The organism is Parolsenella sp. LCP21S3_E11, assembly GCF_052118165.1.
Classification (GTDB): Bacteria; Actinomycetota; Coriobacteriia; order Coriobacteriales; family Atopobiaceae; genus Parolsenella.
Map to the genome: position 1 here is coordinate 1 of NZ_JBQKHS010000003.1, position 57,671 is coordinate 57,671.

The window sequence follows — 57,671 nt, forward strand, 5'->3', positions numbered from 1 at the left end:
CTCGTCGATCTCATCGATCGCAGTATCCGGTTCTCAAGGTTCGCCCGCGCCGCCTCCGCCCGTCCCGTGGGACCCGCCGGCCGCGGCGCAGGGATGAAATATACGCGCCCCCGGGGCCGCCCGCAAGGGGGCGGGGGCGTCTCCACGGGACGCACACATTTGCTAGCACTTAACGCCTTGTAGATTTCTTTACCCATCGCACGCAAAGCCAATACAGCTTGCACCTAATCTCATCGTCACACCATGGTTTATCAGCATGTTTTAGGTCAATTAGAACGGAGGCCCCATGTGCAAGACATTCGTTATCGGATACAGTCCCTCGACCAAATAGATGGCTACCCTTATCGCACACTCTGCAAATGAAATTACCAGCAAAGGTTTTGAGGCTGCCTCCTTCTCCATCTCTAACAGCGGGAAGGCAATCATCCTCGCCAAAGTGGCAGACGACACGAATGCGAGATAGCTCCCGCGAATGACGTCAATTAGGCCCTAAAGGTCACCGGGCTCGTTGTAATTGCTTTTACTCTCATCGGATATGTGGGCGTATTCGTTGGCGGCGACTATGTCGCTTTCACAGGTGGAGCCATGCCCGGCATCTTGGCAGGCGCCTCGCTTCTAATCCTGCTCGTGATTCCAAAGCACTCAAGCTCTCGGTGGCGTTCACTCGCCCCGCAGTGCAGACGCTCTCGATAGTGCCAACTCACCCCGCAGCGCAGAGTGGCTTGAGTCTCAACGCGACATTACGGAGAGCGTCAACTGATACTCCTCTAGCCAAAACACACTTGCCGCAGTTTGAACTGCAGCATTGACGCCATAACCTCAGATAACAAAAGAGGCCGGAAGCACTTGCTTCCGGCCTCATCATTTATGGTGGGCGTTACAAGATTTGAACTTGTGACCTCTTCCGTGTCAGGGAAGCGCTCTCCCCCTGAGCTAAACGCCCGAAGCTTTGGGGTGCGCCTCGCGGCGCGGGGATTAATATATCTGAGCCCCCAACCCAATGCAACCCACAATTTCAAATTTTTTTAGAAATTGGCGGAATTTATCTCGTCCGCATTGGGTTCTCAAACCTAGAAACATGCTTTTACCTGCATGTTCGTAGTCTCTTGAAGCTCAGATAAGATCCCAAAAGTTTTTCAAAAATCTGGGATCGCCAGGTGAATCCTCCCCTAGTCCCTGCGCGACAGCAGAGACAGGACGCGGATGAAGACGTTGATGATGTCGAGGAAAAGCTCGGAGGCGTTATAGACCGCGTTTACGACGGTAGGCTCGTCGAACATCGCTTTGTGGAAGTCATAGCCGATGAAGCCACAGAACACCACGATGACAAGAAAGTCGATAAGCGTCTGGTCGACGGCCAGGAAGGCCATGACGATCTGCACCACGATGAGCGCAAGCAGGCATCCGCCGAGAACGCCAGAGATCTTCTCGAAGACATGCGGCACGGCGATGCCCAGGCATGCAAACACCGTGACGATACCCGCCGTCGCCAAGAAGGCCGTAGAGATGGTCTGGGCAGAGTACATAAGGAAGATCGTCGAAGTAGTAAAGCCAAACGAGAGCACGAAGAGGATGTAGCCCGTCAGCGACAGCCCCACGGATTCCGTGCTCTTCCCTCGGCCCATCATGATGATGCCGGCAATCGAGGCGATGAAGCTCACGACCGAGATCGCAAAGTAGTTGTCCAATACCGCGAGCAGAAACGAAACGTTGGAGAACAGGCTCGCGCAGGCACCCATCACAAGGAAGCCAGCGAGAACGAGCGCCGTGAGAAGGAGACCGTACGCCCTCACGGAGAGCCTGCCGCCATTGCCGGCGCGCTGTCCCTCGACGCTAAACGGGGAATAGGGCTCGATACCACCCTGGTTTCCGGTCTGCCACTGGTCGTTGTTCATGAAAGGTCCTATCGTCGTGTCCGCAGGGCGAACGAATCCATATGCCCATCGATACTGGCGCGCTCGGGGCGCAGTACGTTTCTTCTACCCATTTCCTAGGTGTTATGCGCAACGCGCAGGAATGGGCATGGGTATTGCTACTTGTTTGGCTCGAGGTCCTCGCCTACCACGAGATTCTGAAAGCGATTCGCAATGAACTCGTCATTGAACTTCGAGTCGACATACTCCTCCACCGAGTTATGAGGCGGAATCCCGGCATCGCGGCAGGCCTTTCGGTAGAAACAGAAGACCGTGGCAAGCATATCCACGACGAGGAATGCGGTCATGAGCGACACGATCACGATCTGTCTGCGATTCGTGGGCTCGCCGATGCGATAGATGACTTCCGGCATGACAACACGGCACCAAACGAGGCCGAGGACACCCCAGGCGAATAGGAACCTCCATGCAATCCACTGGGTGATCGCGTCCGGAAGGCCAATGTAGGTCCAGGACTGGGCATGGAAGAGGTCCTCCATGAGCATGCCCGTCGTCTGCTCGAGGCCACCGCCGAGAAGCGCGGAGACAAAGAAGACCTGTGCCTTGGGAGCGGTTCGGAAGTTCCAGAGCACCATCGTGAGAAGACATGCGCCAAAGCCGTAGAGCGGCGAGAACGGGCCCCACACGAGCCCTACGCGCAGCTCCGTACGACCAGACGATATGAGCATCCATGCCATCTCGAGGATCAAACCCGCGACGCTCGCCACCATGAAGATGATCACGTACTGGTAGAAGCCGGGACGCATATGGTCGAGCCACTCGTCTCGGACATTGAGACGCGCCCGTTTAAGCGCCTTGACCTGCTCTGAGGAGAGTTTGGGCTTTGGCTGCGTCTTGAGATCCGCATAGGCGGGGTCATGACGCAGGCGCGCGCTGTTGCGCCTCTGGCGGTCGAGAATGACCTCGTCCGCGGCATCAGCGATCTCCTTCGGCAGCTTGCCGCGACGCGCGAGCTTACGGAAGCTCTTACCGCTCGCCATGCGATAGCCACGCGCATTGATGGCTCGCGTCACGAGAACATACGCGAGGGCGAGCGCGAGGACTATGAGGAGGATAGTTACCAAGCTCGGGCTCCATCCGATGATGCGAACGACACGTCGCAAGTATTAGCAGACGACGCGTTTCCATGGTAGACCAACGGCCAATAGGGCGTGACGGGCGGATTGGTCTGTCGCCACTCGAAAGACGGGGCTCACGACCGCAACGCGAAGCCAGCGGCATGCTATGGGGCCCGCGAACGCAACGCGAAGGCAGCGGCATGCCGAGATAAACAAAAAGGGTCGGCTTTTAGCCGACCCTTCGAATTCATGGAGCGGACAACGGGGTTCGAACCCGCGACCCCCACCTTGGCAAGGTGGTGCTCTACCAACTGAGCCATGTCCGCACGTGAAATGGATGCGGCCTGACGGGCAGGCCGCTCATTTCTTTGGAGGCGACGCCCAGATTCGAACTGGGGGTAGGGGCTTTGCAGGCCCATGCCTTACCACTTGGCCACGTCGCCGAAGAAAAAAGGGCCGGCCGGGCGGCCGGCCCCTCAATCTCATGGAGCGGACAACGGGGTTCGAACCCGCGACCCCCACCTTGGCAAGGTGGTGCTCTACCAACTGAGCCATGTCCGCGTGCGAGAAAATACTATACGCAAGACTGTGCATTCATGCAAGCGTGAATTTCAACTTTTTTCGAATTCGCTTGCTACCTGCAACTTTAGCAGAGACGACGTTACGTCCCAATGTTTTGTGCTCTGCACACTTCAATCGCCCGCCTTTAAGCCGGCAGCTCGACCAAAGAAGCGGGAACCTAGAAACGACAGCAGATCAATCGGGTCACCACGGCACCCCCCGATTCCCAAAACGACCCCGCGTCCGCCCTAGACGGTGGCAGCCATTGGAGTGAACAGCTTCACGAGGCGTACCACGGTTCCCGTGCCGCTAGGCTTGCGGCAGATCTCAACGGAGTCGGAGAGCATGCGCATGAGCTTGATGCCGCGACCGCGTTCGAGGCAGTCGCTGCCCTCCCCCTGCGGAACCTCCCCGTCCTCATCCAGCTCGAAGCCGGAGCCGCAATCCGTCACTTCGACCACGGCGCGATCTGGATAGACCCACACGGTAAGCAGGACGCCTTCCGCGCAGGTGTGGTCAACCGCGTTGCCCAGCGCCTCGCCACCGGCAAGCGTGAGATCGAACACCTCGTCGTTCGTGAGGTCCGTGCGAGAGAGGAGTTGCTCGAGGCGGCGGCGCGCGGCACTCAGGTGGGTCTCATCCACCCGCATCGTACCGTGCCAAAGGGGCCTCACGGAGGGATCGAGCGCCGGAACTGGCGGCTTGGGGGCCCTGCCCATAACGGGAATGAAGTCAACGAGGCGGCATATCGCAAGCGACCGGTACACGTTGTCGCCCACGTTCACGAGCGAGAGCAGGCCGCCCTTCTCCGCAAGGCGCCGCGCGTAGGCGAGGATCAACGCCATCCCAAGGCTGTCGACATAGTCTGTATCCGCAAGGCTGAGGATGACGCGACGGCAACCGCCGTCAATCGCACGATCAAGGTAGGCGCGCACGCGCGGAACGCTCGCGACGTCCAGGTCGCCTCGCACGGGAAGTAAGAGTATGTCGCCAGTCGATGTCATGCCCCAATTTTGCCCAGACGCGCGGGGGTTGATACCTACGCGCGGCAAGGTTTCCGCAAACGTAAGGGTCACGTCGCCGCAAGCCTAGGCCTTCCGTTGGCGTGAGCCACCGAGCTGATCAAACCTCAGCACGACCATCGCCACGTCGTCGTCGAGGCTGCGCTCGGTAAAGACATCGATTCGCTCGAGCAGGCGGTCAAGCATGTCGTCGAAGTCGCCCGCGGCCTCCTCCATCACGGCGTCACGCAGTCCCTGCTCTCCGAAGAAGGCGCCGCTCGGGTTACGAGCCTCCGTTGCGCCGTCCGTGTAGAGCAAGATGCGATCCCCCTCAGAGAGGGAGACATGGCCGTCGTGGTACGTCATGCCGCGGAAGGCGCCCACCACGCCAGACTGCTCGTCGAGCGTCTCCATCTCGCCAGTCTCCGCACGCAGGAGCAGCGCCGGGGGATGTCCGGCAGAGCAATAGGTCAGCGTGCCATGTTTGAGGTCCGCAACGCCCACGAAGAGGGTGGCGAAAGTCTCCAGACGAGAGAAGCCGAGGAGAAAATCGTTAAGCAGTCGCACCATACGCGCGGGCGGTTGACCCTCCCAGGCATAGGCTCCAAGGGCCGTGCGCACAGCGGCGGAGACGCTCGCCGCCTCAACGCCCTTACCCGAGACATCACCCAGAATCACGCAGGCGCGACGGTTGGGCAGACGGATGAGGTCATAGAAATCGCCCCCGACAAGCGCGGCAGCAGTTGCAGACGAGTAGAGCGCATGGGCAGTGATGCCCTCGACCTCCTGGAGCTCGCTCTTCATACCGCTCTGAAGCGCCTGTGCGATGCGCGTGTCCTTGTTCCTACGCTCGCCCGCCTCAACCTCTTGGCGGACGTCGATGGCAATGCGACGGAGCAAGTCGAACTCTGCGTCATCTATGGGTTCCTTGTCCGGGGCACGCATAAGCAGCGCGGCCCAACGCTTGCCCACGAGCATTCCGAGGTCGATAAGGACCGCAGAGCCCATGAAGCCCTGTTCTTCGAGCCATCTTGCGAGCCTTGACCCCTTCGATGCCGCAACAACGGCTATGTCCGCATCGACGCGCCCGCGGACGAGGTCGTCTATCGAATATGGGAGCTCCACCTCCCCCACGCCAGGCAATGAGACGCGAGAGCCCTCCGAAAGGCCTGACGCGTGAATGCGGACGATTTGGACATTGAGCTCCTCCGTCAGGGCCCGAGAGAAGCTCTGGAGGTTTTCGTCGGTCGGGGCGTCGAACCCCTCGAGCATCGCATGAATACGAGTGGCGACAGCGTCGAGTTCCTGGGCCCTCTGGGCTCGCATGGTTGAGATGGCGGCAGCGAACTCTACCGAGAGGTACTGGGCCACCGTGTCGAGAAGGCGCGCGTCGTCACGGCGCGTTGGATGTACCTCAGTCCAACCTAGCTCAATGATGGCGATCACGCGCTCGCTAAACCACATGGGAACGCAGATGAAGCTCGAGAAGGGCGGCGTCTGTCGCGCAGGGATGCGGCAGCGAGCGCCAGTGTCCTCGTCCATGAGCTCACGTGACGTGAGCGCACCACCGCGAAGGCTCCTCTCGCTGGGAGGGAGCAAACGCAGCCGCATGGCGCCGCCCGATCGAGAGACGACGGTCTCGAGACCCTCGCCATAGGTCATGAACTTCGGAACTCTCTTGCCTTCAAGCGAGTGAGAACGGGCGCGCAGCCGATACCCGGTGTCATCCGCAAGGAAGAGCAGGGCACCCGAGGCTTCAAGGGTGTCGCACATCTGCTCGATCACCTCGCTGAAGAGGGTCTCCACGTCTTGGGAGTCAATCGTGTCGAGCACGATCTTGAGCGTGCCCGAAAGACGTCGATTGGCGAGGGAGAGCTCGTCGAGTAGACGATCGTGTTCTCGCTCGGCCGCAAGAGCAGAATCCGCAGGACGCATGACGATGACATAGGTCTCGCCGCCGCCACTCACGCGGTCAGCCCTGGCGCCCACGATTGCCGCCCCGCCGCCAGCAAGCCTTAGGGAGAGACTCACGAGCGAGCCATCGGCGACAAGCGGGAGAACGGGTGCCGGCGCGTCCTGAGCGCGAGGGTGCGACGGGTCCACGAGGATATCCGACACAGGGGTACCCACAAGTTCATTGGCATCCAAGCCAGAAAGAGAGACCAGCTGGGGATTGGCGGAGAGAATGCGACCGACACCGTCGACCACCAGAATGGCGTCGGTCGAAAGCGCCATAAGGGCTGCAAGGACACCAGGCATGGCGGCACGACCGACGTGATCGACCTTGGCAAGCGCGCGCTTAGCCGGCATGACGCCTCCCGTCCGGGCGCGCGGGCGCGCCGCCCCTAGATAGCAAAAACGGGCCCGAAGGCCCGTAGATTTGCTGGTGTCGGAGGCGGGACTTGAACCCGCACGACCTTTTAGTCAGTCACTAGCACCTCAAGCTAGCGCGTCTGCCAATTCCGCCACTCCGACTTTTCAAGTGCGCGTTTTGCGCGAGAAAGAATATACCTCGATGACCCTACGGACGCAAGCGTGAATTTAAACTTTTTTCTAAAAAAGTTGTATGGCGTGCGTTACCGCAGGTGAAGAGCCAAATGGACGAGAAACAAAATTCACGTCTAGAAGTCTTGGCCTCGCTCCCCAAGAGGTTTCCCGTCCAGAAGAGGCGACGCCGGCGCCCGGGGCTATCCCATCCGGAGGAGACGGCGTCGACGCCCAAGAAAAGATCCCGCCACCCAAACGGATGACGGGATCCCAACAACACTCTTTACTCTCCCCTAGAGCTCAATCGAGGAGCCCTTGATGGGGTGCGGCTGCGCAAAGTGGCAGGCGCAATAGTGGCCAGGCGCGACTTCGCGAAGCTCGGGGCGCTCCTGAGCGCACTTCTCGCAAGCGATCGGGCAGCGCGTGTGGAAACGGCAGCCGCTCGGCGGGTCGATCGGAGAAGGCGGATCGCCCTTCAGGATGATGCGCTTACGCGAACGCTGCATATCCGGGTCGGGAACAGGCACGGCCGAAAGCAGCGACTGCGTATAGGGGTGGTACGGCTCGGCGTAGAGGGTCTTCCAGTCCGAGACCTCCATCATGTTGCCAAGGTACATAACGGCGACGCGATCGGAGATGTGCTGAACGACGGAGAGGTCGTGAGCGATGAACAGGTACGCGGTTCCGTACTGATTCTGAAGGTCCTTGAGGAGGTTGAGGACCTGGGCCTGAATCGAGACGTCAAGCGCGGAGACGGGCTCGTCGCAGATGATCAGCTTCGGCTTGAGCGCGAATGCGCGGGCGATGCCAACGCGCTGACGCTGACCGCCCGAGAACTCGTGCGGATAGCGGTTGATGTGCTCCGGATTGAGACCGACGACATCGAGCAGCTCACGCACATAGTTCATGCGCTCGGTCTTATCGGGCATCTCGCCGTGAATGACCAGCGGCTCAGAGATGATCTCGCCGATGGTCATACGAGGGTTGAGGCTCGCATAGGGGTCCTGGAAGATGAACTGCATGTCGTGACGCATGCGCTTCAGGTCCTTCTTGTGCATGGCGGAGACATCCTCGCCATTGAAGAGGACCTTGCCACCCGTGGGGTGCGTGAGGCGCATGATGCAGCGGCCAGTCGTGGACTTACCGCAGCCGGACTCGCCAACGAGACCGAAGGTCTCGCCGGGGAAGATGTCGAAGCTGATGTCGTCGACCGCCTTGACGCTCTTCTTCTCCTTGGAGAAGACGCTGGAGTCGACGGGGAACTCCTTGGAGAGGTGCTCGACGTGAAGCAGGGGCTCGGTCATCCTAAGCCTCGCCTCCCTTCGTGCGGGAGTTAACGGGCGCGTTCTTCGCGATGAACTCGGGGTCGCTGGCAAAGTGGCAACGAGAGTAGTGTCCGGTCTCAGAGGTGTAGGTCTCCGGGCGCTCGCTGCGGCAGCGATCGGTCGCATACGGGCAGCGCGGCGCAAAGCTGCAGCCCTTCGGCAGGTTCACGAGAGAGGGCGGGTTGCCCTTGATCGGGGTGAGCGGCTTCTTCTCGTCAATGACCTGCTCTGGGATCGAGCGCATGAGGCCCCAGGTGTACGGGTGCGTCGGGTGATAGAAGATCTCCTCGGCAGTGCCGAACTCGACCGGGCGGCCAGCGTACATGACCATGATCTTATCCGCCACGTCGGCCACGACGCCAAGGTCATGCGTGATCATGATGATCGCGTTGCCGTTCTTTTCCTGCATCTCCTGCATGAGCTCGATGATCTGCGCCTGAATCGTCACGTCGAGGGCCGTGGTCGGCTCGTCGGCAATGAGGATGTCGGGGTCGCAGGCGAGCGCCATGGCAATCATGACGCGCTGGCGCATGCCGCCGGAGAACTGATGCGGATAGTCCTTGACGCGCTGCTCCGGGTTGGGAATGCCAACCATGTCAAGGAGCTCAATCGCACGCTGGGTAGCCTGCTCCTTGGTATAGCCACGGTGAAGGCGGAGGCCCTCACCAAGCTGTCGGCCGATGGTGTAGACCGGGTTCAGCGATGTCATCGGGTCCTGGAAGACCATAGCGATGTCATTGCCGCGAATCTGCTGCATCTCAGCCTCAGACATCTCGAGCAGAGAGTGGCCGCGATAGCGGACGTCTCCTCCCTCGATCTTGCCCGGAGGCATCTCGATGAGGCCCATGATGGTCATGGCGGTGACGGACTTGCCCGAACCGGACTCGCCAACGACGCCGAGGGTCTCGCCACGGTCAAGGGTATAGCTCACGCCATCGACGGCCTTAACCACGCCGTCGGCAGTGTGGAAGTACATCTTGAGGTCATCGACCTCGAGAAGGTGGCAACCCTCAGGAACGGGCTGGTTCTTGAGGTCGAGCGCGGGCTCGGCAGCCTTCTTCTTACCGAATGCCATTACTATCACGCGTCCTTCATCTTGACGTCGAGCGCATCGCGCAGACCATCACCGAGAAGGGTGAAGGCAAGCACGGTGGAGAGAATCGCCAGGCCGGGCATGATCATGAGCCAGGGCTGGGTCTGGAGGAACGTCTGACCGTCCTGAATCATGATGCCCCAGGAAGGGGTCGGCGGGGTGACGCCCATGCCAAGGTAGGACAGCGCGCTCTCGGTGAGGATGGCGCCGCCCACGTTCATCGTGGCGTAGACCACGATGGAGGCAACGGAGTTGGGGAAGATGTGACGCGCGACGATGCGCAGGTCAGAGGCGCCCATGGCACGCGCGGCGTCGACGTAGTCGTTCTCCTTGACGGAGAGGATCGCCGAACGGAAGACACGGGCGATGGACGGCCAGCCGAGGATGCCGATGGCGATGAACACATTCTGGATGCCCTGGCCGATAACGGCGAGCATCGTGATGACGAACAGCGTGTACGGAATCGCCAGGAACATATCGGCGAGACGCATGATTATCGTGTCCCAAATCCCGCCATAGAACGCGGCAAGCGCACCCATGACGAGGCCGATGGCCGTGGAGATGAGCGTGGCGATAACGCCGACGGTCAGAGACACACGAGCACCATAGATGACGCGGCAAAGTTGGTCGCGACCAGTAGCGTCGGTACCGAAGGGGTGTTCGGCGGAAGGCGGCAGCTTGGAGGTCTGCGCAACGGTCGTCGAGTCGATCTGCGTGGGCGAGCCAAGCCACTGGGGAGCCCAGAGGTCGGCCGTGAGCGCCACGACGATGACGAAAAGAATCCAGACGGCGCCGATGAGGGCGAGCTTGTTCTTCTTGAGGCGCTTCCAGGCGTCGCTCCAGAGGGTGCGGCTCTTCTCGGGAGCCTGAGCCGCGGACTCGACAGTCTCGTCAGCTGCGTTCTTCTGGTCTTCGATAGACATTCAGCGCACCTCCCTAGTTCTCAGACTTTGACGAGCCGAAGCGAATCCTGGGGTCCAGGAACGCATAGCTGACGTCAACCAACAGGTTGATAACCATCACCACGACGACGACCACCGTGACGCCGCCCAAAACGATGGGCCAGTCACGTTGGGTGACCGCACGGTAGATCTCGTAGCCAACGCCAGGCCAGTTGAAGACCGTCTCGGTCAGGATGGCGCCGGCAAGCATGCCACCGAAGTCAATGCCGATGTAGGTCACGACAGGAATGAGGGCATTCTTCAGGGCGTGGTGCCAGATGATATCGCGCCTCGAAAGACCCTTGGCCTTCGCGGTGCGAATGTAGTCCTGGTTCATAACCTCAAGCAGCTGCGAGCGCATGATGCGCGCGGCATAGGCGGTGGAGACGGAAGCGAGGGTCACGGCAGGAAGGATGTAGTGAACCCAGCTCTCGAACTCGGAGTTCGATCCGCCAGCACCGGAGATAGGCAGGTAGAAGGCACCGCCGGTGGCGTTCTTCAGGAAGACGCCAAAGAAAAGCTGGAGCATCATGCCGAGCCAGAAGGCGGGCATCGCCACGAGGATCGAAGTGACGAGCGTGACAAGGACGTCCCAGAACGAATAGCGCTTGATTGCGGAGACCATTCCGGCGCCGATACCGACTATCGCCTCGAGGATGATGGCGACGATAGCAAGCTTCACGGTGTATGGGTACTTGTTCGCCAAGATGTCCGACACCTTCATGTTGCGGGTGTAGGACGTGCCGAGGTCACCGTGCAGCAGGCCATTCATGTATGTGAGGTACTGCTTCCAGATCGGCGTGGGGATGGTGTTGCCATCCCCATCGTAGAGGGCGCGGCCGTTCTCGTCTGTCTCGATGAGGCCGTTGGTGATGCGGATCTGAAGCTCCGTCTCAGGCGTTACCTGCTTGCCACCGGTGATGATCTTGACCGGATCACCGGGGACGATGGTCTTCATGGCGAAAAGAATCATGGTCACGCCGATGAAGACCGGAATGAACTGCAGGACGCGCTTGAGTATGTACTTTCCCATGCGTACAACTCCTGTCGTAATGACGGGCCTTGCAAGAGGCGGCTTGAGGCTGCCACTTGCAAGGCCCCCTACCAGCGACGGGGCACCGCCACGGGTGCCCCGTCGCCCAAACGATCTCTATGATCGCGGGTACCTAAGAATAAAGGGCTAGGCCTCGAGTTCAACCTTATCCATCATGATCAGCTTCTGCGGATCGATGTGGAGGTACTTGACGCGAGAGGAACCGACCATCTGGTGCTTGTAGAAGAACAGCGGCACGACAGGCATGTCGGCAGCGATGATCTTGTCGATCTCCTGGTACTTGGCCTCGCGCTCCTTGTCATCAGCGATGGCGCGGGCCTCGCTGATGGCGTTGTCGACGGCGGGGTTGGAGTACTTGCCGTAGTTGTTGTCAGCACCAGTTGCGAACAGCGGATACAGGAAGTTGTCCATGATCGGGTAATCGGCGATCCAGCCGAGGCGGCCGATCTGGAAGTCAGCGTTCGGGTAGGTGTTGGTGACGATGGAGCTCCACTCGGCGGTGTTAGAGGTGGCATTGATGCCGATGGCCTTGAGGTCAGCCATGACCATCTCCATGACGGCCTTGTGGTCGCCATCGAGGTTGTAGGTCAGGGCGATGTTGATGTCACGCATGCCGTCAGCGTTGGCAGGATACTTGGCGTCAAGCAGGGCCTTGGCGGCGTCCGGATCGTACTTGGAGAACTCCCAGCTGTTCTCGACGTAGCCAGCGATTCCCGGAGGAACGATGCCGCCGGCAGGCTCGCGGGTGCCCTCGAAGACGGTGTCGCAGATGGCCTGGCGGTTGATGGCCAGGGAGATGGCCTTGCGGACGTCGACGTCCTTCAGGGTCTCGTCGGTGACGTTGAGCATGAGGTAGTAGACGGAGAGCTCAGCGCCGGTCAGGACCTGGTGGCCCGGGGTGACGGTGGAGCCGTCCTCGGACTCGCCGTACTGGGAGATGGCATCCTTGAGCTGCGTGGTGGGAACGGAAGCCATGTCAAGGTTGCCAGCCTGGAACTCGGTGTAGGCGGTCTGGACGTCCTTCTGGATGTTGAAGTGGACGCCATCGATGATCGCAGGGTCACCGTAGGAGTAATCGTCGAAGCGGACGATGTTGATCTGCTGGCCGTCCTCCCACTTGCCGTCCATCTTGAAGGGGCCGTTGCCCACGGGAGCGAAGAAGAAGGTGTCGAAGTCGTCCATAGCGCAGTCAGGCACGGGCGAGAGAGCCGGGTGCATGCAGACGAACGGGAAGTCAGCGTAGGACTGGACGAGCTTCACGACGAGGGTGTCGTCATCCGGGCAGGTGACACCGGTGAGTTCGGTGGCGTCGCCAACGGAGAGCTCGGAGTAGCCCTGGACCATGGCGAGGTGGTAGCCGATGCCGGAGGCGTGGGTCTCGGAGGTCTTCGGGCTAACGATGCGCTCCCAGCCCTGCTTGAAGGACTTGGAGGTAACGGTGGTGCCATCGTGGAACTTGGCGCCCTTCACGAGGTGGAAGGTGAACTCATCAGCGGCGTCGTTAACATCCCAGGACTCAGCGGCAAGACCGATGAGCTCGCCCTTGTCAAAGTCATAGGTGGTAAGAGCGTCGAAGAGCTGGTAGCCGACCTGCATGCCCTGGTCTTCCTCGAGGTCATACGGATCGATGGCGACGGGGTTGTTGATGTAGTAGTTGAGCGTGCCACCAGTGGCCTCGCCGGAAGCGGCGGGGGCGCTGCCCTTCTTGCCGCAGGCGGCAAGAGCGGCCATAGCGCTGGCGGCAAGGCTGCCCTTGACAAACGTGCGACGGTTCATGGACGTGGTCATGAATCCCTCCCTTGTTTGCGACGCCTGCCAGAAGGCCCGATGCCTCCCGTAACGTGACGTCTCAGTTTTGCTTGCGGAACCTGTTGCCATAGGGCGGATACCGCAGGACGACCGCCCTGCGATCACAAACAAGTAGGCTGCTTGCAAACTTAAGGAAGAATTATCCGTTTTATTTGCCAGTGCGGCAACCTCAAAACCCTCTTTACCAAGATAAAGCCACCCTGCGTAACAATGTATTAACAAAATGTATGCCGTTTCTGGCAGAAATGCATGAGGTTCATGCTGGTTTGTATCGAAACGGGCATTGCTCGGTATTAAACAAGAAAAGCTCTTGAGGAACGGATGGGCACTATATTCAAAAGCGATGCGCAGGACGAGATGCGTCTCGCGTAACGTTTTGCGCGCTCGGCCCCGTTGTGCGCCATGTTTTGCGCGCTCGGCCCCGTTGTGCGCCATGTTTTGCGCGCCGTCGCCCGCCGCGCGCCGCGTTCTGCGCGCAGTCGCCTCGGAACGAACCCGCGCTCGCACGCGCAAGACGCAGTCGCCGCGGAACGCATACGCCGCGTGGCATATGCCACCGCATGGCTCACGCCGCGCAACATGCGGACGTCTCGTGAAGCACCCGCCGCTCACAGCAAACGGCCGCCGCGCCGGGAGACGCAGACGGCCGCTTGGTCAGTACGTTATAACTCGCAATTAGGCGCCGATGGTGCCCAGCGGGTAGGTAAGCATGAAGATGACGATGGTCGCAAAGAAAACGACGGCGGCAATCACGGTGAGACGGTCGAGGTTCTTCTCCCAAACGCCACTGCCAGCGTTGGCGTTGTACATAGAGGAGGCGATCATATCAGAAACGCCGGTGCCCTTACCGGAGTGCATGAGCACGAGAATGATGAGGGAGACAGCGGAGATGGCCCAAGCCACCAGCAGAATCGTATTAAGAGGACCCACGTGATGCTCCTTAAGCAGATACAAACATACAGCAGAAGAGAATACCATAACTCTGTGCCGCAACCTCGCTGCTGCTGGGGACTCTTCCCGCGGCACACTCTCGCCACGCGCTCGGACGCAGGCCGCGCGCAGCGGGCGGCACGGGCGGCACGAGCGGCACGGGCGGCACGGACGGCAAAACCTACCTCTTGTAACGTTTCGATCCCGAAATTGGCCCCGAAACCTTACAAGAGGTAGGTTTTGGGAGGAGAAGCTCTCTCGAGACATGCAGTTATTCGAGCTATCGGGACGTTTTTGGGCGCACATCTCGAATACGTGCATGTTTCAGCGAAGGGCGGGCCGCGAGGGTAGGCAACGCAAGGGCAAGCAGCGCAGTGGCCCGGAGCCGTAGCAAAGCGCCGCCCCTCCCCCGCACGAGCTCCGCATGAAAAAGGGCGCCCGCCGGCCGGATGGCTGACGGGCGTCCCTCTCAGGGACGTTTGGCGCGCTTTTTCGCGCGTACGCACAAGCTCGCAAATGACGCGCATTCCCGCGCGCGGCGCGCTTTCTCGCGCGCTGTCCAATCGCGGCCCAGTCTCACGCACGGCGCAAGGCGGGCGGCAGGCCCAAGCTACTCCTCGGCGGCGAGCACGCGGCCCGTCATCTCCTTGGAGGGCTCGAGACCAGCAAGGGTGAGCATCGTCGGGGCGATGTCGGACAGGCGACCGTCCTCGATGCCCACGAGCTTGGCCTTGTCGTCGACGACGATGAGGGGCACGCGGTTCGTGGTGTGAGCCGTGAACGGGTGCTTGTGGCCCTCGCCGTCAACGTCAAACATGTGGTCCGCGTTGCCGTGGTCAGCCGTGATGAGAGCGAAGCCGCCCTTGGCCTCAATAGCCGGGATAATCTTGGAGAGCGCGTTGTCGACAGCCTCGACGGCCTTGACCGCAGCCTCAAAGACGCCCGTGTGACCAACCATGTCGCAGTTGGCGAAGTTCACGATGTAGAAGTCCGCGCGGTCCTCGTTGATGGCCTCGACGAGCTTCTCGGTGACCTCGGGGGCGCTCATCTCGGGCTTGAGGTCGTACGTGGCGACCTTCGGGCTCGGCACGAGCACGCGCTCCTCGCCCGGCTTCGGGTCCTCGATGCCGCCGTTCAGGAAGAACGTCACGTGGGCGTACTTCTCGGTCTCGGCGGTGTGGAGCTGCTTCAGGCCGTTCTCGGCGATGACGTCGGCTAGGACCTCCTGCGGGAAGGACTTGGGGAACGCGACCTCGACATCGAAGTTCGGATCGTACTCGGTCATCGTTACGAAGTGCGAGAGCTTGATCTGCTCGCGCTCGAAGCCGTCGAATTCCTTGTCCGTGAACACGCGGGTCATCTGACGAGCGCGATCCGGGCGGAAGTTGAAGAAGATGACCGCGTCGCCGGCGTTGACGCCCTCGTTGTGGCAAGCAAACGGCTCGACGAACTCGTCGCCGCGCGGGTCCTTCTCGTAGTAGGCCTTGATGCCCTCGACCGGGCAGGCGTCGGCATCAGAGGCGTCGGCGATGACGTCATACGCGCGCTGGATGCGCTCCCAGCGGTTGTCGCGGTCCATGGCCCAGTAGCGGCCGGAGACCGTGGCAACGCGAGCGTCAACGCCGCAGCGCTCAGAGAGCTCCTTGAGGTAGTCGCAGAACTCGGCCATGTAGCCGGCGCCGGACTGCGGGTCGACGTCGCGGCCGTCCATGAAGGCGTGCACGCGGATCGTCTTGACGCCACGCTCGGCGGCCATCTTGGCGAGGGCCTCGACGTGGCTCATGTGCGAGTGGACGCCGCCCGGGCTCATGAGGCCCATGAGGTGGAGGGTCTTGCCCTCGGCCTTGACGTCGTCCATGGCGCGAACGAAGACCTCGTTCTCGGCGATGGAGCCGTCCTTGATGGCGTTGTTGATGCGCGAGAGCTCCTGGAACACGATGCGACCGGCACCGATGTTCAGGTGGCCCACCTCGGAGTTGCCCATCTGGCCGTCGGGAAGGCCGACGTCTTCGCCGGAGGCACCCAGCGTGGTGTGCGGGTACTTGGCATAGAGGCTGTCGAGGAACGGGTGGCTGGCGCTCGTGACGGCGTTCTCGTCGTTAGCGGGAGCCAGGCCACAGCCGTCCATGATGACGAGAAGGGCAGGAAGGTGACGCTCAGACATTGCTATTACTCCCCCGCCTTGATGACCATCTGAGAGAAGTCCTCGGCCTTGAGCGAGGCGCCGCCCACGAGGGCGCCATCGACGTCGGGCTTAGCGACGAGCTCGGCGATGTTGCCGGGCTTAGCGGAGCCGCCGTAGAGGACACGGATGCCGTCAGCGGTCTCCTGGCCGAAGATCTCGGCGAGGGTCTCGCGGATGGCGCCGCAGACCTCCTGAGCGTCGTCGGCAGTGGCGGTCTTGCCGGTGCCGATGGCCCAGATGGGCTCGTAAGCGATGACGTACTTCGACGGGTCGGTGATCTCGAGGCCCTCGGTGTCAGCCTTGATCTGATCGACGACGAACTCGACGTGCTTGCCAGCCTCGCGGACCTCGAGGGGCTCGCCGCAGCAGCTGATGGGCACGATGCCGTGGGCCATGAGGGCCTTGGCCTTCTTGTTGATGTCCTCGTCGGTCTCGCCGAAGTAACCGCGGCGCTCGGAGTGGCCAATGATGCAGTAGGTAGCGTTCACAGCCTCGAGCATGGAGGGAGCGGTCTCGCCGGTGAAGGCACCGGACTCCTCGTAGTAGACGTTCTGGGCACCCAGGGCGAACTGGGCGTTGGTCTGGTCGATGACCTCGGAGACACCCTTGAGGTCGACGGTCGGCGGGCAGACGACGACCTCCACACCGTTGAGGTCCTTGCCGGCGAGGGCGTCGGCGAGACCCTGGGCGAGCTCGACGCCCTCGGTGTAGTTCTTGTTCATCTTCCAGTTGCCAGCAATCATGAGGTTACGCATCGAGAAGAGCCTCCACTCCCGGAAGAGCCTTGCCCTCGACGAGCTCCATGGAAGCGCCACCGCCGGTGGAGATCCAGCTCATCTTGTCGGCCAGGCCGAACTTGTTGACGGCCGCGACGGAGTCGCCGCCACCGATGATGGACGTGCAGTCGGCGTCAGCCACGGCGCGGCAGACGGCCTCGGTGCCGTGAGCGAAGTTGTCGAACTCGAAGACGCCCATGGGACCGTTCCAGAAGACGGTCTTGGCACCCTTGATGGCCTCGGCGTAGAGCTCCTCGGTCTTGGGACCGATGTCCATGCCCTCGCGGTCATCGGGGATGGCGTCAGAGGCGACGACCTCCGGCACGGCGTCCTCACCGAAGTGGTCGGCAACGCGGTTGTCGACGGGGAGAAGGATCTTGACGCCCTTGTCCTCGGCCTTCTTGAGCATCTCGGCCGCGCGCTCGACCCAGTCCTCCTCCTTGAGGGACTGACCGACGGTCATGCCCTGGGCAAGGAAGAAGGTGTAGGCCATGCCGCCACCGATGATGAGGGTGTCGGCGGAATCGATAAGGTGATCGAGAACGCCGATCTTGCTGGAGACCTTGGAGCCGCCGACGATGGCGACGAACGGACGCTCGGGCTCGGCGAAGATGCCGGTCAGGGTATCGACCTCCTTCTCGAGGAGGAAGCCGGCGACGGCCGGGATGTAGGCAGCCGGGCCGACGACGGAGCCCTGGGCGCGGTGGGCGGTGCCGAAGGCGTCGAGGACGAAGACGTCGCCGTAGGAGGCGAGACGCTTGGCAATCTCCGGGTCATTCTTCTTCTCGCGCTTGTCGAAGCGGACGTTCTCGAGGACGAGGACGTGGCCCGGCTTGAGGGCGTCGACGGCGGCCTTGGCCTCGTCGCCGTAGGTGTCAGCGACGAAGGTGACGTCGAGGCCACTCATCTCAGCGAGCTTCTCGGCGACCGGCTTGAGGGAGAGCTCGGGCTGGAAGCCGGTGCCCTCGGGGCGGCCGAGGTGGCTCATGAGGATGACGCGAGCGTTGTGCTCGACGAGGTACTTGATCGTGGGAAGCGCGGCGGAGATGCGCGTGGTGTCGCCCACGACGCCGTCCTTGATGGGGACGTTGAAGTCGACGCGGCAAAGGACGCGCTTGCCGTCGACATCGATGTCACGGACGGTCTTCTTGGTGAAAGCCATGTCGTTCCTTTCAGGGTTGTGGCGGGCGGTGTGACCACCCCGCCTACGTGAAGAACGAAAGGGGCGCGGCGCGGCCCGAAAGCTGCGACCGCGCCCCTCGGAGCTACCTACGGAAGCTGACGCTTAGGCGACGAACTTCTCGAAGTACTTGATGGTGCGGACCATCTGGGAGGTGTAGGAGTTCTCGTTGTCGTACCAAGAGGTGACCTGGACGAGGGACTGGCCGTTGCCGAGGTCCTGGACCATGGTCTGGGTGGCGTCGAAGATGGAGCCGTGGGTCTCGCCGACGATATCGCGGGAGACAATCTCGTCCTCGTTGTAGCCGAAGGTCTCGGGGATGGTCTCGGCGTAGGCCTTCATGGCAGCGTTGACCTCCTCGACGGTGACGACCTTGTCAACGACGGCGTAGAGGTTGGTGAGGGAGCCGGTCGGCGTCGGGACGCGCTGGGCGGCACCGATGAGCTTGCCGTTGAGCTCCGGGAGAACCAGGCCGATGGCCTTGGCGGCACCCGTGGAGTTCGGGACGATGTTCTCGGAGCAGGCGCGGGAACGACGCTTGTTGCCCTTGCGCTGCGGGCCGTCGAGCGGCATCTGGTCGCCGGTGAAGGCGTGGATGGTGGTCATGATGCCGGAGACGATGGGAGCGAAGTCGTTGAGACCCTTGGCCATTGGGGCGAGGCAGTTGGTGGTGCAGGAAGCAGCGGAGATGATGTTGTCATCAGCGGTGAGCTGCTCGTGGTTCACGTTGTAGACGATGGTCGGGAGGTCCTTGCCGGCCGGAGCGGAGATGACGACCTTCTTGGCGCCAGCGTTGATGTGGGCCTGAGCCTTCTCCTTGCTGGTGTAGAAGCCGGTGCACTCGAGGACGACGTCGACGTCGAGCTCACCCCAAGGCAGGTTGTTGGCGTCGGCCTCCTTGTAGATCTTGATCTCCTTGCCGTCGACGATGATGGAGTCCTCGGTGGACTCAACCTTGTGGTCGCGGCTGTAGTTGCCCTGCGTGGAGTCGTACTTCAGAAGGTAGGCGAGCATATCCGGAGAGGTGAGGTCGTTGATGGCGACGATCTCGGAGCCCTCGTGGCCGAACATCTGACGGAAGGCCAGACGACCGATGCGACCAAAGCCATTAATAGCAACCTTAACTGCCATGCTTTCTCCTTTCGAAGACCCCACGGGCGCCCCTTGCGCCGTGCGGGCCACGTTGGAAACACCATTGGTGATAATACCGCTAAATCGCTCCGGCTATACGGTTAAGAGATGATTAGATTTCCTAAATTGTGCCGTTTACCTGCGAGTTGTCTATAGTTCTATGGACAACCACTTCGCCAAATGGACACACGCTCCAAGTCCTTGTCGCAGGTAGCCATAGGTTATGGACGGTGGTCGCAAGAGGTGATACTCATGTGGTCATCATGTTTCCATTTTGTTACGCGCCCTGCATTGGAGAACGCTCATGCAGTTGGAGCACGCCAACGCCGGGACACGCAGACGCGAAGCCCGGACCGCGCGGCGAGAAAGCGAGGGCCCCGGCACCTACTCGAGAAGCTTCTCCAGGCGAAGGACGCGGTGATAGAGCGCGCTCTTGGAGAGCGGCGGCATCATCTGGGCCCCAAGGTCACGGAGTGAGAGCTCCGGATGCTCACGCCTCGCCACGCAGAACTGCATGAGCGCGGGCGGCAGGGCGTCGAAGCCAATCTCGCGCTCGACGCGGTCGATGAGAGCGAGCTGGTCTGCCGAGGCGCCGGTCGAGCGAGCCTGGTTGGCGAGCTCCGCGTTGACGCGCCGGTTGACGTCGTTCTTGACGGACTTCATGACACGGATGTTCTTGACGGCGCGCGCCGTGCGCTCCGCCCCCACGACGCCGAGGAGGGCGGCGATGTCATCGAAGCTCTTGAGGTAGATGGCGTAGGAGCCGCGGCGACGGTTCACGCGCGCGGTGATGCCCTCGTCATCGAGGAGCTCCAGGAGGTCATCGGCGAACTCGTCACCCGTGACCGCTATCTCGAGGTGGAAGTCTCCGCGCGGGTCAGCGATGAAGCCGCCGGCCATGAAGGCGCCGCGCAAGTACGCCGCGCGGCAGCACGGGCGGGCGACGACACGCGCCGCAATGCCGCTCGAGAGACCGCGGCCCAGAATGAGGACGCCCATGCGAATGAGCGCCTGCTCGAGGCCTTTCTGCTCCGGAATCTCAATCAGGTAGTTGCGCGACCTGTGGAGGTTCGAGCGGCGCACGGTAAGAGACGTGTCGAGATCGAACACCTCGTGCGCGAGGCGGATGACGGTGCGCGCCACGGCGCCCGTCTCCGTTGAGACGCGGATCGAGTAGGCGCCCGAGCCATGGAACGACAGAGCGCCGCAGACGCGGACAAGCGCCGCGAGCTCCGCGACGGCGCACTCCGGACACGAGCCGCCTACGCGAGCGAGCTCGTCTTTTACCTCGGCGGTGAATGACATTTAGCTATTCCTGACGTTGGCTAGGGCGAGGTCTCTGTGAGAGAGGCTCACGTGGTAGCCGCCCCGCTCGAGGTAAGCGGCGGTGGCATTGGCGATCGCGACGCTCCTGTGCTGGCCGCCCGTGCAGCCGACGGCAATGGAGAGGTGGCTCTTGCCCTCCGCTACGTAACCCGGCATGGCGACGTCGAGCAGGTTGTACCAGGCGTCGAGAAACTTCTCCGTTACGGGGTTGCCGAGGACGAAGTCACTCACGAGCTTGTCGTTGCCGGTGAGCGAGCGCATCTTCGGGTCATAGAAGGGGTTGGGCAGGAAGCGGACGTCGATCATGAGGTCCGCCTCGACGGGCATGCCGTGCTTGAAGCCAAAGGAGAAGACGGACACCTCCATGAGCTGCTGATCCGTCAGCTCCGAGAAGGCGCGGCGCAGGCGGACGCGCAGGTCGCGCACCTTGAGGTAGCTTGTGTCGATCACGAGGTCGCTCGCGTCGCGAACCGAGGCAAGCTGGCGGCGCTCGCGCGCGATGGCGCTGGTGAGCGACTCGCCGGACTGCGCCAGCGGGTGGCGACGGCGGTTCTCGTCATAGCGGCGGATGAGGATGCTGTCCGCCGTGTCGAGGAAGAGCACCTTGCAGGAAATCTCATGCTCGCGAAGCTGGACGAGAGAATCAGAGATCTCATCGAAGAGGCCCTGGCTGCGCAGGTCACACGTGACGGCAAGGTGGCGGCCGACGCCGGTATTGATGCCCACGAGCTGTGCGAGCTGCAGGATGAGGCGCGGAGGCAAGTTGTCAATGCAGAAGTAGCCCATGTCCTCGAAGACGTGCATAGCCTGCGTGCGGCCAGAGCCGGACATGCCCGTGATGACCACGACGTCCGGAACGCGCGCGGCAAGCTCGCGGGCGCGCATCTGCTGGCCACCGGTTGCCGCCGGCGTCACCACCGAGCTCGCGGCACGCGCCTCGCTCACCTCTGCCGCCTGGAGCACGCGCGAACGCGTCTCGTCCGTGCGCACGGTCGCCTCAGGCTCGGACGCCCGATTCTGCTTTTCCTCCGCCGCCATGGTCTCCCCCTTCGTCGTTGCCCTCCGAGTATACAGGCTCTTCCGGACACTATCCGAGGCCCAAGCCAGCGTCGCGAAAGGGACATCCCGGGGCAGCAAACAGGCGAGAGGAACACGCACCGGACAGCCCCACGCCCCGGCCCGCTTGCGATTTCACCCATCCCAAGCACGCGGTTCGCGTAATAATGGACAGGTGGACACGGAGACTGGAGGCAGCATGGCACGCACGATCGTTCTCGTCAGACACGGCAAGGCGCAGGGGGCGAGGCCGGGCCTCTCGGACTCCGAGCGACCCCTCGTGCCGGGCGCCGCCGGGGCCCTGGCGGAGACGCTGCCACGCGCGTTCGCGCTGCTCGACGCCGGCGATGAGGCCGCGCGCGTCTGGGTGAGCCCGGCGCTCCGCGCGCGTCAGACGGCGGAGGAGGTCGCGGCGGCGCTCGACGCGAACGGCATCGCGTGCAACGAGGAAGAACGCGAATATCTCTTCTACCAGGACCAGGAGGCCTTCTTTGACGATATCGAGGACACGCCGGACGGCTCGGTGATAGTCGCCGTCGGCCACATCCCCTTCATGGAGGACGTCCTCGAGCACCTCACGGGCGAGCGCATCTCGTTCACCCCCGGGTCCGTCGCCGCCGTCACGTTGCCGGGCACCCCGCGTGCGCAAGTCCCCGAGGGCGACGTGCTCTGGTATGTCCGCGGCCCCAAGGTCGCCAAGCCGCGCGGGTAGCCGCGCCCCGGCGACGCTCCCCCACACCCGCCCCTTGCGGTAGAGTTAATCATTCGAAATTCCGCACGCGACGACGCCGGCGCATCGGCGGCGTCGCCACTCCGCGACCGCAGGGAGCAGCATGAGCGTCGAATCCACAGACATCGAGACCGCCGCGCCGGACGACCCGATCCTCGCCGAGGAGCAGGCGCACCTGAGCGAGATCTACGCAAAGCTCCTCGCCATGCGCGACGAGCTCGCAGAGGAGCTCGAGCACGGCCATGAGGGCGCCGCGGCAGACCTGCGCGAGCTCTCCGACGAGATCCGCCCGGACTTCGGCGGCGCGGACGAGACGATGGAGACGCTCGCCGCCATCGAGACGCTCAACGCCGTCATCGACGCCTACAACCAGTACCATGACTTCTCCGTCGACAAGCTCCGCAGGCTCCTGCTCCTGCTGCGCCAGCCCTATTTCGCGAAGGTCCGCCTCAAGATGGCGCCAGACCGCCCCGCGCGCGACGTCTACATCGGCGCCGCCGGCATGACCGACGACCGCAGCCGTCCCCTCATCGTCGACTGGCGAAACCCCGTCGCGGAGACCTACTACAACCAGGACAACGGCCAGACCTCCTACACCGTCAACGGGCGCACCAAGACCGTCGAGCTCGAGCTTCGCCGCCAGTTTGACATCACGCGCGACCACCTCAACATGTACTTCGACACCACCGTCGCCATCGAGGACTCGCTTCTGCTGGGTGCGCTTCGCAGCCACCACTCCGAGAAGCTCCGCGACATCACGGCGACCATCCAGCGCGAGCAGAACAAGGTCGTGCGCCACGAAGACGTCCCAGTGCTGCTCGTGAACGGCATCGCGGGATCGGGCAAGACCTCCGTCATGCTCCAGCGCATCGCGTTTCTCCTCTACCGCGAGCGCGAGACGCTGAGCCCGAGCCAGGTCCACCTCTTCGGGCCCAACGCCGTGTTCGAGCGCTACATCGACAACGTCCTACCCTCCATGGGCGAGGCGAACCCACAGGTCTACACCTGGCGCGACTTCTGCGAGGCCCAGGGCGCGGGTGGCCGAGGCCTCGGCGTCGACACGGACCCGGCGAACCTCAGGCGCCTCGAGGAGGGCCTGCCCGGCCTCGAGCTCACCGTGGCGGACCTGCGCGAGGTGCGCTGCGGAGATACGGTCATGCTCAAGGCGAACCAGGTGGAGGCGGCCGTCGCCAAGTTCGCGAAGTTCGGCGTGGGCCCGCGCCTCTGCGCCCTCGTCAAGGACGAGCTGCTCAAGGGCGTGAGCCGCCGCATCGCTAGCATGGCGCGCAACATGGAGTACCAGGAGGAGATGCTCGGCCTCGATGTCGACGACCAGGTGCGCTTCTTCGGGGAGACCGTAAGCCCCGACACCGAGGACGAGACCTTCGAGCTCACGCGTCGTTGGCTCGAGCAGCGCTATGCCGGCGTGGAGGACGAGATCGAGCACCTCTCGTGGCTGCGCCTCGACCGTATCGCGATGCGTCTTCTGGGGACCCAGAGCGTGAGCTCGAGCGAATGGCTGTACCTGCGCCTCCTCGTGACCGGCCGCGGCGACACCAACGCGCGCTACGTCATGATCGATGAGGTCCAGGACTACTCGCTCGCCCAGCTCATGGTACTCGCGCGCTTCTTCAGCCGCGCCCACTTCCTCATGCTGGGCGACGAGCACCAGGCCATTCGCGAGGGCACCGCGAGCTTCGACGAGATCCGCGAGCTGTTCGCACAGAGCCACGGCAGCGTCGACGAGTGTCGCCTCCTCACGAGCTACCGTTCGAGCCCCGAGATCACGTCGCTGTTCAGCGGCCTTGTCGAGCACGACTCCCCCGTCAAGCTCGCGAGCGTCCACCGTGCCGGCGTGGCCCCGCGCATCGAGGCCCTGCCCGGGCGCGACGAGTTCCTCGCCGCCCTCAAGGAGGTCGTTGCCGGCGCGAGCGAGGACGAGGGCCTCACCGCCATCGTCGCCGCGGACGACGGCGCCGTGAGTTGGCTCTCCAAGCAGCTGGGGGATGCCGCCGAGGTCATCAACCGCGACCGCGAGCTCCCGGCGACGGGCGTGGTCATCATGTCGCTGCGCCTGGCGAAGGGCCTCGAGTTCGACCACGTGATCATCCCGGACGCGAGCGCCGAGACCTACCCCGACACGCCCCTCGCGCGCCGGCGCCTCTACACCGCGATCTCGCGTGCGATGCACAAGGCGACGCTCCTGGCCCAGGGCGAGCTCAGCCCGCTTCTGGGGTAGGACGCGGAGGGCCGCCGAGTGCCGTGTGAGCCCCGCAGGGATTGCGCCTAAGTCCTCGTCGGGGTGCCGCCCGGCACTCTCCGGGGTCACGTCCGAATCCTCGTCGGGTCCTCGTCCGTACCCTCTCCGGAGCCTCGCCTGGATCCAATTGTGGAGCTTTCTCCACATTCTTGACGGGCCTAGGGAAGCTGCGTATAGTTCTTTCTTGCGCTTAAGGCGCATCACATATTGCGGGGTGGAGCAGTCTGGTAGCTCGTCGGGCTCATAACCCGAAGGTCGTAGGTTCAAATCCTGCCCCCGCGACCAAACGTTCAGGGTCGGAAGCATCGCTTCCGACCCTTTTTTCTTGCATTGAGACACTATTTCTCGCCTCTGGACCAGTTCCGGCGGCATGCCACGAGAAGATGCGTGCGGGCCGACTGCGAAGGGATGGCTAACTGACGGCTTGTCCCGCGACGGCGCGACGTGCCTCCCGGCCTCCGAGCAGGGAGGGAGCCTGTGCCAGGCACACGCCGGCGAGGATGATGGCGACGCCCAGCCACTCGACGACGCCGAGTGGCTCGCCGAGGACGATCATGGCGATGAGCAGGCCGGCGGGGAGCTCCGCGGCGGCCATGACGGTGGAGAGGCCCGCGGGCAGGTGCGGAGAGCCCATGCCAAAGAGCAGGACCGGGCAGAGCAGGCCGAAAAAGCCGGCGATGATGGCAAAGGGCAGGATACCCTGGGCGAGGACGCCCGAGACAACGTAGTCCGGACACACCGTGAGCGACATGACCACGGAGCCCATGCACACGATGACGCCGCGCTGCTCGGACGAGCAGGGGGCCTTGACCCTGCCGGAGAGGGTGACGAAGAGGGAGCAGGACACGGCCGCCCCCAGCGCGCAGAGCAGGGCCACGGGGTCGTACCCGGCGATGCCGGTCTTGTAGACGCCGCTCGCGAACACCGTCCCGAAGACGATGATCAGGGCGGAGACCACTTGGAGGGGCTTCGGCGGCCGGCGCGTCATGACGGTCTGCCACACGAGCCCTAACCACGTGAACTGGAAGAGGAGCGTGAGCGCCACCGGGGCGGGCAGCACGCTCATGGCGTAGCAGTAGAGGATCGAGGTGAGGCAGGTGAGGGCTCCCAGGCCCATGAGCTTGAGGGTGAGCTTCCAGCCCACGCGCTGCCAACGGTGTCCGAGTGCGTGGCCCGCGAGCGTGACAAGGGCGAAGAAGAGACAGCCGAACCACGCCTGGCTCGCCACCACCTGCGCCGAGGTGAAACCTGCGGCGTAGGCGAGCTTGTAGGTCGTGGCCATCGCGCCGTAGCAGGCGCCGCCCACAAAGACCTGGAGCGCCGCCTTGGCCTGTCCCGTGCCCGTGGCTCCTGCCCCGGCTGCCTGCTGCTTGATTGTGTCCGTTCCCGTCATCATGCTACCTTCCGTCTGCTGTCTCGCAGACGCACGTCTCGTGCGTCTGTTCCCTGCAGTCGGAAGGTGGGGCTCATCCGGTCTTCTGGCGGTGCTTGCGACGCCTGCCGCCGAGACGAAAAAGCCACGCAACCGACTACTCGGTTGCGTGGCGAAAAGGTGGCTAGTGCCCAGAAAAGTCCACGCGGTTTTAGACTGGGTCAAAGTACTACAACAAGGGAGATGCCGTCAAGAAAAGCCGAGGAAAGAAGCGAGTCTCTGTCTGCCGCACCTCTTGGCGTGGAGCGACAGCCGGCCCGCGGTGCTCGCCTGGGCATCCCGGCGCTCCCCAGGGCGAGACGCACCTGCGGGACAGTCGAACCTTCCCTCAGCTGCCCCCGGACTTCTTAGAATTGCCTCTCGCTGCCATATGCCGAGGTAGATTAGTGTCTCGACTTCCCTCTCACTCTTTGCGATTCCCTACCCCAAGGCCCTCATAACCCGGAGGTCGTAGGTTCAAATCCAGCCCCCGCGACCAAACGTTCAGGGCCGGAAGCATCGCTTCCGGCCCTTTTTTGTGTCTGAGCTAGCCTAAACCCGCAAAACAACCGTGCGTCATTTGATGTCCGGTATCCGCCATATAATTCACCTATCAAATGACGGGAGGGCACGATGGCGGGTACGAAGGCAGACGCGGAGCGATTCAGCCGCGAGTGGGCAGGCAAGGGCGACGAGAACCAGGACACTCAACGCTTCTGGATCAGCCTGCTTCAGGATGTTTTAGGCGTCGATGACGCCATCCAGCGCGTTAGGTTCGAGGTGCCCGTCCAGACGGACGCCTCAGACCACAACGGATACGTCGACGTGTTCATCCCCTCCGCGAGGGTGATAGTGGAGCAGAAGTCGCTCGGCATCGACCTGTCGAAGCCCGAGAAGCGCCAGGGCCGCATGGTAACGCCCGCCCAGCAGGCACTCGCCTACGCGCAGGGCATGCCGCTCACTCAGCAGCCGCGCTACGTAGTGGTGTGCAACTTCGCCGAACTGTGGGTCTATGACCGCGAGGCAAATGCCTTGTGTAAGGGCGATCCGCTGTTCAAGTTGCCCCTATCCGAGCTTCCCAAGAACCTCGCTGCCATACAGTTCCTTGCCGGCGAAGGCACCGCACCCACAACGCTCTCCGAGGCCGTGTCGGTCAAGGCTGGCAAGATCATGGGCCACCTCCATGACCTCGTAGCCGCCTCCTTCATAGATCCGAACGCCCCCGAGAGCCACCATGCCCTCTCAGTACTCATGACGCGCCTGATGTTCCTCATGTTCTGCGAGGATGCGGGCCTCGTTGAGCCAAACGCCTTCCGCGACTATATTCAGCACTTCCAGGCTCCCGATCTGCGTCAGGGTCTCAAGGATCTCTTCTGCTGGCTTGACACGCCAGACGCAGAACGAGACCCCTATGCAGGCGAGTGGCTACGCCGTCTCCCCTACATGAACGGCGGCCTGTTCCGCGAGCAGACCGAGATTCCGCCACTGAGCGAGGACTTCCGCACCACCCTCATTGTGGAGGGCTGCCAGGAGTTCGACTGGTCAGGCGTGAGCCCTACCGTGTTCGGCTCCATCTTCGAGGGGGCCCTCTCCCATGACCACCGTCGTGCGAACGGTCAGCACTTCACGAGCCCCGAAAACATCCATAAGGTTATCGACCCGTTGTTCATGGATGAGCTCGAGGCTGAGTTCGAGCAGGCGAAGACCAAACCCGTCGCAGGCGGAGCACGTCGCAAGGCACTTGAGGAGCTGCACGATCGCGTGGGTTCCATCGGTATGCTCGACCCTGCCTGTGGGTCGGGCAACTTCCTCACCGAGAGCTACCTGTGTCTGAGGAAGCTCGAGAACAAGATCCTGTTCGAGCTCAAGGGCGAGCAGGCCTCCATGAGCTTCGAGGAGACGGGTGACCACGATGTGCTCGTTAGCCTGCGAAACTTCCACGGCATCGAGCTCGAAGACTTCGCCTGCTGCGTGGCACGCACGGCACTGTGGATTGCCGAGAAGCAGGCGGACGCCGACACCGCGAAGGTAACGCAACGCGTCTACCAGGAGCTGCCCCTCACAGACTACGAGGGCGTCATCCAGGGTAACGCCCTGCGCTTGGACTGGAATGACGTCGTGCCCGCCGGCGAGGTGGACTACGTAATTGGTAATCCTCCGTTCATTGGAGCTTCCTTCTGCAACACCGAGCAGAAGGGGGACGTTGTCTCGCTCTTCGGAAAGATTAAACTCGCCAATTCGCTTGACTACGTGTCCGGCTGGTACTACAAAGCGGCAGAGATGTGCGCGCAGAACCCCAGCATCCGTGCAGCACTCGTCTCGACAAACTCGATAACGCAGGGAGAACAGGTCGCTCCTCTCTGGATAACGCTCAGAGAACGTTTCCGCATCCGCATCGACTTTGCGTGGAGATCATTCGTCTGGAATTCCGAGGCAACAGACGAGGCACACGTTCATTGCGTCATCATCGGCTTCTCCTCCGGAGACAATCACTCGGGAATCATCTACTCAGCCAAGAACTCCCACAGCTGCGCAACAATCAGCCCCTACCTCGTCGACGCACCCTTCGCCGCCGTACAAAGCCGCTCGAATCCCATTTGCGATGTTCCCAAGCTAACAAAGGGGAGCCAAGCGTCAGACGGAGGATTTCTCATCTTGAGTGACGACGAACGAAACGAACTGGTGGGGTCATACCCCGGTTGCGAGGGAGCAATCAAGCCATTCGTTGGCGCTTTCGAGTTTCTGAGAAACACGAACAGGTGGTGCCTCTGGCTCAAGGACGTCCCCGCCGAGAGGCTCCTCGCCTGGCCCAGGATCATGGAGCGCGTGAGAGCCGTGGCGGAGTTCAGGCGCAAGAGCACCGCAGCGCCCACCCGCAAGATGGCGGAGAAGCCAACGCTCTTCTTCTCTGACGTCCAGCCAGACGACCCGTACATCGCGGTACCCAGGACCTCGTCTCAGAGACGCCACTATATTCCCATGGGGTTCATGCCACCCACCGTGATCGCAAGCGACAGCCTCTCAATTGTCCATGGCGCAAACCTCTATCTCTACGGCGTGATGCAGTCGTCCATCCACAACGCATGGATGCGCGTTACGGCAGGGCGGCTCAAGAGCGACTATCGCTACTCCGGCAATGTCGTCTACAACAACTTCATTTGGCCCGATGCTACACCGGAGCAGCGCGAGCGTATCGAGTCCTGCGCGCAGGCGGTTCTCGACGCCCGTGCCGCGCATCCGGACGCGACGCTTGCCGACATGTACAACCCCGACAACGACTTCCTCTTCCCAGACCTCATGGCCGCCCACACGAGGCTCGATGCCGCTGTGGAGGCCGCCTACGGCGTAGACTTTGGCGGCGACGAGGAGAGGATCGTTGCCCACCTGTTCAAGCTCTACGCAGAGAAGACAGGGGCAGAGCGATAGAGGCAGAATGCGCGGGTCGCGCCCTCACCCCTCCAAAGCAACCCCGCTAAACCCCAGCTCAGACATGCTGTAATTAGTGTCCAGAAGGTCTGTGATGATGTTTCCATCGGCAACGTCACCATACCGAAAGAAATCATCCACAGCCAACAGCACCAGACAGGCCTGAAAGGCGACAGCATGAATGAACTCACCTTCGACCAGGTAATGGCAGAAATCGCAATGGGGCTCGAGCGCGACGCAAGCCACGACATCCCCTATCTCAAGAGCAAGGCGGAGGAGTATCGAGAGCACCCGCAGAGCAGGGAGATCCTTCGCGCGATCGGCAGGATGATCTTCGATGCCCTGCCTGATGACAAGAAGGATGAGTTCCAAAAGCTCGTCGACAACCATGCGGACGGAACAGAATCAGTCCTCAAGGAGGTTGTCTTCTGCCTGAAGACCGGCGAACCGGAGAAGGCCCTCCGCCTCATCGAGCCCCTCGTTCAGAGCTTTGACGAAATGATTGCCGCAGGATGCTACCGCGATGACAAGGAGAGCGTCTATTTCGACTTCACCTCGCCCATCGAGGAGATCGTCTGGAGGGCGCACGCTGACGAGTCGCGGATCGTGCGCGTCTGCCCGGAACCCTTCAGCCATGTCTACGCTCTCTACAGCGCTTGCCTCTATGAGACCGGCCAGCATGAGGCCGCCATTGCCGCCGAGGAAAAGGCCATCAGGTGGAATCCCTCGGACGTCAACCTCCGCTTCGAGGTTGGCGAGAACTACAAGAAGCTCGGGGACATGGAGACTCTGAACGAGGCCCTCGATACGGCCCATCCGTACGTTCGCGACGCCGCCGGCATGGCCAAGTTCCACAGGGAAAAGGCCTTCTACCTCGTCGAGACGGGCAACTACGAGCTTGCCGCCGCGTACCTGGTCTTCAGCACGGTATTCGAGAACAGCAACCTCGTTGGCAGCGAACTCATGTATCTCAAGAGGGAGTGCGGCGCTGACTTCACGGGCATGACCGTAGACGAGGCAGCGACGATCCTCGAGAGGTCCGGAGAGGCCTATCTCCCTGACGAGGGAACGCTCGCCGCGCTGTCATCGATCATCGGCATCGCCCTCGAGCATGATGACGCGCAGACGGCAACGCGGGCAGCCATAGGCCTCTACGAGCTCACCGGCGACGAGGACGTGAAGCAGCTCGCCATGCAGCTCATGGGAGATAGCGAAGGCGAGCAGTGACAGGTGCAGGCGCTATGGGCTGACTCGGCGGGCAGTGGCGAGGGCGCGGACGTCATGGGCAGGCTCGTCGGGCGGCAGCGAGGGCGCGGACGTCATGGGCTGGTTCGGTGGGCGGAGGCTCAGCCATACCCGCGCCTTGGCTCTCGGCGGCGCACGGCCGTTCAACGAATAGACCCGCCACCTCGGTGCGCGTGTAGGAGAATGGATGGTCCGCAATTAATGTCTTGAGATAGGGCTTTTGATGGCTAGAGGATTCACCAACAGCGAAGCAAGAGACTTGATCGAGCGCTCCAACGCCCTGCTGGAGGAGTTCAGCGCTGCCGCTCAGCTGTCAGAAACGCGTCACACGGAGCTTGCCCAGATCGTGCGGGAGACACGCAGCAGAAAGGTCGATGCCCGTTTTTCGGATGTCGTGATTCGGCAAGCGGGAGAGAACACCTACGAAGTACTCGACATCAATCCCCTGGGGGCCATTACCCTCGACCAGCTAAACGGCATCGAGAACCCCTCCCTTGTACAAATTACAGATGGTCTTGAGACGCACACCCTCGCGGAGTGTCAGCAGCGAGCATTCGAGGGAACGCGTATCAACCTCGACGGTCGCCACGATGCCGCTGCAAACGCGGTGCTCCATGCCGCCTTTGTCTCCGCAAACTCCTATCAGCCCGCAGCGATCTGCAAGCACGCCGCAGATGCCTACGGGCCGCATGTTCAGGCCCTCGTCGAGAAGATCGAGGCGGGCAGCGGCACGTTCAAGTGGTTTCTCGCTTCCCGCGACAAGAAGGACGAGGCAGAGAGGTCCTACCTCGAGCTAAAAGCCCTGATAGACCAGCGTCTCGACCCCACCGCGTCAACCGCCCTCGACACGCTAAACTCACTTCCCAACATCTCGGAAGACGCTGCGTGGGCGTGGTTCTCCTCAAACCAGGAAGACGCGCTTCGCGAGGTCGGCACGGTCTCCCCGTCAGTGGTCGGGACTGACGACTGGCAGTTCCTCTCCTCAGATGCGAAGAAGCTTTCGGGCGAGGTCTCAGGCTACGGCGCGCGGCTCTCGGAGAAGTCTGATGCCAGCCCGGCCTCCCTGGAAAGCATGATTCGCAGGGCCGTCAGCAAGAGCTTCGCGGGAGACGTGCTCAGCACCCTCAAGACCATCCCCATCGAGGAGCTCGCCCGCACCGGGCGCGGCATTCGCGTCAAGTCGCTCAGGGATGCGGGCTTCGAGACCATCGCGGACGTCTACACTGCAACAAAGACCGAGCTAGAGAGCGTGCATGGCATCTCCTACTCCGGCGCCTGCGACATCAAGAAGGCGACGACGGAGTTTGCAGGCGAGGTTGAGAAGGGACTCAAACTCCGTCTCTCGGCAGACAACAAGACACCCGAAGCTACTCACATCCTCTGCGCTGCCTCCGCGCTTAGGGAGTGGAGGGAGCTCTCCCATGAGTGTGGTGCCCTCCTAGACGCGGTCACCGAGGAGACCAGCACGCCACTCGCCGAGCTCAACATCGCGAGAAAGCCGATGGCCTGGCTCTTCTCAACCCCAGAGGAGCGCGAGAAGGCAACGGGCGCGTATAGCAGCCTCAACGCCTTCCTCGTGAGCGAAACCGCCCTGAAGGCCAACGCCACACTCAAGCGTATGTACAAGCTCGAGCAAAACGCCGTGCCCGCAGACCGAGCCTGGGCGGAGTTCACCGCGAACCCCGTCGCAATCATCAACGTCCTGGAAGACGTCGTGCCGGAGGCCCTCGGCAATAACGACACGCTCTTCGGCCTACCGGAGGACCTCGCCCGCGAGATCCAAGACGAGGCCTTCTTCCCGGACGGCCTCCTCTGCACCCTGCGACGCTATCAGGAGTGGGGCGTGAAGTACATCCTCCACCAGGGCAAGACCCTGCTCGGCGACGAGATGGGCCTGGGAAAGACCGTCCAGGCCATCGCGGCGATGGTGTCGCTCAAGAACGTCGGGGAGTCCAGGTTCCTCGTGGTTTGCCCCGCGAGCGTGCTCGAGAACTGGTGCAGGGAGGTCAAGAAGCACAGCAAGCTCCGCGTGACGAAGGTGCACGGACGCAACTGCCGCACAGCCTTCGAAGACTGGACCAGGACCGGCGGCGTCGCCGTCACCACCTACGAGACCACCGGAAAGCTGAAACTCGCCGAAGGCTCCACCTATGGCCTCGCCGTAGTGGACGAGGCTCATTACATCAAGAATCCCGAGGCAGCGCGCTCGAAGAACACCCTAAGGTTGCTCGAGAACGCAAACAGGGTCCTCCTTATGACGGGCACCGCGCTCGAGAACAAGGTCGACGAGATGCTCACCCTGATCGGCTACCTCCGCCCGGACGTCGCAAGGCGCGCTAGGCCCCTCGCCTTCATGTCTGGCGCGCAGCGATTCAGGGACGAAGTCGCCCCCGTCTACTACCGCCGCAAGAGAGAGGACGTGCTCACGGAACTCCCGGAGCTCATCGAGAGCGAGGAGTGGTGCACCCTCGGCGAGGTGGAGAAGGAGGCATACGAGCGCGCCGTCCTCCGCAGGTCGATCATGGCGTCGCGCCAGGTCTCGTGGAACGTCGCCAACCTCAGGGAGGACTCCTCCAAGGCGAAGAGGCTGCTCGAGATCATCGACAGCGCCGCGGACGACGGCAGGAAGGTCCTCGTCTTCACGTTCTTCCTCAACACCGCCCACGGCATCGCAAACCTGCTGGGCGACAAGTGCGTCGGCATGATCAACGGCTCCGTCCCTCCCGCGAGAAGGCAGGAAATCGTCGAGGAGTTTGACGCCGCGGAGCCCGGGTCTGTGCTGGTGGCCCAAATCCAGTCGGGCGGAACCGGCATGAACATCCAGTGCGCGAGCGTCGTCGTCTTCTGCGAGCCACAATACAAGCCCTCGATCGAGAACCAGGCGGTCTCGCGCGCGTACCGCATGGGCCAGACGCGCAGTGTGCTCGCCTTCCGCCTGCTGTGCGAGAACACGGTCGATGAACGCATCCTCCAAATCATCCGCGACAAGCAGAAGATCTTCGACGCTTTCGCGGACAAGTCCTCCGCGGCAGCCGCTGCCGCCGAGCAGGACATCGCCGTGGACGACAAGGGCATGGGCAAGATCATCGAGGAGGAGATCGAGCGCATCAAGGCGGAGAACCCCGGGCTCGCGGCCCAGGTCGAGCGTGAGATGACAGAGGCTCGCGAGTCGGGACTCGGCACCGATAGCGAGGGTGCGGCGAGCGCCGGCGCCCGCGCGGAAGGTGTCGCGCACGTGCCTGCCTCAAGGCCCAGGCGCGTGACGGGTGCGACGCGCCAGGCGAGCACGAGGCCCGCATCGCGTCCGAAGCCCGCGGTGGATACGTTGCCCGCGGCGAGCGTCGACACCCACGAGGGTGGCGCCCCTCATCCCTCGAGCGCGGTCCGGCCGGCCGCGGTCAAGATGGCGCCGCGGTTCTGCCCCAACTGCGGCAACGAGTTCTCCCCCGGCACCAAGTTCTGCTGCTACTGCGGCGCCAAGCTACCCAGTCCAGCACCCTAGAAGGGGCTCGTCCAGTCATGGTTGGAGTTGTCGGGGTCTCCCGCCTCGCGGCTCCAGTCGCGAGCGTCACCGCTCATGTAGTCGTCCATGGAGCCGTAGCCATAATGGGAGTGACCGTTGTCCCAGTTGCCATCCTCGGCGTCATAGTGGCTCACGTGGCCGTTGTCGTAGACGTCGGTGTAGCTCGTGTACTCGGAGTCGTTCTCGTGGCCCTCGTAGGGGTTGCCGTTCTCGTCGCTCGAGTCGACATCGTAAGAGGCCCATCCCCAGCACATCATGGCAGTTCCTTTCGTCGCATTCTTACGTTTCGCCAAATCCGGCGAAGTCTTGGGCGAGTGGGCTTGTCCCCGCTCGTTGCCACACATTCAACCGCGGAGGCATCGCCGGCTCGAGGGGTCGCTTGGGGCGGCGGCGGGGATTGTTTGGGGTTTGATGGAGGCTGCGTCTGAGGCCTCGCCGGAAACGGCGCCCGGGTCCGCCAGAAACTTTGGGTCTCGCCGGAAGCGACGGCTGGGTTCGCCGGAAGCGGCGCCCATGCCCGCCCAAAGCAGGAGGGAGACGTCGCCGGCCACCAATTGCGATGATACGGGCGCCGCGTTCGCCACTTTACGCAATCCCAGGTAGATAGCACTACTCGGCCCTTTGGGCGACACTCCGTCACCCTTGACACGCGTGTTACATTTGACTCTAGAGACCGCTCGCGGCCAAAGCCGCCCAAGGCAAGGCACGGCGACTCTCGTGCGAGAAATCGCGGCGGCTATATTGGCTGCTGGCTCAAAACCACGCCCTCGCTATCGCGGCGGCAGACATCAGGAGGGCGCATGGCAGGCACGGCCTATTCGGCGGACATCCTTCTCAAGCTCCTCGCCATCGCTGCTGCGGGCACCCCCTACAACAACGACGCGATGCTGCGCCACCTCTTCGAGAACAAGGGCCGCCCCTTGCTCGACGCCTACGGAGAGCCCGTCCGCAGCAAGGATGATTCCGTCAATCTCGACCGCAACACCGAACGTGACTATATGTGCCTCATCGTCAACGAGGACCCCTTCAAGTACGTGAAGCGCACGAAGACCCAGTACCTGCCCCACACGAAGACGCCCCGTCTAAGCTATGACGACGTCCTCGCCGAGCAGGACGCCTGGTTCAACGAGAACGCCTACGCAACCGCTTTCCAGACGGTGTTGGGTAGCTTTGCCGATCAACGCAACCGCGCGAGCCGCCTCGGCAAAATCGCCGCCACGCTGGCGGAGCGCGGCATCGAACGCGACGATATCAACGAGGCGATTCGCCGTTGCAAGAACGCTGACGAGAAGACTGCAGGCCTGACGACGCTCGCCTTGGGCAGGCTCCTCTTCGCGCACGCAGAGCGCAAGCCCTCCGAGGAGCTGGAACCGCAGGCGAAGGGTGCCCCCGCAGCAAGCGATACCGGGAACGCAGACGCCAACGCACCGGCAGACTCCAACGCCACGCCGTCAGACGCGCCCTCGCTTCGCACGTTGCTAGCCCTGCTCGCGGGCGGCCCCTCCTCCCCTCTCGGCGTCCGCGCTTGGAGCGAGGAGGAGGCGCTCAACGTCCTCCTCCCGGCGGCGCTGATCAAGGCGCTGCCCGCCGATGAAGACGGCCGCGAGCGAACGCTCTCCGGGACCCTCTCGCCCATCGAGCGCCAGGCGGCACGCGATGTACTCACGGCATCGAATGGCCTCGGCCTCGCCCGATGGCGCGAGCAGCTCGCGACGCTTCCCGGGACTGATCCCGACGCGACGTGGATCCTGCTCGCAGACCTTAAGTCATCAACGAGTGGCGAGCTCAAACGGGCCATTTTTGCCATCTCGCGCGCATCGACAGACGACGCTCCGCTCGCACTCGAACTTCTGCTCGCCCTCACGCTTCTCGGCACGGCGTCGTTCGAGGGACTCCCGAAGATCGTCCAGATCAACCTCTAGCAAGCGCACGCTTTACTCCACAGGCCGCACGCCCGCACGAACCGCGCAACTCGCACCCGCACGAACCGCGCCACAGACGCAACCCGCACCGCAAGCACACAGTCACGTTCCTCCCACCCGCAAAGAAGGGAACCACATGCTCGAAGAAGACAAGATGTCCTACGACGAGACCGACGTTGACAGCCAGAACGCCGCCGAGCAGGACTGCGAGTCCGAGGAAGAAGACGGCAGCTGGTACGGAGGGCTCCCCATCGTGTCGACCACGGAGGCCCTCTCCCTCGTCGAGGGGGCAAACTCCGGCGGACTGAGGCGCTCCATCGCCGACCTCGTCCTCAACTTCGACGACATCTCGGTTGACAGCGTCAGCCTGCACAACCTCACGAACGTCTTCCTCACGAGCCATGACTTCGAGTACGCCCTCAACCTCGCGAAGCTCGGCCTTGACCGCTTCCCGAGGTCCGTCACCCATCTGGCGGACGCCGTCCAGGCCTGCGCCAGGCTCGGCCTCATCGAGGAGGGCATGGCGTTCGTCAACCAGGCGCTCGAGATTCGCATGGATCGCTGGGACTGGTACCTCGTCGTTTGGGTCGCGTCCTTCTTCAAGTACGCGCTCGACTCCCTCCCCGATGACGAGTGCGAGGCGCTCGTCTCGAAGGCCGTCGACATCCTCAACTCCTACGAGGCATGCCACGCCTTCGACGAACGCGTGCGCAACCAGAAGGCGGAGGTCCTCGCTGCCGCCAACCACATGGCCGAGGCGGCCGAGGAGCTCGAAGACGCGATCTTCTCGCCCCAGCGCACGCCCATCGACAAGAGCATGACCCTCATGCCCGCCTCCCAGTGTTGCATGACCTACCTGCAGCTCTTTGGCTCGACGGTTGCCGCGAGGAAGATCGGCGACGTCGCCAGGCGCGGATACGCCAGCCTCGCGCAGAACCATCAGAGCGCAAGCGCCAGCGCGTTTCTCCTCTACGAGGCCTTCGCACTCGACTCCGAGATATCGAACCAGCGCGAATACGCGGACGGCTTTGGCAACGAGACCAAGGTGACGCAGCTGCTCGACGCCTACGAGATCGCCTACCGACAGGCTGACGACGAGGAGACGCGTGAGCTCATCCGCCAGCGTTTCGACGTCGCCTGCAGCAGGGCGCATCTGAAAAGCCGCACGCTCGAGTAGCGCGACAAGCGGGGGGCAGTCCCGCGCACGAAGGGTCGCCCCGTAAGTAGCCAACGCTCGCCCGCGTGGCGCAGATCGCACTCCGGCGCCGCGCGAAAAACCGAATCCCCAATCAATCCCTGAAGCGGCCCCCGGCATACCCCCGGGGGCCGTTGTCGTCTCGGTCATTGTGTTTGTCAGCAACCGGGCGGCCGGTCCGGCAGGACGGCGGCCCATCCAACCGGGTAGCCAGCCCAACAGATGGCTGCCCACCCGAGAGAAGGGACAACACATGGACTTCGGCAAGATCGACGAGCTCTTTAGTACCAGCAACGGCAACGAAAACGGCGAGCGTCCGGTATCCAACCCCGACATCAGCCCCACGGAAGATCCCGTGGCCTGGATTCGCAACGTCCTCTCTGAGAACGAGGAGTTCACCTTCTACCCGACGGGAGAGAACCGCTGGTCAGCCCACGAGAACCAGCTCGGTAAGCCCGTGACCACGACCGTCTCGCTCGTGGATGGCATGGTCGAGGTCGAGGCGAGCGTGCCCATCGGCGTTAACGAGGAGAACGTCGCCGCTCTCCGCGCCTTCCAGATGCTCTGCCAGGCAAACTACAAGATTCGCGGCTTCAGGCGCGCCATGCCCGGCGAGCCCTTCGCCTCCGTCGTCCGTCACGCCGTCGCTGACGACCTCGATCTGGACCGCCTCATCACCGTCACGAACCACACCCTGTGCTCGTCCCTGCGCGACGCCATCGACATCCGCAACGGCGAGAAGAGCGTCCACGACGCCTGGCTCGAAAACACGAAGCGCCGTATGAAGTTTGCCTTCATGTCTGAGTTCTTCTCCGGCGATAGCGACTAGCCGGTCGCGAGAACGCTCGCGAGACCTGCCACGACGCCACGGCTCGGCGCAACACCCACAAGCATCCAAACGAAAGGACCACCATGCTCTGCGAGAATCCCAACTTCGACCGCCTCGGCTTCGCCTTCAACTGCACCGACTATGCCTTCGTCCCTTACGACAACGACAGCATGGGCACCCTGATCGAGCTCGACGGCGAGACCTATCCCGTCACCGTCAACGCCTATGACGACGGCGACAAGAAGGGCCAGCTCCACGTAGTCATGAACTTCCCGCAGGTAGTTCCCGGCACCAGCGCCATCGACCTGCTCTTCGCCATACAGGAGACGCCAGAGAACTTCGACTTCTCTGCCGATCCGGTCGACGGCGAGGTCCTCCTCACCAGCGCTCTCGAACACGACAGCACCGAAGAGCTCAAGTCCGTCATGGAGCGCCAGATCGCTGCCGCGCGCCGCCTCCTCCCCGTCATCAACCAGTACGTCGCCGTAGCGGCCGAGCGCGGCGAGAACGTCAACAACCCCTACAGCATCGACAACCTCATGGAGAAGGAGGACTAGCATGGCGGCCTACTACGGCGGCAGACTCAACTTCACGGAGGAGCAGTTCGAGGCAGTCCTCGACGCCCTCAACCTGCTCGCCTCAAAGAACTGCCCGCTCGTGGTGGGACATGCGGAGGTGGAGGGCGGACAGGCCGCCCTCCCGCTCGCCTTCAAGTGCCAAGGCAAGAAGAAGGGCCTCGTCCTTGGCGGCGATTGCCCCACCATCGAGGAGGTGGAGGAGGTCTTCAAGGGCGCCACGCTCGAGACGCGCCCCATCAACCCCAATGTCAAGGACAAGGCCTCCCTCGAGATCGCGCGCGAACTCGAGCTCGCGAAGGAGTGCCGCGCCATCTCGATGTCAGAGATTACGCCGGAAAACGAAGTGTTCTCCAAGCCCTTCTCGCGCCTTACGGGCATGGAGGAGCAGGTTCGCCGCGCCGTCGAGTGCATGCGCGCCGCGCAGGCATACGGCCGCGACGCCGTCTGCCTCCACACGATGCTGCTCGGCAACCCCGGGTCCGGCAAGACCACCTTCGCCCGCGAGCTGCATGAGTTCGGCCGCGCCGCGAAGGTGCTCGACGGCGAGTTCGTCGAGGCGCGTGCGGATGATCTCGTGGCCCGCTACGTAGGCCACACGGCGGGCCTCGTCCGCGCGGCATGGCAGCGCGCGCGAGGCGGCACGCTCTTCATCGACGAGGCCTACAAGCTCGCGGACACCGCCGAGTTTGGCCTCGAAGCCATCAACGCCCTCGTCGAGCTCATGGAGGCGGGACGCGGCGAGGTCGTCGTGGTGGCGGCGGGCTACCCCGCCCAGATGTCCCGATTCCTCGAGGTCAACCCGGGCCTCACCTCGCGTTTCTCCCTGCGCCTCAACTTCGACGACTATGACGCCGAGACCCTCGAGCACATCCTCGTCGACGTCTTCGCGCCCGAGCGCCACGTGACGGTCGCGGAAGACGCCCGTGAGCGCCTCTCCGGAGCCTGCCTCGCCCTCACCCGCGCGCCCGGTTACGCCAACGCCCGCAGCGCCAGGACCCTGTTCGAGCGCTGGCTCATCAAGCAGGCAACCCTCGGGGCTGGCGGCACGCTCACCGACGCCGCGCTCGAGGCGGCCCTCGCCGAGGACAATTTGGCAAGTCCGGGCAAGCACCCGATGGGTTTTGCGTAGTCGGGATGGCGAGACAGGCCGTGGGGCGCCATCCCAAGCGGCCCACGCAGCGGTAATGGTTATCATTGAGGATTGTTTGTCGCCATTCCGCCGATTGGACCTCCCTTGAAGTTCAGCACCTCTCGCGCAGCCCGCACGAGCCACTCCTCCGCCCGTCGTATGCCCGCCTCGAGACGCGCCACCGTTGCCGCGTTCGACGTCTGCTCCGCGCTCGCGGCATGCACCCTCGTCTGGCTCGTGCTCGCGACCCCCGCGCTCGCCTATGTCGACCCGAGCGTCATGACCTACACCATCCAGGCGCTCGCCGGCGTCGCCGTCGCGCTCTCCGCCGTTCTCGGTGTGGTGTGGCGTCGCGCCCGCCGCACGCTGCTGCGAGCCCTCCACGTCGACGAAAACACGGGCAAGTGCGTCGAGGCCGAGGCGCGCGCCTGCTCGGACCAGGCATCCCTCGCCTCCGCTGACGAACGCGCCCGTGCCATGCTCTCCGCGCGCGTCGAGCACCCCGCGCCCGCCCTCTCCTGGCGCGCTCGCCTCGTGCTCGCGCTCATCGTTTCGCTCTCGCTCACGTACTGTCTCTTCTTCGTGTCGCCCCTCGAGGTGGTCATCCCCGGCTTCCAGTCGCTCTCGTTCACCCTGGCCAACGTCTGGCTGCCGCTCATCGCGCTCGTGGCGCTGACGGGCGTGACACTCGCACTCGCCACCTCGCTTACCCGCGGCCGCGCGTTCGACGTCGTCCTCGCCATCGTGGCTGCCGTCTGCCTCTGTGCCCTGCTCCAGGAACTCGTGCTCAATAAGTCGCTTCCCTCGGCTGACGGCTCGCCCGTCGACTGGGCCGCCTATCACCGCAGGACGACGATCTCGAGCATCGCCTGGATCGTCATTCTCGCGGCAGCGGCGTTCCTCGCCTGGAAGCGACCCCTCGCAAGCCGCGTCACCGCCGTAACGTGTTGCCTCGTCATCGTCATCGCCCAGAGCGTCGCGCTCTGCGCCCTCGGCTTCCAGAACGCCGAGGCCCTAACTCGCCCGACGGTGACCAAGGAGGGCCTCACCACCGTCTCGACCAAGAGCAACGTCGTGGTGTTCGTACTTGACATGTTCGATACCAAGGACATGGACGATGTCATGGAGCAGTACCCTGACGCGGCGGATGACCTCGGTGGGTTCACCTGGTACCGCAACTCCCTCGGCTCCGTCATCCCCACGCGCTATGGCGTTCCCTTCATCGTCACCGGCCATGACTTCGACCCCTCGCTGGACGAGTTCACCACGGCGGACCTCGAGTCCTGGTTCTCGGACCGCAATCTCCTCGACGTCGCAGCCGATCAGGGATACTCCGTGGGCGTCTACTCGGACTCCGTGTCCTACGGCGCGAACGCCCTCGCGAGCAAGACGATGAACGTGCACACCGTCGAGCCCTACATCGCCAACTTCCTGAGCTGCGCCAAGGCCCTTGGCGGATGCGGCCTCTACCGTGATCTCCCCTACGCCCTGAAGCCGTTCCTCTGGTTCACGACGGACCAGCTCAACGAGGCCATCGCACCCACTGGCACTGAGTCCGCGGACAAGACGCCCTACGTCTTCGACGACAAGGGTATGCACGCGCTCTTCTCCGAGCCCTGCCTCACCGCCACCGACGATTCCGCCGGCGGCGCCTACCGCGTCATCCACTGCCAGGGCACCCACTGGCCCTACACGATGGACGAGAACGGCAACACCGTCACGACCACGCAGGACCACGCGTCCATGATCGCGCAGGGTCGTGGCTCGCTCGACATCGTCGAGGAGTACATCGAGCAGCTCAAGGAACTCGGCGTGTATGACCAGACCACCATCGTCATCACCGCGGACCACGGCGTCTGGCCCTGGGGCCACGAGGAGCTCACGAAGACCACCTCGCCGATTCTGCTCGTGAAGCCCGCCGGCGCGGATGCCTCACAGCCGCTGGCCATCAGCGAGGTCCCCACCGGCCACCTCGACCTGCCAGCCACGCTCGAGTGGGCCGTGGACGCCTGGGACGGGACCGACACGGACGGTGCCTGCGGAAACTCCTCCGTCCTCGCCGATAGCACGCCCGTCTTCATGGTCTCCGACGACCCGCGTCCCCGCTACTTCTTCTGGAACAACCACGACGGCAAACATGACCTGAACTTCCTCGAATACGAGGTCAACGGCGACGCCAACGACTTCTCTGACTGGAGACTTACCGGCCGTAGATGGAACGTTGACGTCGACGGGTACAATTAGCCGTCGGACGCACGAACCCCGCGCCCGCAACAACACGCAACCAATGGAGCACCCATGCGCAAGCCGCCAGTCCTAGCCATCGTCATCCCCTGCTACAACGAGGAGGAGGTCCTGCCGATCACGAGCGGCCTGTTCAAGGCCGAGCTCGAGGACCTCGTCGCCAAGGGCAAGGTCGACCCCGCGAGCCACGTCCTGCTCGTCAACGACGGCTCGAGGGACCGCACCTGGGAGCTCATCGAGGGCCTGGCGGCGTCCGACCCCGCGTTCCGGGGCTGCTCGCTCTCCCGCAACCGCGGCCACCAGAACGCCCTGCTCGGCGGCCTCATGGAGGCGCGCGGACATTGCGACGCCACCATCTCGATCGACTGCGACGGCCAGGACGACATCGCGACGATGGAGGCCATGGTCGACGCCTACCTCGACGGCTGCGACGTCGTCTACGGCGTCCGCTCGAGCCGCGAGACGGACACGTTCTTCAAGCGCTTCACGGCGCAGTCCTTCTACCGCCTGCTCTCCTCGATGGGCGTGGAGTGCGTCTACAACCACGCCGACTACCGCCTCCTGGGCGCCCGCGCCCTCGACGCGCTGGCGGAGTTCCGCGAGGTCAACCTGTTCCTGCGCGGCATGGTGCCGCTCGTGGGCTTCAAGAGCACGAGCGTCTACTACGAGCGCCACGAGCGCATGGCGGGCGAGTCGCACTACCCGCTCTCCAAGATGCTGGCGCTCGCGGTCAACGGCATCACGAGCCTTTCGGTCAAGCCCATCCGCCTGATCACGTGGACGGGCCTCGCCGTGGCCCTCGCGAGCCTCGTCGCCATCGTGTGGGTGCTCGTCGCGCACGCGGCAGGCGCCACCGTCGCCGGCTGGGCCTCCACCACCGCCGCGGTGTGCTTCATGGGCGGCGTCCAGATGCTGTCGCTCGGCGTGATCGGCGAGTACGTCGGCAAGATCTACCTCGAGAGCAAGCACAGGCCCCGCTACGTCATCTCCGAGCGCACCTGGGAGGACGAGGAGGAGTAGGGCGGACGCCAGGCAATCCAATAGCAGCAACGGCACACAAAAGAGCGCCCGTTGAACTCGGCTCTCCCATGAGATGCAAGTTCAGCGGACGCGTTGTATCTTGCGCTTTACGCTAGACCAAGACCGACTCGGGCAGACCCCTACTCCGCAGAGTCGCCGGCGTCGAGCCACTTCTTGCGCGAGACGAAGTTCCAGACCATGACGATCGCCGTCGCGACAAGTTTGGTAATGGTAACCATAAGCGCAGAATCTCCCAGCACGTTCACGCCAATCACCATGATGATCTCGTTGATGACGAGGCCAATCGCGGAGAGGACCACGAAGATCGTGAACTCGCGGCGACGGCTGATGTCGTCGCGGCGCGTGAAGACATAGTGCATGCTCGCCACGTAGTTGAACACCACGGACACGACGAACGAAATGCTCGCCGAAATGACCGGATCCATGCCGATGACCTGGGAGAGCAGCATGAGCACGCCGTAATCGATGAGGAACGCGATGGCTCCCACCACACCGAACTTAAGGAACTGCTCGATAAGACCCTTCATGTCACACTCCCAAATACGCATATCACTCGGTTTTTCATTCAAGAGGATAGCCCCGCGGCTCGCTGGTTCACATAATCTGGAGAAAAGCATCGGGTCATTGCGCCCGGCGCCCGCCGTTCTAGGCTTCCGTAGCTCTCGACATCAACTGAAGCGCCAACAGGAACATTTGAGCCACCAATACCTGCCCTTAAGCTCCCCAAGCAACGAAAAGGCGCGAAACGCCATGTTGACGTTCCGCGCCTTCTTGACAGTTCGCTCAACGAGCGGACGGATGGCAGCGTCTGCGCAGACTATGCCAGGAGCTGGGTCTTCGCGACCCCGGCGAGCTTGTCGTTAAGCGCCTTCGACTCCTCGCGCGTGGCACCGTTGCTGAACAGATAGGCCTTGATCTTCGGCTCGGTACCAGACGGGCGAACGATGACCTTGACGCCCTCGCCCAGCTGGAACTCGAGCACGTTGCTCTTGGGAAGCAGCTGCTTGGGGCAGCTACCATCGCCACCGGCAACGGCCATCTCGACGTCGGCCTTGTAGTCGACGAAGCCCTCGACGGACATGCCGGCGATCTCCGCAGGCGGGTTCTCGCGCAGGCCGCTCATGATGGCGGCCATCTTGTCCGCACCGGCGGCACCCGGGAAGCTCACGTTCACGACGCCGTTCAGGTAGTAGCCATACTCCTGGTAGAGGGCCTCCATGGCCTCGTACAGGTCCATGCCACGCTCGGCGTACCAAGCGGCCATCTCGCAGGTGAGCATGCTCGCCACGATGGCGTCCTTGTCGCGCGCGTGGAGACCAACGAGGTAGCCATAGCTCTCCTCGAAGCCCATGAGGAAGCGCTCGGGCTCGCCAGCCTCGACGAGCTGATCCATCTGGCCACCGATGTTCTTGAAGCCGGTCAGCACGCGACGGACCTCGAAGCCATAGTGCTTGGCCAGGGCATCCGGCATGGCGGTGGAGACGATCGTGGTGACGACGACCTTGCGGCTCACGTCCTCGCCCGCCTCGGCCTTCATGCGAGCGAGCCAGTCGATGAGAAGGATGCCCATCTCGTTGCCCGTGAGCAGCTTGTAGTCGCCGTCGTGCGGCACGGCGACGCCCATGCGGTCCGCGTCAGGGTCAGTCGCGAGCATGAGGTCAGGGTGGACCTTGTCGCAGAGCTCAAGACCCTTCTCGAGCGCCTCACGGAACTCGGGGTTGGGATAGGGACAGGTCGGGAAGTTGCCGTCCGGCTCGGCCTGCTCGGGAACCACGGTGACGTTGGTGATGCCAACGCGCGCGAGGATCTTGTTCATGCACTCGATGCCGGTGCCGTTAAGCGGCGTGTAGACAACGGAGAAATCCGGGTTGGGCTTGGCGCCGATGGACTGGGACGCGACGGCGTCGATGAAGCGGTCGAGGACCTCGTCCGGAGTCCACTCCACAAGGCCCTTGGCCACTGCCTCGTCGAAGTCCATGTGCTTCACGCCGGTGAAGATATCAGTCTCGTTGATGGTGTTCTGGATCTCGTCAGCAGCCTCGTTCGCGATCTGGCAGCCATCCTCGCCATAGACCTTGTAACCGTTGTACGGCGCCGGGTTGTGGCTGGCGGTGACGCAGATGCCTGCGGAGCACTTGAGGTCGCGCGTGGCGAAGGAGAGCGTCGGCACCGGCTCGATGCGCGGATAGACATAGGACTTGATGCCGTTGGCGGCGAGAACGCCGGCGGCGGCCTTCACGAAGTCCTCGCCCTTGTTGCGGGAATCGCGCGCGATGGCGACGGTGGGGTTCTCGTAGTGGGCGTTGAGGTACGTGGCGAGGCCCTGGCTGGCCTGCGACACGGTGTAGACGTTCATGCGGTTCGTACCAACGCCCAGCGTGCCGCGCAGACCCGCGGTGCCAAAGGCGAGGCTCCGGTAGAACGCATCCGAGAGCTTCTCGGGATCGGGATCTGCCATGAGCTCGTCGAGCTCGGCCGCGAGATCAGGCTCGGTGACGTTGTCCTTCCAAAGCTGCGCGGCGGCAGCAATCTTGTCGTCCATTGCGTGCTCCCCCTTTTTCTCGGCACACGACAGCGAAACCGTCGGGCGCTCGTTACTCATATGTTCAAGTGTATCCCGGCGAACTCCGCGCAGCCACATCTGTCGGCGGATGGGCGAAAAAGAGACCCGTAGCGCCGCTCTCGCGCCACGGGTCTCTCGTCTTACGTTCTTCGACTGCGCCGTGCCGTCACGAAGCGAACGCCAGCCCTCACGCGGAGCCGCGTCTTACGCAACCGGGCACGAAAGCCAAATACCGAGCTACTTGCCCTCGCGGATGGAAGCACCGAGGGATCCGCCCGGGTGCCACTTCACATACTGCTTCGGGTCGAGGCCGAAGTCCTCCTGGAGCAGGATGGACAGGCTCTGGAGCATGAGGATCTCGACGATGATGGAGGCACGGGGCGGCTTGTTCATCGGGTCGCCCTCCTCCTTCACGCCGGCGATGAGGGTGACGTCGCCCTCCTTGGCCAGCCAGCTGTCGGGGTTGCCGGTGAGGGAGATGATCTTCACGCCGTTGCCCTTGAGGCAGGTGACGGTGGCCTTGAGCTCGGAGGTGTTACCCGAGTTGGAGATGGCGATGACGACGTCGCCCGGCACGACCTGGCCAGCGGAGCCATGGACGCACTCGGTACCGTGGAGCTCGTAGGTGGGGGTACCAGTGGAGGAGAAGAGCGAGGCAGCATAGCCGGAGACGTGGCCGGGCTTGCCGATACCGGTGACGTGCAGGCGGCCACCCTTGGCCTCGGCGTCCTGGATCAGGCGCTTGGCAGCGGTGATGGAGTCGTAGTCGATGCTGTCAATGAAGGCCTTGACCTGCTCCTGCATGATGCCCAGGAAGACATCGACGCGGGCCTTGTCGTCGGCAGCGGAAGGCATGCCGTCATAGGCGTTGATGAACTCACCCATCTTCTGACCAATCTCCTCTTCGTTGGTGATATCAAAGATGCTCACGACGTGCGGGAACTTGCCCTCGATCTCCGAGGCGAGGTCGCTCATCGTAACGATGACGTCACCGTCGAAGCCGACGAGGTCGTCGAGCTTACCGTGGTTGACCTCAATCTTGTAGCCGCGCTTGGCACAGATCTGCTCGATCTTGGTCTGGAGCAGCATGCTGGAGCCAACGCCAGCACGGCAGACAACCAATGCCTTGACCATGCGAAACACCTCTCTGTCGCGTCCGTTGTCGTTGCGAAAGCGGTCACGCCCGCTTACTTAACAACTTAACTAACGTGCATATGATACTCGTACTTCTCGTTTTCAAGACAGATGGGAAACGGATTTTTCACAATTGGAAAGCGCGTGCGGGCGGGCGTGCCCCGACATGGCGAGCGCGGACGAAGGCGGACAGGCCCCATCGCAGCGACGCGGCGAGCGCAGATGAGCGCGAGCGGACCCCCGACTCGGCAACATGATGAGCGCGGGTGTGCCCCGGCTCAGTTAGCTCCGCCGCGGCGACGTGACGAGGGCCAGACAGTTGTATCTTGGGCGGTAGCACGCACGATAGCACGCAGAACCCAAGCGAAAGGGAATCGTATGAGGACGAACATCGAAGGCGAGCGAGCACTGGTCACGGGAGCGGGCACGGGCATTGGTGCCGCGATCGCCAAGAGGCTGGCGGCGCTCGGCTGCACCGTCACGGTCGTGGGCCGCACCGAGGCGCGCCTGGTCGAGACGGCGAGGGCGTGCGACGAGGCAGCGGCTGAGGCGGGCTTCGACACCCACGCCGTCGTCCACGCCTGCGACCTCAAGGACGAGGCGTCCATCCTCGCCCTCGTCGAAGCGCTCAAGGGGCAGGGCGGCCTTGATATCCTCGTGAACAACGCGGCCGTCGTCCAGGCAGGCCCGCTCGAGGACGTCGCCACGAACGAGTTTGACGCCGTCATGGCGACGAACGTCCGTGCGCCGTTTATCCTTATGCGCGAGACGCTCCCGCTCCTCCGCGCCTCAAAGGCGGCGGAGATCGTGAACATCTGCTCGGTCGTCGCACATGAGGGCTACCCCAACCAGAGCGCCTACGTCGCCAGCAAGCACGCGCTGTACGGTCTCTCGAAGTCCTTCGCGAACGAGGTGTACGATGACGGCGTCCGCGTCCACGTCATCGCACCTGGCGGAGTCCTCACGGACATGGTCGCCATCACGCGCCCGGACCTCGTCGGCACGCCGATGATTGTGCCAGACGACATGGCGGACGCGGTCGAGTACCTGCTCTGCCACCGCACTGACGCCGTCTGCGACGAGATTCGCCTCCATCGCGTCACGAAGGCGCCGTTTTAGGCGATCGGACGCGGTAGCCAGTGCCTTTCGCCGCGCTTCTCGCACAAGACGGTCACGGCCATGCAAGACGAGTGTTCGTTAATACGAACGATGTTCCATTTTGCTACCGCTCACCCAATTGATGCGCTAGAAGCACTTGACGCTGGGTATCCTTTTTGCTTGAAAAGCACGGCATACGGCCGGGCGCGCTGACCCGCGGCAAGGGGGCTTGCTCCGGATCACCAACACCCTAGGAGGGTAAATATGGCAGTCAATCGCTTCGTCCTCAACAACATCTCCTACCACGGCGCGGGCGCCATCAAGGAGATTCCCGGCGAGATTCAGCGTCGCGGCTACAAGAAGGCCTTCGTCTGCTCCGACCCCGACCTCGTGAAGTTCGGCGTCACCGCCAAGGTCACCGACCAGCTCGATGCCGCCGGCATCCCCTGGACCCTCTACAGTGAGATCAAGCCCAACCCCACCATCCAGAACGTCAAGGACGGTGTTGAGGCCTTCAAGGCTTCCGGTGCTGACATGATGATCGCCATCGGCGGTGGCTCCTCCATGGACACCTGCAAGGGCATCGGCATCATCGTCGAGAACCCCGAGTTCGCCGATGTCGTCTCCCTCGAGGGCGTCGCTGACACCAAGAAGCACGCCACCTTCACCATCGCCGTTCCCACCACCGCTGGCACCGCTGCCGAGGTCACGATCAACTACGTCATCACTGACCCGGAGAAGGTCCGCAAGTTCGTCTGCGTCGACGTCAACGACATCCCCGACGTCGCCGTCGTCGACCCTGAAATGATGGCCACCATGCCCGCCGGCCTCACCGCCGCCACCGGCATGGACGCCCTCACCCACGCCATCGAGGGCTACACCACCAAGGGTGCCTGGGAGCTCTCTGACATGTTCCACTTCAAGGCCATCCAGCTCATCTCCCAGAACCTCCGCGACGCCGTCGCCGAGGCCAAGAGCGGCAAGCCGGGCAGCGGCCGCGAGGGCATGGCCCTTGGCCAGTACGTCGCCGGCATGGGCTTCTCCAACGTGGGCCTGGGCATCGACCACTCCATGGCGCACACCCTCTCCGCGCACTATGACACCCCGCACGGCGTCGCCTGCGCCATGCTCCTCCCGATCGCGATGGAGTTCAACAAGCCCGTCGTGACCAAGCGCCTGGCTGAGGTCGCCGTCGCCATGGGCGTCGACACCACCGGCATGAGCGATGACGAGGCCGCCGACGCCGCCATCGCCGCCGTCAAGCAGCTCTCCGCCGACGTCAACATCCCGCACGTCTGCGAGGCCATGAAGGCCGACGAGATTGACCAGCTCGCCACCGACGCCATGGCTGACGCCTGCTTCCCGGGCAACCCGCGTGAGGCCAACCACGACGACGTCGTCGCCCTCTTCAAGAAGATCTGCCCGAGCGCCTAGTAGCCACTCGCAGATTCTGAGCGCACATGGGCTCGTCGCCATCCGGCGGCGGGCCCTTTTCTTGTGGCGAGGCAGCGCCCGCGCAACAAGCCAAGTGCCCACCAGAAGGAGGTCAACGCCCGCGCGACTGGTCAAGTGCCCCCAACAGGAGGTCAACGTCCGCGCGGCAAGCCAACCGTCCGCCGATGGTGCCGACATCCCGTCCATCGAATTCGAACCCCTCGCGTATGCTTGAGTCAGATTCCGGGCGCGCTTGCTAAGACTCGATAAAAGAGCTGGTAGGGCGCTCGTGCACCCTAACATCCAGGTCGACTCCCCCAGGGGAAGAGAGGAGCTCACCATGCAGTACAACATCATCGGAGGGACCTTCCCGGTCGTCACGTGCACTCTCGCGGACGGCGAGTCCATGATCACCGAGGGCGGCTCCATGGTCTGGATGACGCCCAACATGGAGATGAGCACCACGGGCGGCGGCCTCGGCAAGATGTTCTCGAAGGCCGTTTCCGGCGAAAACCTGTTCCAGAACATCTGGACCGCTCGCGGCAACGCGATGATCGCCTTCGGCTCGAGCTTCCCCGGTCGCATCATGCCAATCCAGATTGCCCCCGGTCAGAGTTGGATCCTCCAGAAGCGGGCGTTCCTGGCCGCAGAGCGCGGCGTCGAGCTCAGCGTCCACTTCAACAAGAGCGCCAAGACCGGCATCTTCGGCGGCGAGGGCTTCGTCATGCAGAGGCTCACCGGCAACGGCATCGCCTTCGCGGAGATTGACGGTGACCTGGTCGAGTACCAGCTCGCAGCCGGTCAGCAGATGGTCGTCGACACCGGCAACGTCGCCGGCTTCGAGGAGAGTGTTTCCATCGAGGCGCAGATGGTCAAGGGCGCCAAAAACATCCTCCTCGGCGGCGAGGGCATGTTCAACACCGTGCTCACCGGCCCGGGTCGCATCTGGCTCCAGACGATGCCCATTTCCGGCCTCGCCGCGGCAATCGCTCCGATGGTCTCAAGCGGAAACTAGCGGACGGAACCGCTGCCAACGCGCGATGACGACGGCAGCGCCAACAACGGTACAGGGCACCACATAAAAGGGAGGACCGACGCGGACGCCACGTCGGCCCTCCTCATGTTTTAACGCGCCGTCTCGCGTCTCGTCGCGCTATTCACTCCGCGTTCTCTCGCGTTTCGACATCCTATTCGTTCCGCGCCTTCTCGAAGGCGGCAAGGAGCTTCTCCTCGAGTTCCGGCATGGACACGATGTTGTCGAGCTCGATGACGCGGGGCTTGTCCTTCAGGAACGGCGCGAGGTCGCTCCCCACCACGTAGAGGTCGACCGGCACCATGGAGATCTCGGACACGGAGACGTGATCGACGCTCACGCCCTCGATGCCATGCTTCTTGAGCAGGCTCTGCACGTTGAGCTGCACCATGAAGGAGCTGCCCACGCCTCCGCCGCAGCAACACATGATCGACTTGATCTCCATGTCACCCTCCCTGAAAAAAGGCGCGCCAGCCATGTGGCCAGCGCGTCTGATCTTTCCTATGCGTCTTGGCGCCTAGTCAAGATAATAGTGGCCGAGCGCATCGGCGCCGAGGATGGCGTCGGCGACCATGTCGGGCGTCACGTCGAACGGCATGTTGCCCATGGTGTCGCCCGACGCGCACGCGGCCTCGGCAACGGGCATGATCTTCTCGCGCGTGACCTCCTCGACGCCCAGTTCCTCGAGCGTCACCGGCAGGCCGACCTCGATGCAGAAGCCGAGGACCTCCTCAAGCTGGTCCATGTCGGCGTCCGCGAGGACGAGCTGCGCGAGCGTGCCGAAGGCGACCTTCTCGCCGTGGTACATGCCGTGGCACTCCGGCAGGAGCGTGAGGCCGTTGTGGATGGCGTGCGCGGCGGCGAGGCCCGAGCTCTCGAAGCCGATACCGGAGAGCAGCGTGTTCGCCTCGATGACGTGCTCGACGGCGGGCGTGAGGGCACCGGCCTCGAGGGCGACCTTGGCCTTCACGCCGTCCTCCATGAGGGTGTCATAGCAAAGGCGCGCGAGGGAGAGGGCAGCAAGGCCACCCTTGCCGCCAGCGCAGGTATCGCCGTCGGCGTCGTGCGTGGCCTGGGCCTCGAAGTAGGTTGCCAGCGCGTCGCCCATACCGGAGACCGTGAGGCGCACGGGGCTCGCGGCAATGACCGTGGTGTCCATGAGGACGATGTTGGGGTTGGCCGGGAGGAACAGGTAGCGGTCGAACTGGCCGTCATCCGTGTAGAGGACGGAGAGGGCGCTGCACGGAGCGTCCGAGCTGGCGATCGTGGGGCAGATCACCACGGGAACGCCGAGGTAGTAGGCCGTGGCCTTGGCAGTGTCGAGCGTCTTGCCACCGCCGATACCCACCACGACGTCACAGCCATTGGCACGGGCGACCTCGACGAGGCGGTTGACCTCGCCCTCGGAGCACTCGCCGTTGAAGTCCTCGTAGACGGCCTCGGCGTCGACGCCCTCGAAGCTGCCGGCGACCTTGTCACCCACGCGCTTGACGCCGGAGGGCGTGTTGATGACGAGGGCCTTCTTGCCGAGCGGCGCCACGTACGTGCCGAGCTTCGCAAGCTCGTTCGGGCCCTGGATGTACTTGCTGGGACTATTGAAAATCTTGGACATGTATCCTCCTTTGTTTGCGCTCACAATTCCTATTAACTTTACAGGAGATACCGGCAGGAAAAGGCAGGCCTTCGGCAAGCGTTGGGTACGCTCTCGGTAGGCGCGTGACCTACGCGCGACGCCCGCGAGCGACGGAGAGGCCCACGGCAGCGATGGCTACCGCGAACAGCAGCGTAATCCCCACGCTCGTGAAATAGGAGCCCATGACGGCAGGCGTGAGCGCCCCGGCGTCGAGCACGGCGGCAATCGCTTGGTTGGTCCAGAACGTCGGCGCGAAATGGGCTACCGCGGCAACGCCCGCACCCATGAACGACAGCGGGATCCAGGCGCCGCCCAAGAAGCTCATCACCATACCAAAGATGTTGCCAACGGCATTGAGCACCTCCTCGCGTGCGCCAAAGCTCGTGCAGAGGTACGCAATGGACAGGGGCACGAGGCCAAACACGAAGTTGGCGACAAACGCAAGGGCAACGTGCGACGCGGGCAGAACGGCAATGTAGGAGCGCAGGGCGACAACGCCCACGAGGCTGCTCAGGGCGCACACCGCGAGCGTCAAGACGAGGCAGCTCGCAAACACGGCGGCATCACGCGCGGCGGGGCTCTGCGGGCCCGCCCCCAGGCGCCGCTCGAGCTCGGGCCGCGACATCGCCGAGAACACGAGCCCTGCGCATACGATGACGGAGGATGTGATCGCATACGAGCCGAACTGCAGGTAGAGCTTGACGCTATCCGCCGCAGCGCCGCCTGAGGACGGGGCGGCGCGAACCTCTACGTCGGCTCGCTCGGCGGCCGCGGAGAGTGCCATGGCTGCCACTTCCTCGAGTCCAGCTCCCCGGTCAAGCGCCGCAGCAGACCCCGCCAGCGTTGAGAAGCGCGCCGCCTCGACACCAGAAAGCGCAGAAGCCTGCGTGCTCACGCCATAGGCCTCCTCGATCTGGGGAAGGTCATCCCCGGCGCGAGCGGCACGGATGAGCTCGTCCCCAAAGCCTTCGGGCACGACGAAGACGCAATCCGCCCGGCCAGTCGCGATGGCATCCTGGAGCTCGCGGGACTCGTCCGCAACGTCGACAAGCGTATACAGATCGCCCATGTGCCGGGCGAACGCCTGCGAAAGCGGAGAGCCGTCGCGGTCCACAATGGCGACTTCGGCCGCATAGGGCTCGTACTCCGCGGGCTCCGAAGAGGCGGACGCCGAGCTCGCGAGCACGATGAAAGCCCCCATGAGCGAGATAACGAGGGCATATATCGTAAGGTAGAGCGGGTGAGCGGCGACTACGCGCAGCGCGGCCTTAAAGGTGCTCATAACGCTGCCTCCTAAAGACAAGGGTGGCGACGGCGAGAAGCGCGAGGGCAAACGCGACGCACGCGGCGGCGCGCGCAAAGAAGGGCGTCAGGTCCTCGTAGAAATAGAGGCTCGTGAACATGTCCGATATGAGCTTGGAGGGATTGAGCCATGCCTCGGCGGGGAACGCGCGCGCCACCTCGTCCGCGAGGGCCATGGCAGGCATGCCGTAGAGACCCGCAAACAGGGCGCCCAAGCATGTCAGCAAGGTGAGAAGCCCGTCTCGCGGACCCTTGCCTCCACGCAGGGGCAGCACCGCCACAAACATGCCAAGGCATATCGAGAGGAACGACGCCGCGGCGATGCCGAGAAGAGCGAGCCCCTCTCGCCCGGCAAAGTCGACGCCCGCGACGAAGCGCACGAAGGCAAAGACCAGCGTCAGGTTGACAAGAGCCATGACCCAACAGGCAGCGAGCGTCGATGCGAGGGTGGCGAGGCGGCTCTGACCTCCCACGCAGCGCCTCGCGCCCAGCGGCGAGAGGTCGCCTGCGGCGTCGACCGTCGCCCCCATTGCGACCTGAGCCGCAAACAGAGCCGCCATACCCAGGAGGGCATAGTAGTAGCGCACCGTGTAATCGGGTGTCGAGCGCGTGAGGGAGATGCGCTTGACCTCGCCCGATATGCCAAGGATGTCCTGGATGGAGCTCGGATCGGCAACAAGGCCAGGATCGTTCTCGAAGGCGGCTTCCACGAGCGCCGAAGTCTGGGTGTATGAGCTCGCGATCGTCTCCAGAATCGAGCGGTTGACGCTCTTCTCGGCGGTGCCGTCGGTGTTCGAGGACCCAGCGCCCAGGATGACCTTGGGACTTCCATAGGCCTCGAGATCCGGGTCGGCCGAGTAGACACCAAACACCTCGCCCGAATCGAGAAGGCGCTCGCCCTCCTCGACGGAGGAGACGGGACGGACGTCGAGCAGGCGGTCATCGCCCTCGGCACCCAGCGCGTTCACGACCTGCGAGAAGCCCGAGGTCTCCCATGCATCGTCCTCGACCACGGCGACCGGCACGGGGTCCACGCTCTGGGAGTTCTTGAGGTTCGAGAACATGAAGATGAACATCGTCGAGAGGATGATGGGAAAGAGCAAGGTCCAGATCCACATGCTTGGCTTGCGAATGCTCGCCAGGATGGTCGCCTTTATCGTCGATAGCATCACGGCCTCCTAATCGCGCAGCTCGCGGCCGGTGATTTCGAGGAAGACGTCGTTGAGCGTCGGGGGCTCGGAGTAGATGCGGCCAAGTGCCACGCCCCGCGCCCGGAGCGCATCGAGGATATCCGTGAGATTGTGGGGGTACGCCTCGCAGGAGCAAGTGAGCGCGCCGGCGGCGTAGCTCGCGGAAAGCACGTGCGGCAGCCCCCGGACGCTGGCGAGGACGTCATCGGCGAGCTCGGCCGCCTCGATCACGACCTTCTCCCCCATCGAGATCATGCGTTTGAGCTCGTCGTTCGTGCCCTCGGCGAGGGTACGGCCGCCGTCCATGATCATGATGCGGGAGCAGATCTGCTCAACCTCCTCCATGTAGTGGCTCGTGTAGACCACCGTGGCGCCCTCGTCGCGCAGGCGGCAGATACCGTCGAGAATCGAGTTCCTGCTCTGGGGGTCCACGGCGACCGTGGGCTCGTCGAAGAAGATGAGCTCGGGCTTGTGGGCGATGCCACAGGCGATGTTCAGGCGCCTGGCGAGGCCGCCGGAGAGCTTGCCGGGGCGGAACTTGGCGTAGTCGCCAAGGCCGACGAACTCGATTGCCTCGTCCACGAGGGCGCGACGACGGGCGCGGTCTGCCACGTAAAGGCTGCAGAAGTAGTCGATGTTCTCTCGCACCGTAAGCTCGTCAAAGACGGCAACCTGCTGCGGCACCACGCCGATCCTGCGCTTGAGGTCATAGCGCGTGGGTTCAATGGGCTCGCCGAAGAGCTCAATTTGGCCCTTGTCGTAGGTCAGCAGCTGCAGGATGCAGTTGATCGACGTGGTCTTGCCGCTGCCATTGGGGCCAAGGAGACCAAATATCTCGCCTTTGGCGATGCGGAGGTTGAAGTGGTCGAGCGCGAGAAGATCGCCATAGCGCTTGACGAGATTCTCGACGCGAACGATGTCGCTCATCAGTTCACCCTTCGGACGGTTTTTCCATTGCCTGCATCGTACGGCCAGCCCCGCCCACGCAACAGTGATAATTGTCACCACCCGCAAGAGTTGACAAAGGGAGTTGACAAAGGGACAGTCCCTTTGTCAACTATCCGACCTGCAAAACCTGCAAAAGGGACAGTCCCTTTTTTCAGGTTTTGCCGGATTCCTCTCGCAGGAGTTTTGTCACGAGGGGCGCTTGGAAAGACGCGCGCTCTACGCACACGCATACAATGGGCCCATGAACAGGCTATTCGACAAGCTCATCGTGCTCACCTGTTGCCTCGTCGGCGCCTCGCGGCTGCCAGTTGACGCGGCGCTGGTGGCTTCGCTTTGCCTCTCCATCGCCTCGAGCACGTGCGTCGAAACGCTACGCAATAGCGCCCAGCTGCGCGGAAGCGAGATTGCATCGCTCGCGTTCATCGCCGCCTCGATCTTCGTGCCCGCGCTCGTCCCCTTCGCCCCGCTCGCGCTCTACGATGCCGCGCGGGGGTTCGACCGCGAGAGCCCCTCGTCGTTGCTTGGACGTGTGGCGCTCTTCATGGTCGCGCTCGCCGCGCACCTTTGCTCGGGCAACCTGTCGGCAGAGACGATCATGCTCTCCACCGTGTTCGCGTTCGCCGCGACGTTGCTCTCCGTCCGCACCACGCAGGTCGAGCGCGAGTACGCTCGCAACGCCACCGTTCGTGACGACCTTCAGGAGCGCACGCTACTGCTGGAGGCAAAAAACCGCGACCTCCTCGAGCGACAGGACTACGAGGTGCAGGTGGCGACCCTCGCCGAGCGTGCCCGCATCGCCCGCGAGATCCACGACAGCGTTGGCCACCAACTCACGCGCGCCAAGCTCCAGACGGATGCACTGGCAATCGTCCACGAGGCGGATCCCACCGCGGCAGCAGACTTCCAGAGCGTCGGCCGCGCCGTGGACGAGGCCCTCTCGCTTGTCCGTGCGAGCGTGCATGACCTCCACGACGATTCGTTTGACCTTGGGCTTCAGGCCCATAAGGCAGCCGACGCCATCATGCGCGGCTCGAGCGTAAGAGTGGCGGTCGAGGTCTCCTGTGAACACGTGCCCGCAAACGTGGGGGCTTGCCTTCTCGCCGTGATGCGCGAGGCCATGTCGAACGCGCTGCGCCATGGTCGCGCAGGAAGGATCGAGGTTCGCTGCCTCGAGCACCCGGCGCTGTGGCAGCTGTCCGTGCTTGACGACGGAGGGGCGAGGGACGGTATGGCAGCGAGCGACATGGCAGCGGGCGCCGCCGGGACAGACGCGTCGACAGGCGACAGGCATGGCACATCGGCGGATGACGGGCATGGTGCATCGTCAGATCCGGCGGCGTTTTCTGGCCAATTCCACATGAGCGACGGCATGGGCCTCGCATCCATGCGCGAGCGCGTCGAGGCGCTCGGCGGGTCCTTCTCGGCAGGACCGAGACGCGACTCAACCGGCTGGCGTGTGTTCGCATCAATTCCCAAGGAGAGGACTGACGCAGCATGAGGATCATCATCGTCGACGACGACAAGCTGGTCTGCGATTCGCTCAAGATCATCCTGGGCGCGCAGCCCGGTATCGAAGTGGTGGGCCTTGGGTCATCCGGCGATGACGCCGTGAGGCTGTTCCGCGAGATTGCACCCGACGTGGCACTGCTCGACATTCAGATGCCAGGACGCGACGGTCTCTCCGCCGCTCGCGAGATCCTTGCCGAGGACCCGGCGGCGCGTGTCGTCTTTCTCACTACCTTCTCGGATGACGAGTATATCGTCGCGGCTTTGAAGCTTGGTGCGCGTGGGTACCTCATCAAGACGGATGTGCGGGCCATCCCACCGGCGCTCACCCAAGTCATGGAGGGCAAGCGCGTGCTCGAGGGAAAGCCCGCAGACAGCGTGGATTTCTCCGTTGGCGTCGAGGAGGCAGAGTCGCACGAACGGACCGGCGCCTTCGTCGCGCTCACTGAC

General features: G+C 63.3%; 43 protein-coding genes and 6 tRNA genes (1 of these 49 running past the window's edge). 18 read left to right on the forward strand and 31 right to left on the reverse strand.

Annotated elements, in window-relative coordinates; genetic code table 11:
* Positions 1-868 precede the first annotated feature (868 nt).
* From ACTQ1Z_RS04290 to rapZ, 21 genes are all read right to left on the reverse strand, one after another.
* A tRNA-Val gene (locus ACTQ1Z_RS04290) sits at positions 869-943 on the reverse strand.
* A gap of 226 nt (positions 944-1,169) precedes the next feature.
* The gene (locus tag ACTQ1Z_RS04295) at positions 1,170-1,895 is read right to left on the reverse strand and encodes a Bax inhibitor-1 family protein (protein ID WP_441859007.1); all 726 of its coding nucleotides are present in this window, start codon (positions 1,893-1,895) and stop codon (positions 1,170-1,172) included.
* Between the two features lie 137 nt (positions 1,896-2,032).
* Positions 2,033-2,998: a putative ABC transporter permease gene (locus ACTQ1Z_RS04300; RefSeq protein WP_441859009.1), complete on the reverse strand. Its 966-nt coding sequence runs from the start codon at positions 2,996-2,998 to the stop codon at positions 2,033-2,035.
* Positions 2,999-3,242: 244 nt separating this feature from the next.
* Positions 3,243-3,318: transfer RNA gene (locus ACTQ1Z_RS04305), tRNA-Gly, on the reverse strand.
* 43 nt (positions 3,319-3,361) lie between these two features.
* A tRNA-Cys gene (locus tag ACTQ1Z_RS04310) sits at positions 3,362-3,435 on the reverse strand.
* A 42-nt stretch (positions 3,436-3,477) separates the two neighbouring features.
* A tRNA-Gly gene (locus ACTQ1Z_RS04315) sits at positions 3,478-3,553 on the reverse strand.
* Positions 3,554-3,801: 248 nt separating this feature from the next.
* On the reverse strand, positions 3,802-4,557 hold the full coding sequence (locus ACTQ1Z_RS04320; protein ID WP_441859011.1) for an anti-sigma factor antagonist: 756 nt from the start codon (positions 4,555-4,557) through the stop codon (positions 3,802-3,804).
* Positions 4,558-4,641: 84 nt separating this feature from the next.
* Positions 4,642-6,864, reverse strand: a complete 2,223-nt coding sequence (locus tag ACTQ1Z_RS04325) for a SpoIIE family protein phosphatase (protein WP_441859013.1) — start codon at positions 6,862-6,864, stop codon at positions 4,642-4,644.
* A 74-nt stretch (positions 6,865-6,938) separates the two neighbouring features.
* Positions 6,939-7,029: transfer RNA gene (locus tag ACTQ1Z_RS04330), tRNA-Leu, on the reverse strand.
* A 305-nt stretch (positions 7,030-7,334) separates the two neighbouring features.
* Complete coding sequence (locus ACTQ1Z_RS04335) at positions 7,335-8,345, reverse strand: ABC transporter ATP-binding protein (protein WP_293835439.1); 1,011 nt, start codon at positions 8,343-8,345, stop codon at positions 7,335-7,337.
* A gap of 1 nt (position 8,346) precedes the next feature.
* Positions 8,347-9,441, reverse strand: a complete 1,095-nt coding sequence (locus ACTQ1Z_RS04340) for an ABC transporter ATP-binding protein (RefSeq protein WP_441859016.1) — start codon at positions 9,439-9,441, stop codon at positions 8,347-8,349.
* A 5-nt stretch (positions 9,442-9,446) separates the two neighbouring features.
* Positions 9,447-10,382: an ABC transporter permease gene (locus ACTQ1Z_RS04345; protein WP_441859018.1), complete on the reverse strand. Its 936-nt coding sequence runs from the start codon at positions 10,380-10,382 to the stop codon at positions 9,447-9,449.
* A 13-nt stretch (positions 10,383-10,395) separates the two neighbouring features.
* On the reverse strand, positions 10,396-11,433 hold the full coding sequence (locus tag ACTQ1Z_RS04350) for an ABC transporter permease (RefSeq protein ID WP_441859020.1): 1,038 nt from the start codon (positions 11,431-11,433) through the stop codon (positions 10,396-10,398).
* Positions 11,434-11,580: 147 nt separating this feature from the next.
* Positions 11,581-13,242 (reverse strand): peptide ABC transporter substrate-binding protein, encoded by a 1,662-nt coding sequence (locus ACTQ1Z_RS04355; protein WP_441859022.1) that lies wholly within the window; start codon positions 13,240-13,242, stop codon positions 11,581-11,583.
* Between the two features lie 696 nt (positions 13,243-13,938).
* Positions 13,939-14,193: a preprotein translocase subunit SecG gene (gene secG / locus ACTQ1Z_RS04360; RefSeq protein WP_441859024.1), complete on the reverse strand. Its 255-nt coding sequence runs from the start codon at positions 14,191-14,193 to the stop codon at positions 13,939-13,941.
* Positions 14,194-14,803: 610 nt separating this feature from the next.
* The gene (gene gpmI, locus ACTQ1Z_RS04365) at positions 14,804-16,357 is read right to left on the reverse strand and encodes a 2,3-bisphosphoglycerate-independent phosphoglycerate mutase (protein WP_441859026.1); all 1,554 of its coding nucleotides are present in this window, start codon (positions 16,355-16,357) and stop codon (positions 14,804-14,806) included.
* A gap of 5 nt (positions 16,358-16,362) precedes the next feature.
* Positions 16,363-17,133 carry a triose-phosphate isomerase gene (tpiA, locus tag ACTQ1Z_RS04370; protein ID WP_441859028.1) on the reverse strand — a complete coding sequence of 257 codons (771 nt, stop codon included), beginning with the start codon at positions 17,131-17,133 and terminating at the stop codon, positions 16,363-16,365.
* Positions 17,126-18,316, reverse strand: a complete 1,191-nt coding sequence (locus ACTQ1Z_RS04375; RefSeq protein ID WP_441859030.1) for a phosphoglycerate kinase — start codon at positions 18,314-18,316, stop codon at positions 17,126-17,128. The genes tpiA and ACTQ1Z_RS04375 overlap by 8 nt, the downstream gene beginning before the upstream one ends.
* A gap of 123 nt (positions 18,317-18,439) precedes the next feature.
* Positions 18,440-19,465, reverse strand: a complete 1,026-nt coding sequence (gene gap / locus ACTQ1Z_RS04380) for a type I glyceraldehyde-3-phosphate dehydrogenase (RefSeq protein ID WP_320678594.1) — start codon at positions 19,463-19,465, stop codon at positions 18,440-18,442.
* Positions 19,466-19,849: 384 nt separating this feature from the next.
* Positions 19,850-20,770 (reverse strand): DNA-binding protein WhiA, encoded by a 921-nt coding sequence (gene whiA / locus ACTQ1Z_RS04385; protein ID WP_441859032.1) that lies wholly within the window; start codon positions 20,768-20,770, stop codon positions 19,850-19,852.
* Complete coding sequence (gene rapZ / locus ACTQ1Z_RS04390) at positions 20,771-21,676, reverse strand: RNase adapter RapZ (protein ID WP_441859226.1); 906 nt, start codon at positions 21,674-21,676, stop codon at positions 20,771-20,773.
* Positions 21,677-22,046: 370 nt separating this feature from the next.
* Here rapZ and ACTQ1Z_RS04395 point away from each other — a divergent pair, with 370 nt between their 5' ends.
* The 3 genes from ACTQ1Z_RS04395 to ACTQ1Z_RS04405 all read left to right on the forward strand — a co-directional run bounded on the left by ACTQ1Z_RS04395 (position 22,047) and on the right by ACTQ1Z_RS04405 (position 25,122).
* Positions 22,047-22,559 carry a SixA phosphatase family protein gene (locus ACTQ1Z_RS04395; protein ID WP_441859034.1) on the forward strand — a complete coding sequence of 171 codons (513 nt, stop codon included), beginning with the start codon at positions 22,047-22,049 and terminating at the stop codon, positions 22,557-22,559.
* Positions 22,560-22,680: 121 nt separating this feature from the next.
* Positions 22,681-24,816 (forward strand): HelD family protein, encoded by a 2,136-nt coding sequence (locus tag ACTQ1Z_RS04400; RefSeq protein ID WP_441859036.1) that lies wholly within the window; start codon positions 22,681-22,683, stop codon positions 24,814-24,816.
* A 229-nt stretch (positions 24,817-25,045) separates the two neighbouring features.
* Positions 25,046-25,122, forward strand: a tRNA-Met gene (locus tag ACTQ1Z_RS04405).
* A 127-nt stretch (positions 25,123-25,249) separates the two neighbouring features.
* Here the strand turns inward: ACTQ1Z_RS04405 and ACTQ1Z_RS04410 are convergent.
* Positions 25,250-26,233 carry an EamA/RhaT family transporter gene (locus ACTQ1Z_RS04410; protein WP_441859038.1) on the reverse strand — a complete coding sequence of 328 codons (984 nt, stop codon included), beginning with the start codon at positions 26,231-26,233 and terminating at the stop codon, positions 25,250-25,252.
* Between the two features lie 648 nt (positions 26,234-26,881).
* Between ACTQ1Z_RS04410 and ACTQ1Z_RS04415 the strand changes: the two genes are divergently transcribed.
* The 3 genes from ACTQ1Z_RS04415 (at position 26,882) to ACTQ1Z_RS04425 (ending at position 34,421) form a co-directional block, all read left to right on the forward strand.
* Complete coding sequence (locus ACTQ1Z_RS04415; RefSeq protein WP_441859040.1) at positions 26,882-29,674, forward strand: DNA methyltransferase; 2,793 nt, start codon at positions 26,882-26,884, stop codon at positions 29,672-29,674.
* A gap of 177 nt (positions 29,675-29,851) precedes the next feature.
* Positions 29,852-30,901, forward strand: a complete 1,050-nt coding sequence (locus ACTQ1Z_RS04420; RefSeq protein ID WP_441859042.1) for a hypothetical protein — start codon at positions 29,852-29,854, stop codon at positions 30,899-30,901.
* 241 nt (positions 30,902-31,142) lie between these two features.
* Positions 31,143-34,421, forward strand: coding sequence for an SNF2-related protein (locus ACTQ1Z_RS04425; RefSeq protein ID WP_441859044.1), 3,279 nt, complete (start codon positions 31,143-31,145; stop codon positions 34,419-34,421).
* Here ACTQ1Z_RS04425 and ACTQ1Z_RS04430 read toward each other — a convergent pair.
* Entirely contained in the window at positions 34,418-34,699 is a 282-nt protein-coding gene (locus ACTQ1Z_RS04430) for a hypothetical protein (RefSeq protein WP_441859046.1), read from the reverse strand. The two genes, ACTQ1Z_RS04425 and ACTQ1Z_RS04430, sit on opposite strands and share 4 nt — an antisense overlap.
* A gap of 543 nt (positions 34,700-35,242) precedes the next feature.
* Here ACTQ1Z_RS04430 and ACTQ1Z_RS04435 point away from each other — a divergent pair.
* The 7 genes from ACTQ1Z_RS04435 (at position 35,243) to ACTQ1Z_RS04465 (ending at position 43,359) form a co-directional block, all read left to right on the forward strand.
* On the forward strand, positions 35,243-36,364 hold the full coding sequence (locus tag ACTQ1Z_RS04435) for a hypothetical protein (RefSeq protein WP_441859048.1): 1,122 nt from the start codon (positions 35,243-35,245) through the stop codon (positions 36,362-36,364).
* Between the two features lie 136 nt (positions 36,365-36,500).
* A complete protein-coding gene (locus ACTQ1Z_RS04440) occupies positions 36,501-37,541 on the forward strand; it encodes a hypothetical protein (RefSeq protein WP_441859050.1) in 1,041 nt (346 codons plus the stop codon).
* Between the two features lie 271 nt (positions 37,542-37,812).
* Positions 37,813-38,388, forward strand: coding sequence for a hypothetical protein (locus ACTQ1Z_RS04445; RefSeq protein ID WP_441859052.1), 576 nt, complete (start codon positions 37,813-37,815; stop codon positions 38,386-38,388).
* A gap of 83 nt (positions 38,389-38,471) precedes the next feature.
* On the forward strand, positions 38,472-38,945 hold the full coding sequence (locus tag ACTQ1Z_RS04450) for a hypothetical protein (RefSeq protein ID WP_441859054.1): 474 nt from the start codon (positions 38,472-38,474) through the stop codon (positions 38,943-38,945).
* Position 38,946: 1 nt separating this feature from the next.
* The gene (locus ACTQ1Z_RS04455) at positions 38,947-40,095 is read left to right on the forward strand and encodes an AAA family ATPase (RefSeq protein ID WP_441859056.1); all 1,149 of its coding nucleotides are present in this window, start codon (positions 38,947-38,949) and stop codon (positions 40,093-40,095) included.
* Between the two features lie 105 nt (positions 40,096-40,200).
* A complete protein-coding gene (locus tag ACTQ1Z_RS04460; protein WP_441859058.1) occupies positions 40,201-42,339 on the forward strand; it encodes a hypothetical protein in 2,139 nt (712 codons plus the stop codon).
* Positions 42,340-42,393: 54 nt separating this feature from the next.
* Complete coding sequence (locus ACTQ1Z_RS04465; RefSeq protein WP_441859060.1) at positions 42,394-43,359, forward strand: glycosyltransferase family 2 protein; 966 nt, start codon at positions 42,394-42,396, stop codon at positions 43,357-43,359.
* Between the two features lie 140 nt (positions 43,360-43,499).
* Here the strand turns inward: ACTQ1Z_RS04465 and ACTQ1Z_RS04470 are convergent, their stop codons facing one another.
* The 3 genes from ACTQ1Z_RS04470 to ACTQ1Z_RS04480 all read right to left on the reverse strand — a co-directional run bounded on the left by ACTQ1Z_RS04470 (position 43,500) and on the right by ACTQ1Z_RS04480 (position 47,077).
* On the reverse strand, positions 43,500-43,907 hold the full coding sequence (locus ACTQ1Z_RS04470; protein ID WP_441859062.1) for a GtrA family protein: 408 nt from the start codon (positions 43,905-43,907) through the stop codon (positions 43,500-43,502).
* A 290-nt stretch (positions 43,908-44,197) separates the two neighbouring features.
* A complete protein-coding gene (locus ACTQ1Z_RS04475; RefSeq protein ID WP_441859064.1) occupies positions 44,198-45,922 on the reverse strand; it encodes a phospho-sugar mutase in 1,725 nt (574 codons plus the stop codon).
* 258 nt (positions 45,923-46,180) lie between these two features.
* Complete coding sequence (locus ACTQ1Z_RS04480; RefSeq protein WP_441859066.1) at positions 46,181-47,077, reverse strand: SIS domain-containing protein; 897 nt, start codon at positions 47,075-47,077, stop codon at positions 46,181-46,183.
* A gap of 378 nt (positions 47,078-47,455) precedes the next feature.
* Here ACTQ1Z_RS04480 and ACTQ1Z_RS04485 point away from each other — a divergent pair, with 378 nt between their 5' ends.
* From ACTQ1Z_RS04485 to ACTQ1Z_RS04495, 3 genes are all read left to right on the forward strand, one after another.
* Complete coding sequence (locus tag ACTQ1Z_RS04485; RefSeq protein ID WP_441859068.1) at positions 47,456-48,196, forward strand: SDR family NAD(P)-dependent oxidoreductase; 741 nt, start codon at positions 47,456-47,458, stop codon at positions 48,194-48,196.
* Positions 48,197-48,439: 243 nt separating this feature from the next.
* Entirely contained in the window at positions 48,440-49,609 is a 1,170-nt protein-coding gene (gene fucO / locus ACTQ1Z_RS04490) for a lactaldehyde reductase (protein WP_330027452.1), read from the forward strand.
* Positions 49,610-49,949: 340 nt separating this feature from the next.
* Positions 49,950-50,624, forward strand: a complete 675-nt coding sequence (locus ACTQ1Z_RS04495) for a TIGR00266 family protein (protein WP_441859070.1) — start codon at positions 49,950-49,952, stop codon at positions 50,622-50,624.
* A 172-nt stretch (positions 50,625-50,796) separates the two neighbouring features.
* Here ACTQ1Z_RS04495 and ACTQ1Z_RS04500 read toward each other — a convergent pair whose 3' ends face one another.
* The 5 genes from ACTQ1Z_RS04500 to ACTQ1Z_RS04520 form a co-directional block, all read right to left on the reverse strand.
* A complete protein-coding gene (locus ACTQ1Z_RS04500; protein WP_293835524.1) occupies positions 50,797-51,087 on the reverse strand; it encodes a PTS sugar transporter subunit IIB in 291 nt (96 codons plus the stop codon).
* A gap of 72 nt (positions 51,088-51,159) precedes the next feature.
* Complete coding sequence (locus ACTQ1Z_RS04505) at positions 51,160-52,254, reverse strand: glycerol dehydrogenase (protein ID WP_441859072.1); 1,095 nt, start codon at positions 52,252-52,254, stop codon at positions 51,160-51,162.
* A 109-nt stretch (positions 52,255-52,363) separates the two neighbouring features.
* The gene (locus tag ACTQ1Z_RS04510; protein ID WP_441859074.1) at positions 52,364-53,557 is read right to left on the reverse strand and encodes an ABC transporter permease; all 1,194 of its coding nucleotides are present in this window, start codon (positions 53,555-53,557) and stop codon (positions 52,364-52,366) included.
* Positions 53,544-54,746, reverse strand: coding sequence for an ABC transporter permease (locus ACTQ1Z_RS04515; RefSeq protein WP_441859076.1), 1,203 nt, complete (start codon positions 54,744-54,746; stop codon positions 53,544-53,546). Before ACTQ1Z_RS04515 ends, ACTQ1Z_RS04510 begins: the two co-directional genes overlap by 14 nt.
* A gap of 9 nt (positions 54,747-54,755) precedes the next feature.
* A complete protein-coding gene (locus tag ACTQ1Z_RS04520) occupies positions 54,756-55,694 on the reverse strand; it encodes an ABC transporter ATP-binding protein (protein WP_320680313.1) in 939 nt (312 codons plus the stop codon).
* 262 nt (positions 55,695-55,956) lie between these two features.
* Here ACTQ1Z_RS04520 and ACTQ1Z_RS04525 point away from each other — a divergent pair, with 262 nt between their 5' ends.
* Both ACTQ1Z_RS04525 and ACTQ1Z_RS04530 read left to right on the forward strand, forming a co-directional pair.
* Positions 55,957-57,213 (forward strand): sensor histidine kinase, encoded by a 1,257-nt coding sequence (locus ACTQ1Z_RS04525; protein ID WP_441859078.1) that lies wholly within the window; start codon positions 55,957-55,959, stop codon positions 57,211-57,213.
* On the forward strand, positions 57,210-57,671 hold the 5' portion of the coding sequence (locus ACTQ1Z_RS04530) for a response regulator (RefSeq protein ID WP_441859080.1). The gene runs 168 nt beyond the window's last position; only the first 462 of its 630 coding nucleotides appear in the window; the start codon lies at positions 57,210-57,212; the stop codon falls past the right edge of the window. The genes ACTQ1Z_RS04525 and ACTQ1Z_RS04530 overlap by 4 nt, the downstream gene beginning before the upstream one ends.

What these genes read in the sequence shown, in the direction of transcription:
- ACTQ1Z_RS04295 (WP_441859007.1), bottom strand. Translation starts at nt 1,895, where the DNA reads ATGAACAACGACCAGTGGCAGACCGGAAACCAGGGTGGTATCGAGCCC.
- ACTQ1Z_RS04320 (WP_441859011.1), bottom strand. Translation starts at nt 4,557, where the DNA reads ATGACATCGACTGGCGACATACTCTTACTTCCCGTGCGAGGCGACCTG.
- ACTQ1Z_RS04325 (WP_441859013.1), bottom strand. Translation starts at nt 6,864, where the DNA reads ATGCCGGCTAAGCGCGCGCTTGCCAAGGTCGATCACGTCGGTCGTGCC.
- ACTQ1Z_RS04335 (WP_293835439.1), bottom strand. Translation starts at nt 8,345, where the DNA reads ATGACCGAGCCCCTGCTTCACGTCGAGCACCTCTCCAAGGAGTTCCCC.
- ACTQ1Z_RS04340 (WP_441859016.1), bottom strand. Translation starts at nt 9,441, where the DNA reads ATGGCATTCGGTAAGAAGAAGGCTGCCGAGCCCGCGCTCGACCTCAAG.
- ACTQ1Z_RS04345 (WP_441859018.1), bottom strand. Translation starts at nt 10,382, where the DNA reads ATGTCTATCGAAGACCAGAAGAACGCAGCTGACGAGACTGTCGAGTCC.
- ACTQ1Z_RS04350 (WP_441859020.1), bottom strand. Translation starts at nt 11,433, where the DNA reads ATGGGAAAGTACATACTCAAGCGCGTCCTGCAGTTCATTCCGGTCTTC.
- ACTQ1Z_RS04355 (WP_441859022.1), bottom strand. Translation starts at nt 13,242, where the DNA reads ATGACCACGTCCATGAACCGTCGCACGTTTGTCAAGGGCAGCCTTGCC.
- gpmI (WP_441859026.1), bottom strand. Translation starts at nt 16,357, where the DNA reads ATGTCTGAGCGTCACCTTCCTGCCCTTCTCGTCATCATGGACGGCTGT.
- tpiA (WP_441859028.1), bottom strand. Translation starts at nt 17,133, where the DNA reads ATGCGTAACCTCATGATTGCTGGCAACTGGAAGATGAACAAGAACTAC.
- ACTQ1Z_RS04375 (WP_441859030.1), bottom strand. Translation starts at nt 18,316, where the DNA reads ATGGCTTTCACCAAGAAGACCGTCCGTGACATCGATGTCGACGGCAAG.
- gap (WP_320678594.1), bottom strand. Translation starts at nt 19,465, where the DNA reads ATGGCAGTTAAGGTTGCTATTAATGGCTTTGGTCGCATCGGTCGTCTG.
- whiA (WP_441859032.1), bottom strand. Translation starts at nt 20,770, where the DNA reads ATGTCATTCACCGCCGAGGTAAAAGACGAGCTCGCTCGCGTAGGCGGC.
- rapZ (WP_441859226.1), bottom strand. Translation starts at nt 21,676, where the DNA reads ATGCGCGCCCGCGAGCTTGCCGCGCGCGTTCCGGACGTCGTGGTCATC.
- ACTQ1Z_RS04395 (WP_441859034.1), top strand. Translation starts at nt 22,047, where the DNA reads ATGGCACGCACGATCGTTCTCGTCAGACACGGCAAGGCGCAGGGGGCG.
- ACTQ1Z_RS04400 (WP_441859036.1), top strand. Translation starts at nt 22,681, where the DNA reads ATGAGCGTCGAATCCACAGACATCGAGACCGCCGCGCCGGACGACCCG.
- ACTQ1Z_RS04410 (WP_441859038.1), bottom strand. Translation starts at nt 26,233, where the DNA reads ATGATGACGGGAACGGACACAATCAAGCAGCAGGCAGCCGGGGCAGGA.
- ACTQ1Z_RS04415 (WP_441859040.1), top strand. Translation starts at nt 26,882, where the DNA reads ATGGCGGGTACGAAGGCAGACGCGGAGCGATTCAGCCGCGAGTGGGCA.
- ACTQ1Z_RS04420 (WP_441859042.1), top strand. Translation starts at nt 29,852, where the DNA reads ATGAATGAACTCACCTTCGACCAGGTAATGGCAGAAATCGCAATGGGG.
- ACTQ1Z_RS04425 (WP_441859044.1), top strand. Translation starts at nt 31,143, where the DNA reads ATGGCTAGAGGATTCACCAACAGCGAAGCAAGAGACTTGATCGAGCGC.
- ACTQ1Z_RS04430 (WP_441859046.1), bottom strand. Translation starts at nt 34,699, where the DNA reads ATGATGTGCTGGGGATGGGCCTCTTACGATGTCGACTCGAGCGACGAG.
- ACTQ1Z_RS04435 (WP_441859048.1), top strand. Translation starts at nt 35,243, where the DNA reads ATGGCAGGCACGGCCTATTCGGCGGACATCCTTCTCAAGCTCCTCGCC.
- ACTQ1Z_RS04440 (WP_441859050.1), top strand. Translation starts at nt 36,501, where the DNA reads ATGCTCGAAGAAGACAAGATGTCCTACGACGAGACCGACGTTGACAGC.
- ACTQ1Z_RS04445 (WP_441859052.1), top strand. Translation starts at nt 37,813, where the DNA reads ATGGACTTCGGCAAGATCGACGAGCTCTTTAGTACCAGCAACGGCAAC.
- ACTQ1Z_RS04450 (WP_441859054.1), top strand. Translation starts at nt 38,472, where the DNA reads ATGCTCTGCGAGAATCCCAACTTCGACCGCCTCGGCTTCGCCTTCAAC.
- ACTQ1Z_RS04455 (WP_441859056.1), top strand. Translation starts at nt 38,947, where the DNA reads ATGGCGGCCTACTACGGCGGCAGACTCAACTTCACGGAGGAGCAGTTC.
- ACTQ1Z_RS04465 (WP_441859060.1), top strand. Translation starts at nt 42,394, where the DNA reads ATGCGCAAGCCGCCAGTCCTAGCCATCGTCATCCCCTGCTACAACGAG.
- ACTQ1Z_RS04470 (WP_441859062.1), bottom strand. Translation starts at nt 43,907, where the DNA reads ATGAAGGGTCTTATCGAGCAGTTCCTTAAGTTCGGTGTGGTGGGAGCC.
- ACTQ1Z_RS04475 (WP_441859064.1), bottom strand. Translation starts at nt 45,922, where the DNA reads ATGGACGACAAGATTGCTGCCGCCGCGCAGCTTTGGAAGGACAACGTC.
- ACTQ1Z_RS04480 (WP_441859066.1), bottom strand. Translation starts at nt 47,077, where the DNA reads ATGGTCAAGGCATTGGTTGTCTGCCGTGCTGGCGTTGGCTCCAGCATG.
- ACTQ1Z_RS04485 (WP_441859068.1), top strand. Translation starts at nt 47,456, where the DNA reads ATGAGGACGAACATCGAAGGCGAGCGAGCACTGGTCACGGGAGCGGGC.
- fucO (WP_330027452.1), top strand. Translation starts at nt 48,440, where the DNA reads ATGGCAGTCAATCGCTTCGTCCTCAACAACATCTCCTACCACGGCGCG.
- ACTQ1Z_RS04495 (WP_441859070.1), top strand. Translation starts at nt 49,950, where the DNA reads ATGCAGTACAACATCATCGGAGGGACCTTCCCGGTCGTCACGTGCACT.
- ACTQ1Z_RS04500 (WP_293835524.1), bottom strand. Translation starts at nt 51,087, where the DNA reads ATGGAGATCAAGTCGATCATGTGTTGCTGCGGCGGAGGCGTGGGCAGC.
- ACTQ1Z_RS04505 (WP_441859072.1), bottom strand. Translation starts at nt 52,254, where the DNA reads ATGTCCAAGATTTTCAATAGTCCCAGCAAGTACATCCAGGGCCCGAAC.
- ACTQ1Z_RS04510 (WP_441859074.1), bottom strand. Translation starts at nt 53,557, where the DNA reads ATGAGCACCTTTAAGGCCGCGCTGCGCGTAGTCGCCGCTCACCCGCTC.
- ACTQ1Z_RS04515 (WP_441859076.1), bottom strand. Translation starts at nt 54,746, where the DNA reads ATGCTATCGACGATAAAGGCGACCATCCTGGCGAGCATTCGCAAGCCA.
- ACTQ1Z_RS04520 (WP_320680313.1), bottom strand. Translation starts at nt 55,694, where the DNA reads ATGAGCGACATCGTTCGCGTCGAGAATCTCGTCAAGCGCTATGGCGAT.
- ACTQ1Z_RS04525 (WP_441859078.1), top strand. Translation starts at nt 55,957, where the DNA reads ATGAACAGGCTATTCGACAAGCTCATCGTGCTCACCTGTTGCCTCGTC.